The following is a 55,967-nucleotide window of genomic DNA, read 5'->3' as shown; positions in this document are numbered from 1 at the left end:
TATCCCGACCGAATCGCAGAAGACGCGTGACATTACCGGCGGTCTGCCGCGTGTGGCGGAACTGTTCGAAGCACGTTCGCCGAAGGACGCAGGTATCCTGGCGGAAGTCACGGGTACGACGTCGTTTGGTAAGGACACGAAGGGCAAGCAGCGTCTCGTTATCACGGACCTCGAGGGCAACCAGCACGAGTTCCTGATCGCGAAGGAAAAGCAGGTTCTGGTGCACGATGGTCAGGTCGTCAACAAGGGCGAAATGATTGTCGACGGGCCGGCCGATCCGCACGACATCCTGCGTCTGCAGGGCGTCGAAGCGCTGTCGCGTTACATCGTGGACGAAGTGCAGGACGTGTACCGTCTGCAAGGCGTGAAGATCAACGACAAGCACATTGAAGTGATTGTTCGTCAGATGCTGCGTCGCGTGCAGATTACGGACAACGGCGATACGCGTTTCATCCCGGGCGAACAGGTCGAGCGGTCGGATATGCTCGACGAGAACGACCGTATGATCGCGGAAGACAAGCGTCCGGCAACGTACGAAAACGTCTTGCTTGGTATCACGAAGGCGTCGCTGTCGACCGATTCGTTCATCTCTGCGGCATCGTTCCAGGAAACGACCCGCGTGCTGACCGAAGCGGCGATTATGGGCAAGCGCGACGATCTGCGTGGTCTGAAGGAAAACGTGATCGTTGGCCGTCTGATTCCGGCCGGTACGGGTCTCGCGTTCCACAAGGCACGCAAGAGCAAGGAACTGTCCGACCGCGAGCGTTTCGATCAGATCGCCGCGGAAGAGTCGTTCGAATTCGGTACGCCGGAAACCCCGGCCGCCGAACAGCAACACTCAGGCGAATAAGTCCTGGCGGCGCAAGCCGCTTGGGCTCGTAAGCCAGAAGCCGCTCAGTTTCGACTGAGCGGCTTTTTTTTTGTCGACAGGAGTCAGTGCTTTGGCACTCACTCCTGTCCCACGCACCACAGTCGCTTTTGACACGCCTTTGAGCGGTTTTGTAGGCCAATTGGCTAACGTTGTCGGAAAGCGCAGGCGCAGTACGAATGCGTTGGTAAAATTCGTGTCACCGGCAATACGCTGTCCTCTCTCAAATTCATGTCCCGTTCGCTCGAAATCCTCAACGAAGTCTTCGGTTACCCCGTGTTCAGAGGGCAACAGGGGGAGATTGTCGAACATGTCGCCGGCGGCGGCGATTGCCTCGTGTTGATGCCGACGGGCGGCGGCAAATCGCTCTGTTACCAGATTCCGTCGCTGGTGCGGCGCGAGGCCGGACTGGGCGCGGGGATCGTGGTGTCGCCGTTGATCGCGCTGATGCAGGATCAGGTTGCTGCGCTCAAGGAAGTCGGCGTGCGCGCGGCGTATCTGAATTCGACCTTGTCTGGCCCGGAGGCCGCCGCGACTGAGCGCGCATTGCGCGAAGGCGAGATCGATCTGCTGTATGTGGCTCCCGAGCGGCTGATGACGTCGCGCTTCCAGGAGCTGCTCGAGCGCACGCGCATCGGCTTGTTTGCGATCGACGAAGCGCACTGCGTTTCGCAATGGGGGCACGACTTCCGCCCTGAGTACATTCAGCTGTCGGTGTTGCACGAACGTTTTCCGAACGTGCCTCGCATCGCGCTTACGGCTACTGCAGATGCCATCACGCGCGATGAAATCATCCACCGCCTGGCGCTCGACGATGCGCGGGTTTTCGTCTCCAGTTTCGACCGCCCGAACATCCGCTACCGGATCGTCGAAAAGGACAATGCGCGGACGCAGTTGCTCGATTTCATCCGCGCCGAGCATTCCAGGCCCGACGGCACGACCGACGCCGGCGTCGTGTATTGCCTGTCACGTCGCAAGGTGGAAGAAACGGCCGAGTGGCTGAAAGAGAAGGGCATGCGTGCGCTGCCTTATCACGCTGGCATGGAGTTCGAGATTCGCCAGAAGCACCAGGAGATGTTCCAGCGCGAGGAAGGCATCGTCATGTGCGCGACGATCGCGTTTGGTATGGGCATCGACAAGCCGGATGTGCGTTTTGTCGCTCACCTGGATTTACCGAAAAGCGTCGAAGGCTACTACCAGGAAACGGGCCGCGCGGGCCGCGACGGCATGCCGGCGAACGCATGGATGGCCTACGGCCTCGGCGACGTCGTGCAGCAGCGCAAGATGATCGACGAATCGGACGCCGACGATGCGCATAAGCGCGTGCAGACCGGTAAACTCGACGCGCTACTTGGCCTGTGCGAAGCGGCGACATGCCGCCGGGTGCGTCTGCTTAACTATTTTGGCGAATCGAGCAAACCCTGCGGCAATTGCGATACCTGTCTTGAACCGCCCGACACCTGGGATGCAACGCGGGAGGCGCAAATGGCACTGTCCTGCGTGTTCCGCGCGCAACGGGCGAGTGGTTTCCACTTCGGCGCCGGCCATCTGATCGACATCTTGCGTGGTAACCGCAGCGAAAAAATCCTGCAACGCGGTCACGAAAAGTTGACCACCTTCGGAATAGGCGCTGCGCTGGGCGAGCCGGAATGGCGCGCCATCTTCCGCCAGCTCGTCGCGTTCGGTTACCTGACGGTCGACCATGAGGGCTTCGGCTCGCTGGTGCTCACCGAGGCAAGTAAAGCGGTACTCAAGAGCGAGCAGAACGTCACGATGCGCCGCTATGTGAAGCCGACGCGTACCCGCCAGTCGTCTAGCCGCACCAGTGAGCGCGCGGATCCGACGATCGGCATGGGGCCGCGCGAGCGCGCCCGCTGGGACCGTCTGCGTGCCTGGCGCACCGAGACGGCGAAGACCGAAGGCGTGCCGGCCTACGTCATCTTCCACGACGCGACTTTGGCGGAGATTGCCCGCAACGGCCCCGATTCCATCGAGACCTTGCGCGGCATTCCGGGCATGGGTGCGCGCAAACTGGACCGCTTCGGTTGGGAATTGCTCGAAGTGGTCGGTGCCGACTAGGCATTACAGAGTCAGTCGGGGCTTCGAGACCTCGCAAGCTATTGACTCACTTAGTCTTTTCGGAATATTATGCTAGGTTCCGGTTCTTGGAATGCCGCCGCGCGGGTCAAAGCAAGATGAGCTCGCACGCTGGCAATCGGATCCGGAAGTTCGATGCGCAATCGTTTCTGCTTTGCCCAGAAAGATTTGCGTCGATTTTGTTCAATTTCAGGAATAAACAATGCCAACCATCAATCAACTGGTTCGCAAAGGCCGCGCTTCCGAAACAGTGAAGAGCAAGAGCCCGGCTTTGCAGGACTGCCCCCAGCGTCGCGGCGTGTGCACTCGCGTGTACACCACGACGCCGAAGAAGCCGAACTCGGCACTTCGTAAGGTCGCCAAGGTGCGCCTGACGAACGGCTTCGAAGTCATTTCGTACATTGGTGGTGAAGGCCACAACCTGCAGGAACACTCGGTCGTGCTGATTCGCGGCGGTCGTGTGAAGGACTTGCCGGGTGTGCGTTACCACATGGTTCGCGGCTCGCTGGACACCCAGGGCGTCAAGGATCGTAAGCAGGCTCGTTCGAAGTACGGTGCCAAGCGCGCCAAGGCTGGCAAGTAATTAGCCGGTCAGTCGTTTCAGGTCGCCTGCAAAGGCGGTATTAGCGGTGGTGCCGGAATCGCCGGTGCTGTCGAGTAAGTGGTCACCCGACCGGGCTGGTAAGTCGTAAGAGATGAATCGGGTTAGTTGGTGGCCGCGGGGCTAAAAATAGCTCCAACTGAAAAAGTTAAAGGAAGAAACATGCCGCGTCGTCGCGAAGTCCCCAAGCGGGAAGTGTTGCCGGATCCGAAGTTCGGTAACGTAGATGTAGCCAAGTTCATGAACGTGCTGATGCTCTCCGGCAAGAAGTCGGTTGCCGAGCGTATCGTGTACGGCGCTTTTGAACAGATCCAGACCAAGGGTGGCAAGGACCCGCTGGAAGTGTTCACGGTAGCGCTCAACAACGTGAAGCCGGTGGTCGAAGTGAAGAGCCGTCGCGTTGGTGGTGCGAACTATCAGGTTCCGGTCGAAGTGCGTCCGTCGCGTCGTATGGCATTGGCGATGCGTTGGTTGCGCGAAGCTGCGAAGAAGCGCAGTGAGAAGTCGATGGCCCTGCGTCTGGCAGGTGAACTCTCCGAAGCGGCCGAAGGCCGTGGCGGCGCGATGAAGAAGCGCGACGAAGTTCACCGGATGGCAGAAGCCAACAAGGCGTTCTCGCACTTCCGTTTCTAAGCTGCCCGATCCCGGGTTAGCGGAAGAAATCGGCAAGAAATTCCGGGCGGGTGCGCTTATAAAGCGCCTCGCCCGTTTGTGTTACAGCGCGATGGGTCTTTCTCGCATCGCGTTATCCCCATAGAGGATCAAAGTGGCTCGCAAGACACCTATCGAGCGCTACCGCAATATCGGTATTAGCGCTCACATCGACGCCGGCAAAACGACGACGACCGAGCGCATTCTGTTCTATACCGGCGTGAACCATAAGATTGGTGAAGTTCACGACGGCGCTGCCACCATGGACTGGATGGAGCAGGAGCAGGAACGCGGCATTACCATCACGTCGGCTGCTACCACGGCCTTCTGGAAAGGTATGGCTGGCGACCGCGCCGAGCACCGCATCAACATCATCGACACCCCGGGCCACGTTGACTTCACGATTGAAGTTGAGCGTTCGATGCGCGTGCTCGACGGTGCATGCATGGTTTACTGCGCAGTGGGCGGCGTGCAGCCGCAGTCGGAAACTGTGTGGCGTCAGGCTAACAAGTACAAGGTTCCCCGCCTCGCGTTCATCAACAAGATGGATCGTACCGGTGCGAACTTCTTCAAGGTCTACGACCAGCTCAAGCTGCGTCTGAAGGCGAACCCGGTTCCGGTTGTGGTGCCTATCGGCGCCGAAGAAACTTTCACGGGCGTGGTCGATCTGCTGAAGATGAAGGCGATCATTTGGGATGACGCGTCCCAGGGCACGAAGTTCTCGTACGAAGAAATCCCGGCTGAGCTCGTTGACACGTGCAACGAGTGGCGTGAAAAGATGGTCGAGGCCGCGGCTGAATCGAGCGAAGAGCTGATGAACAAGTACCTCGAAGAGGGCGAGCTGACCGAAGAGGAAATCGTCAAGGGTCTGCGCGACCGTACGATCGCTTGCGAAATCCAGCCGATGCTTTGCGGTACCGCGTTCAAGAACAAGGGTGTGCAACGGATGCTGGACGCCGTGCTCGACTTCCTGCCGTCGCCGATCGACATCCCGCCGGTTACCGGCGAGCTGGAAAACGGTGAACAGGGTGAGCGCCGCGCTGCTGACGACGAAAAGTTCTCGGCACTGGCATTCAAGATCATGACCGACCCATTCGTCGGCCAGCTAATCTTCTTCCGTGTGTACTCGGGCGTTGTGAATTCGGGCGACACGGTGCTGAACGCGACGAAGGACAAGAAGGAACGTCTGGGTCGTATTCTGCAGATGCACGCAAACCAGCGTGAAGAAATCAAGGAAGTCCGCGCAGGCGACATCGCTGCTGCAGTCGGCCTGAAAGACGCAACGACTGGCGACACGCTGTGCGATCCGCAGAGCCCGATCGTGCTCGAACGCATGATTTTCCCGGAGCCGGTGATTTCGCAGGCTGTTGAGCCGAAGACGAAGCCCGACCAGGAAAAGATGGGCCTGGCACTGAACCGCCTGGCTCAGGAAGATCCGTCGTTCCGCGTGCAAACGGACGAAGAATCGGGTCAAACTATTATTTCGGGCATGGGCGAGCTCCACCTCGAAATTCTGGTTGACCGGATGAAGCGTGAATTCGGCGTCGAAGCGACTGTCGGCAAGCCGCAGGTGGCTTACCGCGAGACGATTCGCGGCAAGGCGGAAGACGTTGACGGTAAGTTCGTCAAGCAGTCGGGTGGTCGCGGCCAGTACGGTCACGCGGTCATCACGCTCGAGCCGAACGAGCAAGGCAAGGGCTACGAGTTCCTGGACGAGATCAAGGGCGGCGTGATTCCGCGTGAATACATCCCGGCAGTCGACAAGGGTATCCAGGAAACGCTCAAGGCTGGCGTGCTGGCAGGCTTCCCGGTCGTTGACGTGAAGGTTCACCTGACGTTCGGTTCGTACCACGATGTTGACTCGAACGAAAACGCGTTCCGCATGGCCGGTTCGATGGCGTTCAAGGAAGCAATGCGCAAGGCAAGCCCGGTCATCCTCGAACCGATGATGGCTGTGGAAGTCGAAACGCCGGAAGACTACATGGGCAACGTGATGGGCGATCTTTCGGGCCGTCGCGGTATTGTTCAGGGCATGGAAGACATGATTGGCGGCGGCAAGATTGTTCGCGCCGAAGTGCCGCTGTCGGAAATGTTTGGCTACTCGACGTCGCTGCGTTCGCTGAGCCAAGGTCGTGCAACGTACACGATGGAGTTCAAGCATTATTCGGAAGCACCGCGCAACGTGTCGGAAGCAATCATCAACGCGAAGTCGAAGTAAGCGCGCGGCAAGTCATTCAACGATTAACTTTTTGAAAGAAGAGAAACATGGCTAAAGGTAAATTCGAACGGACCAAGCCGCACGTGAACGTCGGCACGATCGGTCACGTTGACCACGGCAAGACCACGCTGACGGCAGCGATCACGACGGTGCTGACCGCGAAGTTCGGCGGGGAAGCGAAGGCGTATGACCAGATCGACGCGGCGCCGGAAGAAAAGGCGCGCGGCATCACGATCAACACGGCACACGTCGAGTACGAAACGGCGAACCGCCACTACGCACACGTTGACTGCCCGGGCCACGCTGACTATGTGAAGAACATGATCACGGGCGCCGCGCAGATGGACGGCGCAATCCTGGTGTGCTCGGCCGCTGACGGCCCGATGCCGCAAACGCGTGAGCACATCCTGCTGGCACGTCAGGTTGGCGTTCCGTACATCATCGTGTTCCTGAACAAGTGCGACATGGTGGACGACGCTGAGCTGCTGGAGCTCGTCGAGATGGAAGTTCGCGAACTTCTGTCGAAGTACGACTTCCCGGGCGACGACACGCCGATCATCAAGGGTTCGGCCAAGCTGGCGCTGGAAGGCGACAAGGGCGAGCTGGGCGAAGTGGCGATCATGAACCTGGCCGACGCGCTGGATACGTACATCCCGACGCCGGAGCGCGCAGTGGACGGCGCATTCCTGATGCCGGTGGAAGACGTGTTCTCGATCTCGGGTCGTGGCACGGTGGTGACGGGTCGGGTTGAGCGCGGTGTGGTGAAGGTCGGCGAAGAAATCGAGATCGTGGGTATCAAGCCGACGGTGAAGACGACGTGCACGGGCGTGGAAATGTTCCGCAAGCTGCTCGACCAGGGTCAGGCGGGCGACAACGTGGGTATCCTGCTGCGCGGCACGAAGCGTGAAGACGTGGAGCGTGGCCAGGTGCTGGCCAAGCCGGGTTCGATCAACCCGCACACGCACTTCACGGCCGAAGTGTACGTGCTGAGCAAGGACGAAGGCGGTCGTCACACGCCGTTCTTCAACAACTACCGTCCGCAGTTCTACTTCCGTACGACGGACGTGACGGGCTCGATCGAGCTGCCGAAGGACAAGGAAATGGTGATGCCGGGCGACAACGTGTCGATCACGGTGAAGCTGATCAACCCGATCGCGATGGAAGAAGGTCTGCGCTTCGCCATCCGTGAAGGTGGCCGTACCGTCGGCGCAGGTGTCGTTGCCAAGATTCTCGAGTAAAATCGAGGGTTCGCGGTTGCAGTAATTTGCAGTAAAGGTGCCCGGGGCCGGGCGCCCGCCCTCAGTGGGTGTCCGGTCCTACGTTCTTTTTATATTTGGCGATGCAACATCGCCTCGCTCTTTCCAAGGAATTGTCATGCAGAACCAGAAAATCCGCATTCGCCTGAAGGCTTTCGACTATCGCCTGATTGATCAATCGGCAGCTGAAATTGTCGACACGGCAAAGCGGACTGGCGCAATCGTTCGTGGTCCGGTGCCCCTGCCGACCCGTATTCAACGTTTCGACATCCTGCGTTCGCCGCACGTCAACAAGACGTCGCGCGACCAGCTCGAAATCCGCACTCACCAGCGCCTGATGGACATCGTTGACCCGACGGACAAGACCGTCGACGCACTGATGAAGCTCGATCTGCCGGCTGGCGTAGACGTGGAAATCAAGCTGCAATAAGGCTTTGCGGCGATGCCCGGTCCGCTGGGCGTCGCTAAGTCATTGATTGCTTGCGGAAAACGAAAAGCCTCGCTATAATAGTGGGCTTTTCGCGCATTTGCGCAAAAAAGTCGGTGTGCTTCAGCTTGAAAAACGCCGGCATTTTGTAAATTAGCCCCGACCAATCGCAGTCGGGAATGGAGAAAACGATGAGCCTTGGACTCGTAGGTCGCAAGGTTGGCATGACCCGTATCTTTACGGCTGAAGGGGATTCGATTCCCGTCACCGTTCTGGACGTGTCCGACAACCGCGTGACGCAGATCAAGACTGTGGAAACCGATGGCTATACGGCCGTTCAGGTTGCATTCGGTACGCGCCGTGCATCGCGCGTGACGAAGCCGCTGGCAGGTCATCTCGCCAAAGCCGGTGTTCAAGCCGGTGAAATCCTCAAAGAATTCCAGGTTGATGCCGCCAAGGCTGCCGAGTTGTCGAACGGCGCCGTGGTGGGTCCCGACCTCTTCGAAGTGGGCCAAAAGGTCGACGTGCAAGGCGTGTCGATCGGTAAGGGCTACGCCGGTACCATCAAGCGTTACAACTTCGCATCCGGCCGTGCCTCGCACGGTAACTCGCGCTCGCACAACGTGCCGGGTTCGATCGGTATGGCGCAGGATCCGGGTCGTGTTTTCCCGGGTAAGCGCATGACCGGTCACATGGGTGACGATACGGTAACCGTGCAAAACCTCGAAATCGCTCGTATCGACGCCGACCGCAAGCTGTTGCTGGTCAAGGGTGCCGTTCCGGGTGCTAAGGGCGGCAAGGTTTTCGTGACGCCGGCCGTGAAGACGCGCGCCGTGAAAGGAGCGAAATAATGGAACTTAAGCTCCTGAATGCCAATGGTCAGGAAGGCGCAGCTGTTAGCGCGTCGGACGTCGTGTTCGGCCGTGATTACAACGAAGCCCTGATTCACCAGGTTGTGGTGGCCTACCAGGCTAACGCCCGTAGCGGTAACCGCGCGCAGAAGGACCGTGAGCAAGTCAAGCACACGACCAAGAAGCCGTGGCGTCAAAAGGGCACGGGTCGCGCCCGTGCCGGTATGTCGTCGAGCCCGTTGTGGCGCGGCGGTGGCCGTATCTTCCCGAATTCGCCGGAAGAAAACTTTTCGCACAAGGTTAACAAGAAGATGCATCGCGCAGGTCTCTGCTCGATCTTCTCGCAGCTGGCTCGCGAAGGCCGCATCTCGGTGGTTGACGAGCTGACGCTCGAAGCGCCGAAGACGAAGCTGCTGGCCGAAAAATTCAAGGCGATGGGTCTCGAATCCGTGCTGGTGATTACCGACACGGTTGACGAAAACCTGTACCTCGCGTCGCGCAACCTCGCCCATGTGGCAGTTGTCGAGCCGCGTTACGCCGACCCGCTGTCGCTGATCTACTTCAAGAAGATCCTGATCACGAAGGCTGCGGTCGCCCAGATCGAGGAGTTGCTGTCATGAGCGAGATTCGCAAGAACGATCATCGTTTGATGCAGGTCCTGCTCGCGCCGGTGATCTCCGAAAAGGCGACGCTGGTGGCCGACAAGAACGAGCAAGTCGTGTTCGAAGTCGCGCCGGATGCCACGAAGCAGGAAGTGAAGGCCGCTGTTGAACTGATGTTCAAGGTGGAAGTCGATTCCGTCAACGTGCTGGTCTCGAAGGGCAAGGCAAAGCGCTTTGGCCGCTTCATGGGCAAGCGCAAGGACGTGAAGAAGGCCTACGTCTGCCTGAAGCCTGGTCAGGAAATCAACTTTGAAGCGGAGGCCAAGTAATCATGGCAATCGTTAAAGTTAAGCCGACTTCGCCGGGTCGCCGCGCGATGGTCAAGGTGGTCAACAAGGATCTGCATAAGGGCAAGCCGTTCGCACCGCTGCTCGACGCGCAATCCTCGATCGCCGGCCGTAACAACAACGGTCACATCACCACGCGTCATAAGGGCGGTGGTCATAAGCATCACTATCGTGTCGTCGATTTCCGTCGCACGAAGGATGGCATTCCGGCCAAGGTCGAACGTCTTGAGTACGATCCGAACCGTAGCGCGAACATCGCGCTGGTTCTGTACGCGGACGGCGAGCGCAAGTACATCATCGCTCCGAAGGGTGTGACGGTGGGTCAGCAACTGATGTCGGGTTCGGAAGCTCCGATCCGCGCAGGTAACACGCTGCCGATCCGCAACATTCCGGTCGGTACGACGATTCACTGCATCGAAATGCTGCCGGGCAAGGGCGCGCAAATGGCGCGTTCGGCTGGTACGTCGGCGATGCTGCTGGCTCGTGAAGGTACGTACGCACAGGTCCGCCTGCGTTCGGGTGAAATTCGCCGTGTGCACGTTGAGTGCCGCGCGACGATCGGTGAAGTTGGCAACGAAGAGCACAGCCTCCGTCAAATCGGTAAGGCTGGCGCAAACCGCTGGCGCGGTATCCGCCCGACGGTGCGTGGCGTTGCAATGAACCCGGTCGATCACCCGCACGGTGGTGGTGAAGGCAAGACGGCTGCAGGTCGCGACCCGGTGAGCCCGTGGGGCACGCCGACGAAGGGTTATCGTACCCGCAGCAACAAGCGCACGACGAGCATGATCGTCCAGCGCCGTCACAAGCGTTAAGGAGTAGGCAATGGCACGTTCTGTAAAAAAAGGTCCGTTCTGCGACGCCCATTTGCTGAAGAAAGTTGAGGCGGCTGCAGCTTCGCGGGATAAGAAGCCGATCAAAACCTGGTCGCGTCGTTCGACGATTCTGCCGGATTTCATCGGTTTGACGATTGCCGTGCACAACGGCCGTCAACACGTTCCGGTGTATATCTCGGAAAACATGGTCGGCCACAAGCTTGGCGAGTTCGCATTGACCCGGACGTTCAAGGGTCACGCGGCCGACAAGAAGGCTAAGAAATAAGGGGCTCATGATGGAAGTGAAAGCAATTCATCGCGGTGCCCGCATCTCGGCGCAGAAGACGCGCCTTGTGGCTGACCAGATCCGCGGTTTGCCGGTCGACAAGGCGCTGAACGTTCTGACGTTCTCGCCGAAGAAGGCTGCGGGAATCGTGAAAAAGGTCGTGCTGTCGGCGATCGCGAATGCGGAGCACAACGAAGGCGCCGATATCGATGAGCTCAAGATCACGAGCATCTATATCGACAAGGCTGCCTCGCTCAAGCGTTTTACCGCGCGCGCTAAAGGCCGCGGTAACCGCATCGAGAAGCAATCCTGTCACATCACTGTGACGGTCGGTAACTAAGGGGTCATACGATGGGACAGAAAATTCATCCGACTGGCTTCCGTTTGGCCGTCAGCCGCAATTGGGCGTCGCGTTGGTACGCGAACAACAACAATTTCGCGGCGATGTTGCAGGAAGACATCGGTGTACGTGAGTACCTGAAGAAGAAGCTGAAGAACGCTTCGGTTGGTCGCGTCGTTATCGAGCGTCCGGCGAAGAACGCGCGCATTACGATTTATAGCTCGCGTCCGGGCGTGGTCATCGGCAAGAAGGGCGAGGATATCGAACTGTTGAAGTCGGAACTCCAGAAGCGTATGGGCGTTCCGGTTCACGTCAACATCGAAGAAATCCGCAAGCCGGAAACCGATGCGCAACTGATCGCCGATTCGATCACGCAACAGCTCGAGCGCCGGATTATGTTCCGCCGCGCGATGAAGCGTGCAATGCAAAACGCCATGCGTCTGGGTGCTCAAGGCATCAAGATCATGAGCGCTGGCCGCCTGAACGGTATCGAAATCGCCCGTACGGAATGGTATCGCGAAGGTCGCGTACCCCTTCATACGCTGCGCGCTGACATCGACTACGCAACTTCGGAAGCGAAGACGACGTACGGCATCATCGGCGTGAAGGTGTGGGTCTACAAGGGCGATACGCTCGGCCGCAACGACGCACCGGTGGTGGAAGAAGTCGCCGAAGAAAAGCGTCCGCGCCGCAATGCACGTCCGGGTGGCGATCGCCGTCCGCGTCGCGATGGTGAAGGTGGTGGTCCGGCAGGTGCACGCCGTGGCGCCCCCCGTCGTGCTGGCGGTGACGGGAAGACTGGAGAATAACGATGCTGCAACCGAAACGCAGAAAGTATCGCAAAGAGCAGAAGGGTCGTAACACCGGTATCGCCACCCGCGGCAACGCGGTGTCGTTCGGTGAATACGGTCTGAAGGCTATCGGTCGTGGTCGTTTGACCGCGCGCCAGATTGAAGCGGCGCGTCGTGCAATGACCCGTCACATCAAGCGTGGTGGCCGTATCTGGATCCGCATTTTCCCGGACAAGCCGATCTCGCATAAGCCGGCTGAAGTACGTATGGGTAACGGTAAAGGTAACCCTGAGTACTACGTCGCAGAGATTCAACCGGGCAAGATGCTGTACGAAATGGACGGCGTAACCGAAGAGTTGGCACGCGAAGCGTTCCGTCTGGCTGCAGCGAAGCTGCCGCTCAAGACGACCGTTATCGTTCGTCAGCTCGGCGCCTAAGGAGCAAATGATGAAGGCTTCCGAACTTCACCAGAAAGATCAGGCCGCGCTCAACAAGGAGCTGTCGGACCTGCTGAAGGCGCAATTCGGCCTGCGCATGCAACTCGCGACCCAGCAGCTCACGAACACGAGCCAGCTGAAGAAGGTCCGTCGCGACATCGCACGTGTGCGGACCGTCCTGACTGAGAAGGCGAACCAGAAATGAACGATAGCGTAAAAACCTCGCTCAAGCGGACGCTGGTCGGCAAGGTCGTCAGCAACAAGATGGACAAGACGGTCACCGTGCTGGTCGAGCACCGCGTGAAGCACCCGATCTACGGCAAGTACGTTGTGCGTTCGAAGAAGTACCACGCGCACGACGATGCGAACACGTACAACGAGGGCGACCTTGTTGAAATCCAGGAAACACGTCCGATTTCTAAGACGAAAGCTTGGGTTGTGGCTCGCCTGGTCGAGGCTGCTCGCGTCATCTGACGCCGCAAGTTGTAGAAGTAGTTGAAATCGCAGTAAGTTTCGCTTGCAAGACCGAGATTATTTGTTATAATCTCGGTCTTCCCTCTTTGTGGGAGCCCCGTCGCGGGCGAAGTTGGTGGGGGAAGCGGTTCAGGCGCCAGTCTGTTCCGAAGGATTCACCGGATTGCGATGGCGGGTTTCGTTTGCCGTCGCTGCTGTTCTAACCCAAGCAGCCGATTGGCTGACGGGACCAAGACTGACCGGGTGCGCCATGGTGGTGCGACCGGATTAAGTTGGGAATGATAAACCATGATCCAGACCGAAACTCGGCTTGAAGTGGCCGACAACACGGGTGCACGTGAAGTCATGTGCATCAAGGTGCTCGGCGGCTCGAAGCGTCGTTATGCCAGCATTGGCGACATCATCAAGGTGACCGTCAAAGAGGCAACGCCGCGCGGGCGCGTGAAGAAAGGCGAAATTTATAACGCCGTGGTGGTTCGCACCGCCAAGGGCGTTCGTCGTCAGGACGGCTCGCTGATCAAGTTCGATGGCAACGCCGCTGTGTTGTTGAATGCCAAGCTCGAACCTATTGGCACCCGTATTTTCGGGCCTGTCACGCGCGAGTTGCGTAGCGAACGATTCATGAAGATCGTTTCGCTGGCACCGGAAGTGCTGTAAGGAGTCGCGATGAACAAGATTCGCAAAGGTGACGAAGTTATCGTCATCACCGGCAAGGACAAGGGCAAGCGCGGCATCGTGCTGTCCGTTGGCGAGAATCATGTGACGGTCGAGGGTATCAACCTCGTCAAGAAGCATGTCAAGCCGAACCCGATGAAGGGTACGACGGGCGGCGTGGAAGCCAAGACGATGCCGCTGCAAATTTCGAACGTCGCATTGGTCGACGCGAATGGCAAGGCATCGCGTGTAGGCATCAAGGTCGAAGGAGACAAGAAAGTCCGTTTCCTTAAGACGACCGGTGCCGAGCTGAGCGCCTGACGCTGCGGAGTAAAAAAATGGCTCGTTTGCAAGAGTTTTACAAAGAGAAGGTTGTACCCGGCCTCATCGAGAAGTTCGGTTACAAGTCCGTGATGGAAGTGCCGCGCATCACCAAGATCACCCTGAACATGGGCCTTGGCGAAGCGGTTGCTGACAAGAAGATCATCGAAAACGCCGTTGGCGACCTGACGAAGATTGCTGGCCAGAAGCCGGTGATCACGAAGGCACGTAAGGCAATCGCTGGCTTCAAGATCCGTCAGGGCTATCCGATCGGTGCAATGGTCACGTTACGTGGTCAGGCAATGTACGAATTTCTGGACCGTTTCGTGACGGTTGCGCTCCCCCGTGTGCGCGACTTCCGTGGCGTGTCGGGTCGTGCGTTCGATGGTCGCGGCAACTACAACATCGGTGTGAAAGAGCAGATCATTTTCCCCGAAATCGACTACGACAAGATCGACGCACTGCGTGGGCTGAACATCAGCATCACGACGACTGCGAAGACCGACGACGAAGCAAAGGCCCTGCTCGCCAGCTTCAAGTTCCCGTTCAGAAACTGAGGTTACCGTGGCTAAACTGGCACTGATCGAACGTGAAAAGAAGCGTGCTCGCCTCGCTGCTAAGTACGCTCCCAAGCGTAACGAGTTGAAGGCGATCATTGGCGATATGAGCAAGTCGGACGAAGAGCACTACGCAGCCCGTCTCGAACTGCAACAACTGCCGCGCAACTCTAATCCGACCCGTAAGCGCAACCGTTGCGCAATTACCGGTCGCCCGCGCGGCACGTTCCGTAAATTCGGGCTGGCGCGTAACAAGATTCGCGAAATCGCGTTCCGCGGCGAGATCCCTGGCCTGACCAAGGCGAGCTGGTAATAGGAGAAACGTAAATGAGCATGAGTGATCCTATCGCCGATATGCTGACTCGCATCCGCAATGCGCAGATGGTTGAGAAGGTTTCGGTGCAAATGCCCTCGTCGAAAGTGAAGGTTGCGATCGCGCAGGTCCTGAAGGACGAAGGCTATATCGACGATTTCGCAGTGAAGTCCGAAGGTGCGAAGTCGGAATTGAACATCGTGTTGAAGTACTACGCTGGCCGTCCGGTCATCGAACGCATTGAACGCGTTTCGAAGCCTGGTCTGCGTGTGTACCGCGGCCGTAACGACATCCCCGTGGTCATGAATGGCCTTGGCGTGGCAATCGTGTCGACGCCGAAGGGCGTGATGACGGACCGCAAGGCGCGCGCTACGGGCGTTGGCGGCGAAGTCATCTGCTACGTCGCTTAAGGCCGAAAGGAGAGAAACATGTCTCGAGTAGGTAAAAGCCCGATCGTGCTGCAAGGCGCGGAAGTGGCCCTGAGCGACGATCGCATCACCGTCAAGGGTCCGTTGGGCACGATTACGCAAGCTGCAAACCGCCTCGTGAAAGTGGTGAACGACAACGGCACGCTGAAGTTCGAGCCGGTTGACGAAAGCCGCGAAGCGAACGCGATGTCGGGCACGATGCGCGCACTCGTTGCGAACATGGTGAACGGCGTGACGAAGGGTTTCGAGCGCAAGCTGACGCTGGTTGGCGTCGGTTACCGCGCACAGGCGCAAGGCGACAAGCTGAACCTGTCGCTGGGTTTCTCGCACCCCGTGGTGCACCAGATGCCGGAAGGCGTCAAGGCTGAAACCCCGACGCAAACCGAAATCGTGATCAAGGGGATCAATAAGCAACAAGTTGGCCAGGTCGCTGCAGAAGTGCGCGGCTATCGTCCGCCGGAGCCCTATAAGGGCAAGGGTGTGCGTTACGCCAACGAGGTTGTGATCCTCAAAGAAACGAAGAAGAAGTAAGGGTGCGCAATCATGGATAAGACTCAATCTCGCCTGCGCCGCGCTCGTCAGACGCGTATCAAGATCGCTGAGCTGCAGGTCGCGCGTCTCGCCGTGCATCGCACGAACACGCACATCTATGCGCAAGTGTTCTCGCCGTGCGGCACCAAGGTGCTCGCCAGCGCGTCGACGCTCGAAGCCGAAGTGCGTGCGCAACTGGCTGATCAGACCGGCAAGGGTGGCAACGTTGCTGCTGCTACGCTGATCGGCAAGCGCATTGCAGAAAAGGCTAAGGCTGCCGGCATCGAATCCGTCGCCTTCGACCGTTCGGGTTTCCGTTACCACGGCCGCGTGAAAGCGCTGGCTGATGCGGCGCGCGAAGCCGGACTCAAGTTCTAAGGGAAGAATTCGTCATGGCAAAGATGCAAGCGAAAGTTCAGGCTGACGAACGCGACGATGGCCTGCGCGAAAAGATGATTTCGGTCAACCGCGTGACCAAGGTTGTGAAGGGCGGCCGGATTCTCGGTTTTGCCGCACTGACCGTGGTTGGCGACGGCGATGGCCGCATCGGCATGGGCAAGGGCAAAGCGAAGGAAGTTCCGGTTGCTGTTCAGAAGGCAATGGAACAAGCTCGCCGCAACATGTTCAAGGTGCCGCTCAAGAACGGTACGTTGCAACACGAAGTGCACGGTAAGCACGGCGCATCCGCAGTCCTCCTCGCTCCGGCGAAGGATGGTACCGGCGTGATCGCTGGCGGCCCGATGCGCGCAGTGTTCGACGTGATGGGTGTGCAGAATGTGGTGGCCAAGAGCCACGGTTCGACGAACCCGTACAACCTCGTTCGTGCAACGCTCGACGGCCTGCGCAAGCAGTCCACGCCGGGCGACATCGCGGCGAAGCGTGGCAAGTCCGTCGAAGAAATTCTGGGCTAAAGGTGGACACCATGTCTGATAAAACTGTCAAGGTTCAGCTCGTCAAGAGCCTGATCGGGACCCGCGAAACGCACCGCGCTACGGTGCGTGGCTTGGGCCTGCGTCGACTCAACTCGGTTAGCGAGTTGCAAGACACGCCGGCTGTGCGCGGCATGATCAACAAGGTTTCGTACCTCGTTAAGGTCATCAGCTAAGCGGCTGACCCGGACTCAAGGAGTTGATAATGGAATTGAATAACCTGAAGCCGGCCGAAGGCTCGAAGCACGCAAAGCGTCGCGTGGGTCGTGGTATCGGTTCGGGCCTCGGCAAGACGGCTGGCCGTGGTCACAAGGGTCAGAAGTCGCGTTCGGGCGGCTTCCACAAGGTTGGCTTCGAAGGCGGTCAAATGCCGCTGCAACGTCGCCTGCCGAAGCGGGGCTTCACCTCGCTGACGAAGGAATTCGTCGGTGAAGTGCGTCTGTCGGATCTTGAAAAGCTGCCGGTCGACGAAATCGATCTGCTGGCTCTGAAGCAGGCCGGTCTGGTCGGCGAGCTGATCACGAGCGCCAAGATCATCAAGACGGGCGAGCTGAAGCGCAAGATCGTTGTGAAGGGTCTGGGTGCGACGAAGGGTGCGCGCGCTGCGATTGAAGCAGCTGGCGGCTCCTTTGCCGAGTAACGTGCAAGTCGTTTGCCGTCACTAGCATTTGCATCGGAGAAGCTACTTGGCTAACAGCCCGAGTCTCGCAAAACCCGGTCGAAGCGCGGCGAAGTTCGGCGATCTGCGTCGGCGTGCAGTGTTCCTGCTGCTGGCGCTGGTCGTCTACCGTATCGGCGCGCATATTCCGGTTCCGGGTATTGATCCGGACCAACTGGCAAAGCTGTTCCAGAGCCAGTCGGGTGGCATCCTTGGCATGTTCAACATGTTCTCGGGTGGCGCACTTTCGCGGTTCACGATTTTCGCGCTTGGGATCATGCCGTACATTTCGGCGTCGATCATCATGCAGTTGCTGGCGATTGTCTCGCCGCAAATGGAAGCGCTGAAGAAAGAAGGGCAGGCGGGTCAACGGAAGATCACGCAGTACACGCGTATCTTTACGGTCCTGCTGGCAACGTTCCAGGCCTTCGGCATCGCCGTGGCGCTTGAGAACCAGCCGGGCCTGGTGATTGATCCGGGTATGGTGTTCCGGCTGACAACGGTCGTAACGCTGGTGACCGGCACGATGTTCCTGATGTGGCTGGGCGAGCAGATCACGGAACGCGGGCTCGGCAACGGTATCTCGATCATTATTTTCGGCGGGATTGCGGCGGGTTTCCCGAATGCAATCGGCGGTCTGTTTGAACTGGTGCGAACCGGCTCGATGGGTCCGTTCTCGGCGATTATCGTGGTTGCACTGATCGCTGCTGTGACCTACCTGGTGGTGTTCATCGAACGCGGCCAGCGCAAGATCCTCGTGAACTATGCGAAGCGGCAGGTCGGTAACAAGATTTACGGTGGGCAGTCGTCACATCTGCCGCTGAAGCTGAACATGTCGGGCGTGATTCCGCCGATCTTTGCATCGTCGATCATTCTCTTCCCGGCAACTATCCTGAACTGGTTTAGTTCGGGGTCGCGTAACAGCTGGTTCGCAGACACGCTGCACAACGTGGCCGAAGCGCTTAAGCCCGGTCAACCCGTGTATGTGTTGTTGTACGCGTTGGCGATCGTCTTCTTCTGCTTTTTCTACACCGCACTGGTGTTCAACAGCAGGGAAACGGCCGACAACCTGAAGAAGAGCGGCGCTTTCGTCCCGGGTATTCGCCCGGGCGATCAGACGGCTCGATATATCGACCGCATCCTCACGCGTCTGACGCTGGCTGGTGCGATCTACATCGTGTTCGTGTGTCTGCTGCCCGAATTTCTGGTGCTGCGCTGGAACGTGCCGTTTTATTTTGGTGGAACGTCGCTGCTGATCATTGTCGTCGTCACAATGGATTTCATGGCGCAGGTGCAGTCGTACGTTATGTCGCAACAGTATGAATCGCTGCTGAAGAAAGCCAATTTCAAAGGCGGCGGCGTCCCGATGCGTTGAAAGGACTTATGGCCAAAGACGATGTGATCCAGATGCAGGGTGAAGTCATCGAAAACCTGCCTAATGCTACCTTCAGGGTGAAGCTGGAAAACGGCCATGTCGTATTGGGACACATATCCGGCAAGATGCGGATGCACTACATCCGAATCCTGCCGGGCGACAAGGTGACGGTTGAATTGACGCCTTACGATCTGTCGCGTGCGCGGATCGTGTTCCGGGCGAAGTGATTTGAAAAAAGGGTAATATCATGAAAGTGATGGCATCGGTTAAGCGCATTTGCCGCAATTGCAAGATCATCAAGCGCAAAGGCGTTGTGCGCGTGATTTGCAGCTCTGATCCGCGCCACAAACAGCGTCAAGGCTGAACGCCGCGCTTTTGCTTGCGCTTTTTGTTTGAGGAAAAACAATGGCTCGTATCGCAGGGGTTAACATCCCGAATCACCAGCATACCGAAATTGGCCTGACGGCGATTTACGGTATTGGCCGCACGCGCTCGCGCGACATTTGCGTCGCTGCTGGTGTGGCATTTTCGAAGAAGGTCAAGGACCTGAACGACGCAGACCTCGAAAAGCTGCGTGAAGAAGTCGGCAAGTTCATCGTCGAAGGCGATCTTCGCCGTGAAACGACGATGAACATCAAGCGGCTGATGGATCTGGGCTGCTATCGTGGCGTGCGTCACCGCAAGGGCTTGCCCCTGCGTGGCCAACGCACGCGTACGAATGCCCGTACGCGCAAGGGTCCGCGTCGTGCAGCGCAATCGCTGAAGAAGTAAGCGGAACTGACAGTTACAGGAAAACGTAATGGCTAAGGCTTCGAACAACTCCGCGGCGCAACGCGTTCGCAAGAAGGTCAAGAAGAACGTCGCCGAGGGCGTGGTTCACGTTCACGCGTCGTTCAACAACACCATCATCACGATCACCGATCGTCAGGGCAACGCACTCGCCTGGGCAACGTCGGGTGGTCAGGGCTTCAAGGGTTCGCGTAAATCGACCCCGTTTGCAGCCCAGGTGGCAGCTGAATCGGCTGGCCGCGTGGCGATGGAATACGGCGTGAAGAACCTCGAAGTGCGGATCAAGGGCCCTGGCCCTGGCCGTGAGTCCGCGGTGCGCGCGTTGCATGGTCTTGGCATCAAGATCACCGCGATCTCCGACGTGACGCCGGTACCGCACAACGGCTGCCGTCCGCCGAAGCGTCGTCGTATCTAAGACGCTTGTTTCGCTAGCGCCTGTTGCCGCCGGGTAGTGTGCCGGCGACGACGGGCTGCTTGCGTTATTGAATTGACTAAGCCCACCGTTCGACCCAAAGGGCTCGGACTAGCGTGAACGCGAGTTCACGTGATCAATCATTGAAGGAATCAACGTGGCACGTTATATCGGCCCTAAGGCCAAGCTGTCCCGCCGTGAAGGCACTGACCTCTTCCTGAAGAGCGCCCGTCGTTCGCTGGCTGACAAGTGCAAGCTTGACAGCAAGCCTGGCCAACATGGCCGCACTTCGGGTGCCCGTACGTCCGACTACGGCACGCAGCTGCGCGAAAAGCAAAAAGTGAAGCGCATCTACGGCGTTCTCGAGCGCCAGTTCCGCCGTTACTTCGCTGAAGCCGACCGCCTCAAGGGCAACACGGGTGAAAACCTGCTGCAATTGCTCGAGTCGCGTCTCGACAACGTCGTGTATCGCATGGGCTTCGGCTCGACGCGCGCTGAAGCGCGTCAGCTCGTCGGCCACAAGGCGATCACGGTGAACGGCGTCGTCACCAACATCCCGTCGCTGCAAGTTAAGGCAGGTGACGTGGTTGCGGTGCGTGAACAGGCCAAGAAGCAAGCGCGTATTCTCGAAGCGCTGTCGCTGGCTGAGCAAGGCGGTCTGCCGAGCTGGGTCGCTGTCGATTCGAAGAAGTTTGAAGGCACGTTCAAGAGCAAGCCGGAACGCAGCGATATCGCTGGCGATATCAACGAAAGCCTGATCGTCGAATTGTATTCGCGGTAATCGGATTGGCGGCCGGGGCACCCTGATTGCGATGCGCAAGGGGGCGCCTCGGCTGTTTATTTTCAGGTTGTTACCGGTCAGCCTTATCGGTGTAACGAGCCGAGGGTATTGAAAAGGAAAACCTATGCAAACCAGTTTGTTGAAGCCCAAGATCATCGCAGTTGAATCGCTTGGTGAGAGCCATGCGAAAGTGGTCATGGAACCGTTTGAACGCGGTTACGGCCACACCTTGGGTAACGCGCTTCGGCGCGTACTGCTGTCGTCGATGATCGGCTACGCGCCGACCGAAGTGACGATTGCAGGCGTGGTTCACGAGTATTCGACGCTCGACGGTGTGCAAGAGGACGTAGTCAACCTGCTGCTGAACCTGAAGGGTGTCGTGTTCAAGTTGCATAATCGTGACGAAGTGACGGTTACGCTGCGCAAGGAAGGCGAAGGCGTTGTCACCGCTGGTGACATCGAACTCGCGCACGATTGTGAAGTGATCAATCCGGATCACGTGATTGCGCATCTGTCGAAGGGCGGCAAGCTCGACGTCCAGATCAAGGTCGAAAAGGGCCGCGGTTATGTGCCGGGCAATGTGCGTCGTTACGGCGAAGAGTCGGCCAAGATCATCGGCCGTATCGTGCTGGACGCTTCGTTCTCGCCGGTTCGCCGTGTGAGCTATGCCGTGGAAAGCGCGCGTGTCGAACAGCGTACCGACCTCGACAAGCTCGTCATGAACATCGAAACCAACGGTGTGATTTCGCCGGAAGAAGCGATTCGTCAATCGGCACGTATTCTGGTCGATCAGCTGTCGGTGTTCGCTGCGCTGGAAGGCACGGAAGCTGCCGCTGAAGCGCCTTCGCGTGCGCCGCAGATCGATCCGATCCTGCTGCGTCCGGTGGATGATCTCGAACTCACGGTTCGTTCTGCGAACTGCCTGAAGGCCGAGAACATTTACTACATCGGCGACCTGATCCAGCGCACGGAAAACGAACTGCTGAAGACGCCGAATCTGGGCCGCAAGTCGCTGAACGAAATCAAGGAAGTACTGGCGTCGCGTGGTCTGACGCTCGGCATGAAGCTCGAAAACTGGCCGCCGGCTGGGCTGGACAAGTAAGCGCGAGCTTATTGAGTATTCATCCGGGACGAAAGTCACCGCGGCACGACTGGCACGGACGCGGATTTTCCTTTAAAATCCGCGTCTTGCCTTTTTTAACTACCGGCCCGTGCACTCGCAAACCTCCGGGTTCGCCGAGCGCGATAGAAGAGCTGGACCAAAACTTTGAATCGAAGGAATTGAAATGCGTCACCGTCATGGTCTGCGGAAACTGAACCGCACGAGCAGCCACCGTCTGGCAATGCTCCGTAACATGTCCAACTCGCTGATCGAGCACGAAGTCATCAAGACGACGCTGCCGAAGGCGAAGGAACTCCGTAAAGTCGTCGAGCCGCTGATCACGCTCGGCAAGAAGCCGTCGCTGGCAAATCGTCGTCTGGCGTTCAACCGCCTGCGCGATCGTGACTCCGTCTCGAAGCTGTTCGACGTGCTCGGCCCGCGCTTCGCAAACCGTCCGGGTGGCTACCTGCGCATCCTGAAGTTCGGTTTCCGCGTTGGCGACAATGCACCGATGGCACTGGTCGAATTGATGGACCGTCCGGAAGTCGAAGAAGTTGAAGTGCAAGAAGCTGAATAAGCTTCCCGCATCGCTGAGAAGGCCAGACGAAAGTCTGGCCTTTTTGTTTGTGGACGCAGACAGAATCAGACCGTAGCTAATCAAGCGGCAGCATGCCGGGCGCCTGCCTGCGGCCGACCGAGTCCGGTGATACGATAGCAACACGCGTTTTCCACCCTGCCGGAGTTATCCGTGACCTCGAATGTGACGCTGATCCTGACGACCGTGCCCGATGCGGACACGGCGCAGAAGCTCGCCACACAGGCGCTGGATGCACGCCTTGCCGCTTGCGTCTGCCAGCAAGGAGTGATCCATTCGACCTATCACTGGCAGGGCAAGCTCGAGTCCGCCGACGAGATCCAGTTACTCTTCAAAACGAGCGCGGCACGGGCTCTGGAGCTCGAGTTATTCATCGAGAAACATCATCCGTACGACACCCCCGAAATCCTCTGCTGGCAAGCCACGGCCTCTGTAGCTTACGGCCAGTGGGTCATTGCTGAGACTCAACGCCCTGTTCATGTTTAATGCTCTTCACCGACGGGGGCGCGATTCCCTGCGCGCGGCCGTGCTGTTCGTCTCCTGCCTGCTGGTAGTCCTGATGTCCGCTGCTGGCGCGGCGTATGCCGACGACGATTTCCTGGATCCGGCTGTTGCCTTCAAATTCAGCGCAAGCGAACAGCCTGGCGAAGTGCTTGTTCACTACAAGATCGCGGATGGGTACTACATGTATCGGGAGCGGTTCTCCTTTGCGACCCGCAACGGAACCGTGACGATCGGCGATCCACAATTGCCCGCGGGCCACGTCAAGTTCGATCAAACGTTCGGGAAGAATGTCGAAACCTACCGGAACGAGTTGACCATTCGCGTCCCGGTAAAGCAGGCAGCGGGGCCTTTCGATCTCGCGGTGACTTCGCAAGGTTGCGCCGACGCGGGTATTTGCTATCCGCCGATGGAGCGCGTGTATCACGTCGAAGGCGCCGCGCTGCACGCCGCTAGCGTCTCGCCCACCCACGCAGTCACCACTCAAACGGCAAACAACGCCGACGTAGCAAACACCTCCTCGTGGTACGAACGCACAACCAGCGCTGACTACGCGCAGTCGCTTCTGCAGGGCGGCAGCTTCTTCACGATCGTCGGCCTGTTCTTCGTCGCCGGCGCTGTGCTCAGCCTGTTGCCGTGCTCGTATCCGATGATCCCGATCCTGTCGGCCATTATCATCGGCGAAGGGGCACGTGTGACGCGTGGTCGTGGCTTCGCGCTGTCGCTTGCTTATGTGATCGGTATGGCGCTCGTCTACACCGTGCTCGGTATCGCCGCGGCGCTTGTGGGGCAGAGCCTCGGCGCATGGTTGCAGAATCCGTGGGTATTGGGTGCATTCGGTGTGCTGCTGACGGCGTTCGCAGTGACGCTGATCGCCGGTTACGACATTGCCTTGCCGCAACGCTGGCAGGACGGTGCGTCGCGCGCATCGCAAGGGCGCTCCGGTGGCAAGTTCGCGGCGGTGGCGGCGATGGGCGCGCTGTCCGCGCTGGTCGTCGGCGCTTGCATGACGGCGCCGCTGTTCGCGATCCTGGCGTTTATCGCCCACACAGGCAACGCCGTGCTCGGTGCGGCCGCGCTGTTCTCGATGGGTATCGGCCTGGGCGTTCCGTTGTTGATCATCGGCTTGGGCGCAGGTACCTTGCTGCCGCGTGCGGGTGTGTGGATGGACGGCGTGAAGATCTTCTTCGGGGTAGTGCTGCTCGCCGCCGCGTTGTGGATCGTTTGGCCAGTGCTGGGTGCGACTGCGCAAATGTTGCTGAGCGCGTTATGGCTGCTGGTCGCCGCGGCCTCTCTCGGACTGTTCTCGCCACCGGCTGGCGCCAGCTCCGTGTGGCGTCGACTTGGTCGGGGTCTGGGCGTCGCGCTGACCGTCTGGGCCGTGGTGCTGCTAGTTGGTCTCGCGGCCGGATCGTCGGATCCGCTCAAGCCGCTCGCAGTACTGGCCGCGCGCAGTGGCCCCGGTGATGTGGCCGGCGTCCCTTCGGGGGCAGCGAATGCCGCTAATGCTGCAGACAGTCTCACGTTTGCCCCGGTACGCTCGTCGACCCAGCTCGACCAGGCCGTAAAGGCCGCTGCCCAGCCGGCGATGCTCGACTTCTACGCGGACTGGTGCGTGAGCTGCAAGGAAATGGAGAAATTCACCTTCAGCGACCCGCGCGTACATGCCCGGCTGCAGCAACTCAACCTGCTGCGCGCGGACGTGACTGCCAACAACCCCGATGACCAGACTTTGCTGAAGCGCTTCAAGCTGTTTGGGCCTCCGGGCATCATCTTCTTCGACCCGAGCGGAGCGGAGGTGCTGCGCGTCGTCGGCTACGAGTCGGCCGACACGTTCCTGCACAGCCTCGACCGCCTGGCCACGCCGCCGCAATCGTAGTCGCCGCGGCCCTGACAAAGCACGCCGTCGCAAACAGCACGCGAGACTTTCAGCCATTAAAAAAGCGGAGACCCGCTCCCGGTGCCTCCGCTTTCATCAAACTTCAAACCTGCTGCACAGCGTCTGCGTCTGACATCATCGCTCGTCACGAGGCGCCCAACCCAGCGCCTCAGCCCGCCTCACTTTTGCGCGCGCAAAATCCGCGCAGCGTCCAGCGCAAAATACGTCAGCACGCCATCTGCGCCCGCCCGCTTGAACGCCAGCAGCGATTCCATCATCGCCTTGTCGTGATCGAGCCAGCCGTTTTGCGCGGCCGCCTTGAGCATCGCGTACTCGCCGCTCACCTGATACACATAAGTCGGAAAGCGGAACTCGTCCTTCACGCGACGGACGATATCGAGGTACGGCATGCCGGGCTTCACCATCACCATGTCCGCGCCTTCTTCGATGTCCGCACGCACTTCGCGCAGCGCTTCATCCGAATTCGACGGGTCCATCTGATAGGTCATCTTGTTGCTCTTGCCGAGGTTCGTCGCGGAACCAACGGCGTCGCGGAACGGCCCGTAGAACGCCGACGCGAACTTGGCCGAGTAGGCCATGATCCGCGTATGAATGTGATCTTCGCTCTCGAGCATTTCGCGGATCGCGCCGATTCGCCCGTCCATCATGTCCGACGGAGCCACGATATCCACGCCCGCTTCCGCCTGTGCGCGGGCCTGCTCGACGAGGATCTCGACGGTCACGTCGTTGATCACATAGCCCGCTTCATCGATCACACCGTCCTGGCCGTGGCTCGTGTAGGGATCGAGCGCAACGTCGGTAAGAACGCCTAGCTCCGGGAAATGCTTTTTCAGTTCGCGGACGGCGCGCGGAATGAGACCGCCTTCGTTGGTCGCCTCGCGGCCGTCCGGTGTTTTCAGCGACGGTTCGATCGCCGGAAACAGCGACAGCACCGGCACGCCAAGCGCGACGCACTGTTCGGCCACGCCCATCAGCAGATCGACCGACACGCGTTCCACGCCCGGCATCGACGCCACGGCTTGCCGCACGTTGGTGCCTTCGACGACGAACACGGGATAGATCAGGTCGTTGGTGGTGAGGATGTTTTCGCGCATGAGACGGCGCGAGAAGTCGTCACGGCGCATGCGGCGCGGACGGTGATGCGGATAGAAGCTCATATCGAATGTCTTGGATTGCGTGGAGATGGTGAGGCAACAGCGCGTGCCTGAGCCTGCTGAAAACTCTTTTCGAGACAATGGTATATCATACCGATCGAGCAAGGCGCCATGCGCTGACCTCCCCGCTTCTCCTCCCTGAGCGGGTGCCTGTCGTTTTTCGATTAGGCTGTTTGGCCCGCCGTCAGTTGCGGCGGGTTTTTTTATGGGCGAACGAAAAAGGGCCCAGACCAGACCGAACTCCGGTCTGGCGGTAGCAATTATTCGGACGCGACCACGCCGTCCGCGCTGCCCGCATCCTCAGGAACGAGCCAGCTTTCAATCAGTTCGTGAGCCTCGTCCAGACCGACCCGCTTGAGGGCCGAGAACAACTGGGCGGTCAACTCTCCCCGATAACCGCCTGCCGTATATTCTGCCAGCCCTTTGTGGGTGGCCCGCAGCGCGTTGATGCTCTCCTGCCGCGTCAATTTGTCGCACTTCGTCAGCAGGGTGTGGATCGGCTTGCCGGTCGGCGCAAACCACTCGATCATCACCCGGTCCAGATCGGTGAGCGGGCGGCGCGAGTCCATCATCAGGATCATGCCGCGCAGTTGCGATCGCTGTTGCAGATAGCTCGACAGCAACGCCTCCCAGTGCGCCTTGGCGGCGCCGGGCACTTCCGCGTACCCATAACCGGGCAAATCCACCAGGTGGGCCACTGGCTCGGCTGCAGGCCCTACCGAGAAGTAATTGATATGCTGGGTACGGCCCGGTGTCTTACTGGCGAAGGCGAGACGCTTCTGGTTGCACAGCAGATTAATCGCCGTCGACTTGCCCGCATTCGAGCGTCCCGCAAACGCGATTTCGGGTTGCGGGGTGGCCGGCAGATCACGCAAGTGATTGACGGTCGTAAAGAAGCGGGACTGGTGGAGCAGGAAGGACATGGGGGAACCAGAATATGAGACGCCGGGGAACCCGGGGTGGGGACGGGTCAAGCCCGACTGGCGTCTAAGCGATTAGCGAGTTATTGTACAATATGATGGTTTACTGAATTTACTGAAGACCTGAGGAGGGGCCAGCGCGCGTGCCTCTGCGGTAAATCGGTCGCCGTCGTTTTGCAGAACCTCTAATTCCCACAAGACGAAACAGGGTGTGCGAATGAATCGACTGTGCAAAGCACTGATGGTATTTCAAGTAGCGGCAGGTCTTTCAGGTTTAGCAGTTCAGGCGCGAGCAGCAGATCCGGCAAAACCGGACGTCAATCGGGGACAGGCAATTGCGACGCAGGTTTGCGCGTCGTGTCACGGCGCCGACGGTAATAGCACCGGCGGGGCGTATCCCAAGCTGGCCGGCCAGCACCCCGAATATCTCGTCAAGCAGTTGATGGATTTCAAAACCCAGCCCGGTGCCAAGCAGCCTGCGCGTAATAATGCGATTATGGCCGGCATGGCCGCAGCGCTGTCCAGCCAGGATATGGTTAACGTTGCCGCGTATTTTGCGGCGCAGACGCCGAAGCCCGGTTACGCACACGACAAGAACACCGTCCCGCTAGGCGAGAAGATTTATCGCGCGGGCATCGCCGAGCGCGCTGTCCCGGCGTGTGCAAGTTGCCATGGTCCTACAGGCCAGGGCATTCCGGTGCAGTATCCGCGTCTATCGGGGCAGTGGGCGGAATATACGGTGACGCAGTTGAACGCGTTCACGCAGGGCCCGGGCGCGCGCAACAACAGCGACCCGATGCATACCATTGCGTCACGGCTGTCGGATAGCGATATCAAGGCTGTGGCCGATTACATCGCGGGCTTGCATTAGGAAGTCCGCACGCAAGTGCAACCGGCCCAGCGAGGCCGGTGAAAAAACAAGAAAAGGGTGATGGCGTCGCTCGCTTCGTGCGTCAGCGGCGGCCGTTCACCCTTTTTTGCTGTTCTGTCGGAGTGTGAATGAGCGTCACCACGTCGGGTATTGAAATAACGTCGGGCCAGCGGCCCATGCGTCGCGTTATCGAGTTGATGAGTTCGATGCGATTCGCCATCGCGCTGCTGGTGATTCTGGCGATCGCGAGCATCATCGGCACCGTCCTCACCCAGGACGATCCGTATCCCAACTATGTCAACCAGTTCGGCCCCTTCTGGGCGGATATCTTCCGCTCGCTGAGCCTGTACACCGTGTACAGCTCCTGGTGGTTCATGCTGATCCTCTGCTTCCTGATGGTCTCGGTGTCGCTCTGCGTGATCCGCAATGCGCCGAAGATGGTCGCGGACATGAAGAGCTGGAAGGACAAGGTCCGCGAATCGAGCCTGCGAGCGTTCCACCACAAGGGCGAGTTCGCCGTCGGCAGCTCGCGTGAGCAGGCCACGGCCACGCTGGCGAAACTGTCGGGCCGGCTCGGCTACAAGTTCGTCACGCGGGAATCGGAAGGCGCGACGTTGATCGCGGCCAAACGCGGTGCGCTCACCAAGCTCGGCTATATCTCGGCTCACATTGCGATTGTCGTCATCTGCCTGGGCGGCCTGCTCGACAGCAATCTGCCGATCAAGCTGCAGATGTGGATGTTCAACAAGACGCCCATCAACAGCAACACGGTGATCAGCGACATTCCGCCCGAACACCGTCTGTCCCAATCCAATCCGACGTTCCGCGGCTACGCATGGGTGCCGGAGGGCGAGCATGTCTCGACGGCGATCCTGAACCAGCCAAATGGCTCGTTGATCCAGGACTTGCCGTTTTCGATCCAGTTGAACAAGTTCATCGTCGATTACTACTCGACCGGCATGCCGAAGCTGTTTGCGAGCGATATCGTCGTGATCGATCACAAGACCGGCCAGAAGATTCCGGCACGGGTCGAAGTGAACAAGCCGTTCGACTACGACGGTGTATCGATCTACCAGTCGAGCTTCCAGGATGGCGGCTCGCAGATGCAGATGACCGCCTTCCCGATGTCGGGCACCAGCGCCAAAACGGCTCCGTTCAGTGGCACGATCGGCAATTCGGTGCCGTTGGGTAACGCGGTGCCTGGGGCGGACGGCCAGACGATTGAATTCGCCGATTTCCGCGCCATCAACGTGGAGAACATCTCGAACGGCAGCGGCGCCAATGACGCGCGCGGCGTCGCACACCAGACGCTGAAGGAAGCCTTCGACGAGCGGCTCGGTTCAGGCGCCAAGACCTCGAAGCCGCTGGATCTGCATAACGTCGGCCCATCGGTGCAATACAAGGTGCGCGGCAAGGATGGCCAGGCGCGCGAGTACAACAACTACATGCTGCCGGTCGACGTGGGTGGCGAGAAGATGTTCCTCGCCGGCATGCGCATCAACCCGGACGATCCGTTCCGCTATCTGCGGATCCCCGCCGACCAGGGCGGCACGGTCAACGAGTGGATGAACCTGCGCGCCGCGCTCGAGAATCCGGCCACGCGCGCCGCGGCGGCGCACCGCTTCGCGCTGCGCTCGGTGCCGGCATCGAACGCGGACCTGCAGCAGCATCTCGAAGAAAGCGCGTTGCGCGTCCTGACCCTATTTGCGGGTGGCGACAGCAGCGTTGGCATGATGCAGGGCGGCCAGAACATCGGTGGTTTCCAGGCAATTGCTGCCTTTATCGACCATTCAGTGCCGAAGGGCGAGCAGGAAAAAGCGGCCTCGCTGCTGCTGCGCATGCTCGAAGGCTCGACCTGGGACGTATGGCAACTGGCCCGCGAACAGGCCGGCGAGCCCGACGCGACGCCCTCCGCGGACACGAGCCTCTTTATCCAGAGTTCGATCAATGCGATATCTGACAGCTTTTTGTATGGATCGCCGGTCTATTTACAGCTCGACTCATTCAAGCAGGTGCAAGCTTCGGTATTTCAGTTGACGCGCGCGCCGGGCAAAAAAGTCGTGTATCTTGGCAGCCTGCTCCTCGTATTGGGCATCTTCTCGATGTTCTACGTCCGCGAACGGCGCCTCTGGTTCTGGATCAAAGATACCGATCACGGTACGAACGTCGTGATGGCGATGTCGAGCGCGCGCAAGACGCTTGATTTCGACAAGGAGTTCGCCCAGACGCGCGACGCTGTCGGCGCTGTACTGGGTGCCAAACCCAGTGACGCTGCCGAGAATGGCGGCACCTCCGGCGCACCGTCCGCAGGTTCACAAGATACGACCCGGTAAGATCATGGACTTGACTCAGGTTTCCTCCTCTCCTTCGCGTGGTAACGCGTCGGCCAAGAACGCGGCAGCCAGTCCGGCGCAACATCCGGCGCTGCTCGACGAACGCTCGTTTTTGAAGCGTCTTGGCGCTTTCGACTGGCTGTTCGCTCTGGCGATGGTCGCGGGTGCGGGTTTCGCGCTGTGGCGCTATCACCCGTACATGAATTACTACGACAAGCTGATCCTGGTTTGCGCGGTACCGGTGTTCGTGACGCTCGGCTGGCGTTGGAAGCCGGCCCGTCTTCTGATCGCCGGAATCGCGGTGCTGTCGCTGTTCGCGATCCAGACCTATCAGGGCGACCTGGCGCGCGCCGATAGCGCGTTCTTCCTCAAATATTTCCTGTCGAGCCAATCCGCGATTCTGTGGATGAGCGCGTTGTTCGTGCTGGCCACGCTGTTTTACTGGATCGGCCTGGTGTCGCGTTCGCCCACGGGCGCCGCGATTGGCTCGAAAATGACGTGGGCTGCGGTGCTGATGGGCTTCGTCGGCCTGATGGTGCGCTGGTACGAGTCATACCTGATCGGCTCGGACGTCGGGCATATCCCCATCTCGAACCTGTATGAAGTGTTCGTGCTGTTCAGCCTGATCACCGCGCTTTTCTACCTGTATTACGAGCAGCACTACAACACCCGCGCGCTCGGCGCGTTCGTGTTGCTGGTGATCAGCGCCGCGGTTGGCTTCCTGATGTGGTACTCGATTTCCCGCGATGCGCAGCAGATCCAGCCGCTCGTGCCGGCGCTGCAAAGCTGGTGGATGAAGATCCACGTGCCGGCTAACTTCATCGGCTACGGCAGCTTTGCGTTGTCGGCGATGGTCGGCGTCGCGTATCTGGTCAAGGAAAACGGCATGCTGGCGGACCGCCTGCCGCCGCTCGACGTGCTCGACGACCTGATGTACAAGTCGATCGCGGTCGGTTTTGCGTTTTTCACCATTGCCACGATCCTCGGTGCGCTGTGGGCTGCGCAGGCTTGGGGCGGCTACTGGAGCTGGGATCCGAAGGAAACCTGGGCGCTGATCGTCTGGCTGAACTACGCAGCGTGGCTGCACATGCGGCTCATGAAGGGCCTGCGTGGCGCCGTCGCGGCGTGGTGGGCGCTGACAGGCCTGCTGGTCACGACGTTCGCGTTCCTCGGCGTCAACATGTTCCTCTCCGGGCTGCATAGCTACGGCAAGCTATAAGATCTGCGTTTCTGAACCGACAAAGAACCGCCGAGTGCTTCGCACCGGCGGTTTTTTCTTTGTGTATGGAATTTTGGTGCATCCAGAGTGTTCGCCAGAACAGTACCTATGGATGCGCAGTCGAACGATCATCAATCAACATAGCCCGCCGGGCCAGCAGGAGCAGCACCATGTGGATAAAGCGAAGCGACAGGATTGCACTGCAGGGCGACGATATTGCTCCGAGTGAAATCACGCCGAAACGCGTGTACGAGAGCCAGCGCGAGAACCGTCGACGCGTCCTGCGGGCGGCCGGTGCGGCGGCGATGGGCAGTTTGCTCGGCGTGAGCGGCGAGGCGCTCGCCGTGTACTCGTCGCCGGATGCGAAAGGACCTAAGCTGGCGGCGAAGACCAATCCGAGATTTGTCGCAACGGATAAGGTCACGCCTTACAAGGACATTACCACCTACAACAACTTCTACGAGTTCGGAACCGACAAGAGCGACCCCGCGCAGAATGCCGGCACATTGCGCCCGCATCCGTGGCGGGTGAGCGTTGAAGGCGAAGTGAAGAATGCCAAGGTGTTTGACATTGACGATCTCCTGAAGATGGCGCCGCTCGAGGAGCGGGTATACCGGCATCGTTGCGTGGAGGGCTGGTCGATGGTGATGCCGTGGATCGGATTTCCGCTTGCGGAACTCATCAAGCGAGCCCAGCCGAACGGCAATGCCAAATACGTGCAGTTCATCACGCTTGCTGATCCGTCGCAAATGCCCGGCCTGTCCACGCCAATTCTGGACTGGCCGTACTCGGAAGGCTTGCGGATGGACGAAGCGATGAACCCGCTGACCTTGCTGACGGTGGGTCTGTACGGCGAAGTGCTGCCCAATCAGAACGGTGCGCCGCTGCGGATCATCGTGCCGTGGAAATACGGCTTCAAGAGCGGCAAGTCGCTCGTGAAGATCCGCTTCGTCGACAAGCAGCCGGCCACGAGCTGGAATACCTACGCGCCGAACGAATACGGCTTCTACTCGAACGTGAATCCGAATGTCGATCATCCGCGCTGGAGCCAGGCCACCGAGCGGCGGATTGGCGAAGATGGGTTCTTCACGCCGAAGAGAAAGACGCTGATGTTCAACGGCTACGGCGATCAGGTCGCATCGCTGTATCAGGGCATGGACCTGAAGAAGAACTTCTAGGCGGGAATTGCGATGGCCTCCTCTGAAACACCAACCGTGTCTGAACCCGCTTCGCGTCGGCAGCCACCCGCTGCAAAGCGCTCCGCCGCAGCGGGCGGCCGCTGGGTGGTGCCGGCGAAGATCGCTGTATTCGTCGCGGCGTGGTATCCGCTCGCGCGAATCGTGTTCTTCGGCTTGACCGACCGGCTCGGGGCCAACCCGATCGAGTTCATCACCCGGTCAACCGGTCTGTGGACGCTGGTGTTCCTGTGCATCACGCTCGCCGTGACGCCGCTGCGCCGCTTGACGGGAGTGGCTGCAGTGCTGCGTTTCCGGCGCATGCTGGGTCTGTACACGTTCTTCTACGCCACGCTGCATTTCACGACCTATGTGTGGTTCGACAAATGGTTCGATGTGGCGGCGATCCTGAAGGATATCGGCAAGCGGCCCTTCATCATGGTCGGCTTCGCGGCGTTTCTTCTGCTCCTCGCGCTGGCTGTGACCTCGCCGCGCGCGATGGTGAGAAAGCTTGGCCGCCGCTGGCAGACGTTGCACCGCGCGATCTATGCGATCGGGGTACTCGCGATCCTGCATTTCTGGTGGATGAAATCCGGCAAGCACGATTTGCTGCTGCCGAAGATTTACGGCGCGGTAATGGTTGCGTTACTGGGCTGGCGGCTGCTTGTGTGGTTGCGCTCGCGTGGGGCGACGTCGGCTGGGAAGAGGTGACGATGTTTCGCTGACGGCGCTCGTAGTCTCAGCCAGCGTTCAATAAAAAAGGCGATGCCGCAGTGGCATCGCCTTCTTGCTTTCAGCTTGTGGAGCGTCTGCCTTCGCGTCTAATCCGGCAGGACGGTTTCGCCGGAAAACAGCTGCTTGACCTCTTCGCGCGCGCGGACCACATACGCTTTCTCGCCGTCGACCATGACTTCGGCCGCCCGCGGACGCGTGTTGTAGTTCGAGCTCATCACGAAACCGTATGCACCGGCCGAACGCAAGGCGAGCAGATCGCCCGGCTCGATTGCGAGCAGGCGCTCGCGGCCCAGCCAGTCGCCGCTTTCGCAAACTGGGCCGACCACGTCATACACATGCGCCGGGGAGTCGCGCTTCACCACCGGTTCGATGCCGTGGTACGCCTCGTACATTGCCGGGCGCGCGAGATCGTTCATCGCGGCGTCGACGATGGCAAAGTTCTTTTCCGCACCGGGCTTCAGAAACTCGACACGCGTGAGCAGCACACCGGCATTGCCGACCAGCGAGCGCCCCGGCTCGAAATACACTTCACGATGCCCATGACCGCGTGCTTCGATGTGATCGAGTACCGTACGCACGAACTCGCCGATATCCGGCGGCGTTTCGTCGTCGTAGGTGATGCCAAGACCGCCGCCCACGTCGATGTGACGGATCGATAAACCGTCCGCTTCGATCTGTCCGACCAGCTCCAGCAACTTGTCCACTGCGTCCAGATACGGCGCGATCTCAGTAATCTGCGAGCCGATATGGCAGTCGATCCCCACCACCTCGAGGTGCGTCATCGCTGCAGCCGCGCGATAGGTGGCGCGCGCCTCGTCGAACGCCACACCGAACTTGTTCGACTTCAGTCCGGTGGAAATATACGGATGCGTTTTTGCGTCGACGTCGGGATTCACGCGCAGCGAGACGGGCGCTGTCTTTCCCACTGAAGCGGCAACTGCATTCAGGCGGTCGAGCTCCGGAATCGACTCGACGTTGAAGCATTTGACACCCGCCTTCAGCGCTTCGCGCATTTCGTCAGCGCTCTTGCCGACGCCCGAAAACACCACGTTTTCCGCTTTGCCACCGGCGGCAAGCACGCGTGCGAGTTCGCCGCCCGAGACGATATCGAAGCTCGCGCCAAGTCTTGCAAACACGTTCAACACGGCGAGATTGCTATTTGCCTTGACGGCGACGTGCACGGTGGCGCGGCGGCCCGCACATGCGCCGGCGTAGGCCTGCCATGCGTCGGTCAACGCCGCGCGCGAATAGACGTACAGCGGCGTGCCGAACTGCTCGGCAAGGGAAACGGCGGAAATGCCTTCGGTGTGCAATACACCGTCGACGTAGGCAAATGCGGATCGAGTCATGCGAAAGTCTTATTGAACGGGAGTGCTATCGGAGGCAGGCAGTTGCGGTGCCGACGCAGCCGAATCGGGTACGGTGCGCAGTTCGGTTTCCGGCGACAGCGTGAGCGGTGTGCCCGTTGTGTCGGGTACGGTACCGGAGGCTGCCTGCGAATCGGGTTTCACTGCGTCAGTGGACGGCACCTGGGTTTCGTCAACGGGTTTGGCGGGTAGCGGTGGCACGGTCGGCAAGTAAAGCGGTCCGCGTTGTCCGCAGCCGCCAAGAGCGCAACCTGCGACAATGACCAAAGCGGCTACAATCGCGCCGGCCGTCGTCGCGCCGCGCGCCGTTGTGCCTGGCTGACTTACGCCGGGCGCCGCAGCGCGGGGCTGCCTTACACCGGGCACCATTGAGCGCATCCGGGAAACGACTCGCATGACTGTCCCTGAAAAAATTATCGTTGGAGTTTAGCATGTCCGATAGCGAATACCTGACCCGTGCCGAGGCCGCGCTTGCAGCCATTGAACGCACACTCGACGATACCGAAGCCGATATCGAATTCGAGCGCAGCGGCAACGTTTTGACGCTCGAATTCGAGAATGGCACGAAGATCATCGTGAACCTGCAGCCGCCGATGCAAGAAATCTGGATCGCCGCGAAGTCGGGCGGTTTTCATTTCCGTTATGCCGACGGCGCATGGCGCGACACCCGCAACGGCACTGAATTTTTCGCCGCGCTGTCTGACTACGCGACACAACAGGCCGGCGAGCCGGTTCGGTTCGAAGCGTAAGCGAGGTGCTTTGGCGGGCGTCTTGCTTTAAGCGTCGACGCCGCGCGGAGTACTGAGCATCAAGCGTACGCCGGCGAACCCGGCTGCAACTCCGGGTTAGTGTCCGCGGAACAGGTTCATGATGTTCTGCTTTTCCTCATCACCCACCTGTTGCGGGGTCGCTGCCTCCGCCGCGCCGGACACCGCATCGCTCGAATTCGCGTCCAGATCGGCCTGGCTCACGCCGACGGTCGCCACGAAACCATTGCCTGGCGTGAAGTTGTCGAAATACGGCTCGTCGCCTAGCATGACGATGCCGCCAGGCATCGGCATCCTGTATTCCGGCACGCCCTTCAGTGCCTTGGCCATGTACTCGATCCAGACCGGTAACGCGAGGCCGCCGCCCGTCTCCTTGTCGCCGAGGCTGCGCGGATTGTCGTAGCCGATCCATGCGATCGCGGTAAGCGTGTGCTGATACCCGGCGAACCACGCATCGCGCGAGTCGTTGGTCGTCCCGGTTTTGCCGGCGAGATCGGTGCGTTTGAGGACATTGCTCTTTGCCCCGGTGCCGCGTTGAGCGACGCTTTGCAGCAGGCCGTTCATCACATAAGCATTGCGCACGTCGATTGCGTGCGGCGCGCTCTGCCCTGCGACGAGCGGCCTGGCTTGCGCAACGATGGAGCCACGCTGGTCAGTCACTTCCGCGATCAGATACGGGTTGATCCGATAGCCGCCATTGGCGAACACCGAAAAACCTCCGGCCATCTGCAGTGGCGTGACGAGCCCGGCACCGAGCGCCATAGGCAGATAGGCAGGATGACGGTCCGCATCGAAGCCGAAACGCGTGATGTACTGCTGCGCGTATTTGGGGCCGATCTGGTTGAGGATGCGGATCGACACGAGGTTCTTCGATTTCTGCAGCGCCGTGCGCATCGTCATTGGACCGTCGAAGCCGCCGCCGTAGTTCTTGGGCTCCCACGCCTGGCCGCCGGTTTCCGCTGCGGTAAAGAACAGCGGCGCGTCGTTGATGACCGTGGCCGGCCCCAGACCTTTTTCGAGCGACGCCGAATAGATAAACGGCTTGAAACTCGAGCCCGGTTGCCGCCACGCCTGGGTGACGTGGTTGAACTTGTTCTTGTTGAAGTCGAAGCCGCCCACCAGCGCGCGGATCGCGCCGTCCTGCGGCACCACGGACACGAAAGCCCCTTCCACCTGCGGCAACTGCGTGATCGACCAGCTACCGTCATCACCCTTGACGATCCGGATGATGGCGCCGGGACGGATACGCTGATTCGCTTGCGCGCGCGGCCCGAGTGCGAGCGACGCGAAGCGCAGGCCATCGCCCTGCAGCGTCGCGACATTGCCGTCGGCGAGCGTCGCCTCGACCTGCTTCGGACTTGCGGAGGTGACCACCGCCGCGACGAACTCGCCGTCGTCCAGATGTTCGAGCAGTGCGTCGTCGATGGCCTGTTGGCGCTCGTCCTCGTCAGTAGGCAGATCGATGAACGCTTCGGGACCGCGATAGCCATGACGTCGTTCGTAGTCCATCAGACCTTTGCGCAACGCATGGTAGGCGACATCCTGGTCGGCGGAGTCGATCGTGGTCACGACATTCAGCCCGCGGGTGTAGGCCTCTTCATGGTATTGGGCGTACATCATCTGACGCACCATCTCCGCCACATATTCCGCGTGCACGCTGAATTCCTTGACCGCGCTCTTGACGGCGAGCGGTTGCCTGCTCGCCTCGTCGTACTGCTCCTGCGTGATGTAGCGCAACTCCAGCATGCGCTGCAGGATGTACTCCTGACGAATTCTGGCGCGCTTCGGATTGACGACCGGGTTATAGGCCGAAGGGGCCTTGGGCAGACCCGCGAGCATCGCCGCTTCGGCGAGCGTGAGGTCCTTCATGTCCTTGCCGAAATACACCCTTGCTGCGCTGGCGAAGCCATACGCGTGCTGACCGAGATAGATCTGATTCATGTACACCTCGAGAATCTGATCTTTCGTCAGCTTCGACTCGATCTTGTACGCGAGCAACATCTCGTAGATCTTGCGCGTGTAGGTTTTTTCGCTTGAGAGAAAGAAGTTGCGGGCCACCTGCATGGTGATCGTGCTGGCGCCTTGCGTAGCGTGGCCGTTGGTGAGCGCGACGTAGCCGGCCCGCGCAATCCCCGTCAGGTCGACGCCGCCGTGATCGTAGAAGCGTGCGTCTTCAATGGCGAGCACCGCCTTCTTGAGATTGTCGGGGACATCCTGAATGTGCACGATATCGCGCCGCTCTTCACCAAATTCACCGATCAGCACATGGTCTGCCGTGTAGATGCGCAGCGGAACCTTCGGACGATAGTCGGTAAGCGCGTCGATTGAAGGCAGGTTCGGCGTAGCAACCACCAGCGCATAACCGGTCACGAGTCCAGCGCATGCGATGCCGGCGAATATCAGACCTACCAGCCCCAGGACGAGCTTCAGCCACAGCGGACGTTTGCGCTTCTGTCGAGCAGGTGGCGAGGGCGGCGGGGATGTAGGTGAAGACGATTGCATATGAATACCAAAAAACAGTCCCGCGATTATAGCCGCCTGGCTCGTCAGCTTTCGACATGCTTACATTGGACATGCCGCGCAGGGGATGACCTTACTGTAGACGCTTTGAGGTCGCCCAGGGAGCCGTGAACCTCACGTTAGCCATTCGGCTGAATATCGCGCATCGCCGCCGCTGCGCACAATTGCCTCCGGTACTCGCGTTCGAATGTTTCGACGCGTGTGCCACGTATCTGGCATGTGTCTAAAGGGAGGCGGGATGACATTTAAAAGTTCGTTTCAGGTGAAGGTGCAGCGTTTTGCTGCTGGGATCGATGTGAGTCCGCAGGCGGTGAGGCTGGTGGTGTTGAGTCAGCGTTTGCCTGTGGACGGTCCGCTGCGTGTCGAATATCTAGCGGCCGTGCCGCTTCCTGCCGGTGCGATGGCTGGTGTCGAGATCGTGGACCGGGGCGCCGTGACGCGTGCACTGCGCGATGTGTTCGCGGAGTTGCCGCGTGCCTGTGCGTCGCGCACGCTGCGCTGTGCGATGGCATTGCCGGCCTCGGCAACGCTGATGTCGAGTTTGCCGCTCGCGCGACTGAGCCATGCTGGCGACGTCGAAGCAGCGGACGGACCTTCGCTCGCGGTGCTGGAGTTAGTCGTCTGGAGCGAAGCGGAGCGTATTGCGGGAATCGAGCGTCATGCGCTCGCGGTCGACTGGTTCATTGAACGCTCGCCGCATGGCGCCAGTGCGGTGACGATTGCGACCGCCGCCCGCCAGCATCTGGAGACGCGCATCGAGTGTGCCGCAGCGGCGGGTGTCACGCTGACGGCGATCGACGGCGAACCGCACGCGGCTTTGCGCGCACTGGTGCACGCAGCCGCTATGGAACTGGAGCAACACGAACCTTACGCGGCGATCTGGATCGGCGCAGAGGGTGTGTACGGGTGGCGCATTGTCGACGACGCGGTCGTCGGCGAGATGCATTATCCGTCGCCCGAGCACTCCGATCTGGCCGACGCGTTGCGCGATCTTGCGGGCGGCGTTGCCCTCGGCTACGTGTTCCTGGGCGGCGACGTGGAACTACTCGATGGCGTGGGTTTTTCCGAAGCAGATCTCGCCGACGTACTGGGCTGCACGGTGGTGCCGTTCGAATGCATTGCGTTGGGCGACTGCACGGGCCCGTTGCCTGCGAAGTTATTGCACGAGTCGAACTATGCGGTGGCATTCGGCCTCGCATTGCGCGGAGTGATGGAATGATGTGGATGAACTCGCGCATAGGGCCAGCCGGACATCCGGTGTGGATCGGCGGCTTCAATCTGCTGCCTTACCGGCAACGCGAGGCGCGCTGCGCGCGGCGACGCTGTCTGCTCGAATGGTTGGGCGCGGCGCTCGTCGGCTGTGCGGCCGTGCTGGCGGCGGGTGGCTGGCAGACGTTCGAACGCGCACGGCTGGAAGCACAACGTGCTTCCAGCGAGAACGAGCTGATCGGCCTTGCGGTGCCGCTTGCCGAGCACGCACGGCTCCAGCGCGACGCCGACGAGCGGAGCAAACGGGCTGCGCGTGCGGTCGCGCTATCCGGACCATTAGTACGTCTACTTGATCTGCTCGATACGTTAAGCCATTTGTCCGCAGATGACGTCGTGCTGCAGCAGCTTCGACAACGTATGCACGAGACGGAGTTGCTTGCGATATCGAAGGACCCTTTGGCGTCCACTGTCTGGCTCGAAGAGTTGGGCAGCGTGCGTGGCGTGAAGAGTTCCGAGGTCACCGACCTGCATCCTTTGCCGCGCACCGGACACGATGCTGCGGCAGGTAACAGCAGCGCGGTCGAGTTTGCCGCGCGGTTGCGATGGGATGAGCCCGCTAAAAGCGCGGGGCATCCGGCAGCACCCGCGAACGGGGGATCGCATGAGGTCGATCAGAAGCGAGGTGCGCGATGAGTACGTTGTTTGCAGATCGCACCGGCGTTTTGAATCAGACTACGCAAGCCACGAACTGGATGAATCAGATCCGTTTGCCGCTTGAAGCGTGGAGCGCGCGTCGACGCCATGTGGTGGGAGCTCTCATCGCGGCGACGGTGTTTGGTGCCGGCGCAAATGCGTGGATGGCGGCCGATCTGGCTGGTGTTCAGGCAAGCCGTACGGCCCTGTCCGAAGCACAACAGCGTGTCGCCCAGGCAAAACGGTCGGTTGCCCAGTTGCCTGAGCAACACCGAAGCGCCGCGCTTGCCTCGCTCGGAAAATCGCCGGAGCCGTCCACGCCTGCGGACGACGTGCGCCTGATCTCGCTGCTCGCAGCCCGCTGTGGCGTCACGTTGCTTACGTTGGCGCCGGCCGCAGGAAACGGCGCGGGCCTCGACGCGGTGCGACCCATGCAACTCACCGCCCAGACGGATTTCCTGCATTTGATGATGTTCCTGCGCGGTCTGTCGGATCTGCCGGTGCTGGTGGTGCCCGAGGATCTCACCGTGAAACGCAGTGCTGGGGCATTGCTCGTCAGCGCCACGCTGCATGTGTTCAATGCGTTGAGCCCCGCGTCCGCTAGTCCCGCGATTCTGGTCGATGACGACCTGGAGGCGGACGACGAGGACGTGGTCTTCGACGATCCGTTCTCGTCCCCGCCGCAACTGGATGGGGACCTGGCGCAAGCGGGCCTGCTGCGCCTTGCCGGTCTGCTGCGCGACCGGACGCGCGGTCTCGCGCTGCTCGAAACAACGGACGGCGCTGCGACCGTCGGGCAGGGTCAGTTCGTCGGTGGCGACCGGGTCACAGGCATGGACGCGCTCAGCATCACGCTGACGAATCGCCTCGGCACGCGCACGCTGGCACTGGCGGAGGCTTCATGAGGACGGGGATGAAGAGAGTCAGGCTGGCGCTCGGCAGCGCCTTCCTGTGTGTCGGTGCGGCGCACGCATCGTTGCCACCGTTGCCGCCAATGATGCCGTCGGACGACACGGTTGAACCGTACGACACACCGCCGTTGCCGCGCAATCTGGCGGTTGACGTGCCGAATCCGTTCCTGCGCCAGGATGCGGCGGACGAGGAGCCAATGGCTGACCGACCGGTTGGCGTACTTGATCGGGAAAGCGCTGCCGGGGACGAGGTCGACGGTCCACCGCGCGACGGTGCACCGCTCGACGACGCGCAACTCGAGGGCAAACCACTCCCAGCCTCACGCAGTGCGGCGCCGCGCGCGGAAACATCGGCTCACGCGCTCGAAGGTCCACCCGTGCCGCTTGCCCCGACGCAGCGCCTCGGCGACTCGTCGACCGCGGCGGCGTACGACGGTTTGTCGCCCGATAAGCCGATCTCGCTGAACTTCCAGCGTGCCGAACTGGGCGCGGTACTGAATGCATTCGCGCAGTTCACCGGCCTGAACATCGTCGCCAGCGACCGGGTTCGAGGCACGGTGTCGTTGCGGCTCGACAAGGTGCCGTGGCGCACTGCGTTCGACACCTTGCTCGATGTCAATGGTCTGGCAATGGAGCGTCACGGCAACGTGATCTGGGTCGCGCCACTTGCCGATCTCGCGGCGCGCGAGCGGCAACGCTTCGAGGCGCACGCGCGGCTGGCCGATCTGGAGCCGCTCGCCAGCCGTACGTTCGAACTGCATTACGCCCATGCCGAAGACGTGCGGCGCCTGTTGACCGGCTCGGGCACCCAGAGGGTGTTGTCAAAGCGTGGCGCGGCGATGGCGGATGCGCGCACCAACCTGCTGTTCGTGACCGATCTGGAGGCACGTCTCGCGCAGATTGCCGAACTGCTGGCGTCGATCGACCGGCCGTCACGTCAGGTGCTGATCGAAGCGCGGATTGTCGAAGGGGATCAGGGCTTTTCGCGCAACCTGGGCGTCAAACTTTCACTTGCGGCGGCAGCGGCTGCTGACGGTGGCGCGGCGCGTGGGCTCAGCGGGGGCACGGACGGCGGCGGTACGGTCTACGATCTGTCGGCAGGTCCGCTGTCCGGTTTTGACGCCGCCACCGTGGGCCTCACGTTATTTGCTGCACAGGCCACGCGGCTCCTCAAGGTCCAGTTGAGCGCGCTGGAAGCCGAAGGACAGGGGGAAACGGTGTCCAGCCCGCGGGTCGTGACCGCCGACCGCATGAAGGCGATCGTCGAGCAGGGCACCGAACTGCCTTATCAGGCCAAGGTTGGCCAAGGTGTCTCCGGCGTGCAGTTTCGCCGCGCGAGCCTGAAACTGGAGGTCGAGCCGCAGATCACGCCGGACGGGCGGGTCGTGCTGGACCTCGATATCGCCAAGGACGGCGTCGGCGAGCAGACCGCCGCGGGGCCTGCCATCAACACCAAACACGTGCGCACGCGAGTCGAGGTGGAAGACGGCGGCACGGTGTCGATTGGCGGCATCTATGCCACGGATGACCGGGATGATGTGACGCGCGTGCCACTCCTGGGCAAAATACCCCTTTTGGGCGCTTTATTTCGTCATCGGGCACACCGTGACCAGCGCAGCGAGCTGGTCGTTTTCATCACGCCGCGCGTTGTGCAGACGAATTGAGTGCCTGCCGCAACCGCGGCCCGCAGGCTCGACAAGGCAGTCGCTTTGCCAGTAAGCTGCGGCACGAACCATACCGGATTAGCCAGAGGACACCGTTGCAAGCGCGGGACGCACACGCCAATGTATTTTTTGTAGGGCTCATGGGGGCAGGCAAGACCACCGTGGGCCGCGCTGTGGCGCGCCGGCTGGATCGTCCGTTCTTCGATTCCGACCACGAGATCGTGGCGCGCACGGGCGCGCGCATTCCCGTCATCTTCGAACTCGAAGGCGAAGCGGGTTTTCGCGACCGCGAAGCGCAGGTCATCAGCGACTTCACCAGTCAGCGGGATATCGTGCTGGCCACCGGCGGCGGAGCCATCTTGCGGCCGGAAAACCGTCAGGCGCTGCAAAATAACGGCCTTGTCGTCTATTTGCGCGCCAATCCGCACGATCTTTGGCTGCGCACGCGGCGCGACAAGAATCGGCCGCTGCTGCAGACCGAAGACCCGAAAGCGCGTCTGGAAGAACTGTTCGCGGTGCGCGACCCGCTTTATCGCGAGTGCGCACATTTTGTCATCGAAACCGGCCGGCCGTCGGTCAACGGCCTCGTTAACATGGTCCTGATGCAGCTCGAGATGGCCGGCATCGCCAAACCTCCTGCGTCATAATGCAAGCATGATTACCGTCAATGTCGAATTGGGCGACCGCGCCTATCCCATTCATATCGGCGCCGACCTGATCGGCCAGACGGCGCTGTTTGCGCCGCATATCGCCGGTTCGTCCGTCACCATCGTCACCAACACCACCGTCGATCCGCTTTACGGCGACGCGCTGCGGCAGGCACTGGCACCGCTCGGCAAGCAGGTGTCCACGGTCGTGCTTCCGGACGGCGAGGTCTACAAGAACTGGGAAACGCTCAATCTGATCTTCGACGCGCTGCTCGGCGCGCGGGCCGACCGCAAGACCACGCTGATTGCGCTGGGCGGCGGGGTGATCGGCGACATGACGGGTTTTGCCGCCGCCTGCTATATGCGCGGCGTGCCCTTCATCCAGGTGCCGACCACCTTGCTGTCGCAGGTCGATTCCTCGGTGGGCGGCAAGACCGGGATCAACCATCCGCTCGGCAAGAACATGATCGGCGCGTTCTATCAGCCGCAAGCGGTGATCGCCGACATCGGTGCGTTGCGTACGCTGCCGGCGCGCGAACTGGCTGCAGGCATCGCCGAAGTCATCAAGACGGGCGCCATCGCGGACGCGGCGTTCTTCGACTGGATCGAAGCGAATATCGGCGCCTTGAACCGCTGTGAGCCGCAGGCGCTGGCTGAAGCGGTCAAGCGCTCGTGCGAGATCAAGGCATCGGTGGTGGCGAAAGACGAGCGCGAAGGCGGTCTGCGTGCGATCCTGAATTTTGGCCACACGTTCGGCCATGCAATCGAAGCCGGACTCGGCTACGGCGAATGGCTACATGGCGAGGCCGTAGGCTGTGGAATGGTCATGGCAGCGGATCTGTCGGTGCGCCTTGGGCATCTCGACGAAGCCGCGCGCAAGCGCCTGGTCGACGTGATCACCGCCGCGCATCTGCCCATCCGCGCGCCGGCACTCGGTGAATCGCGCTATGTCGACCTGATGCGGGTCGACAAGAAAGCCGAGGCAGGCGAGATCAAGTTCATCCTGCTGAAGCGTTTCGGTGAGACGCTGATCGGCCCCGCGCCCGATTCCGCCGTGCGTGCCACGCTAGCGGCCGCCGTCTGAACGTGGCGATGCGGCCCGGGTATCGTCCACGATTCGGAGAAGCCGGTGAGTGACACGCATCGCGAAACCTTGACGGAATCAACCGGCGCCGCGCCTGTAGGCGCAGCCCCGGCACACGCCGTTGTTATGCCGCCCCTCGCTGCGCTGGAAGCGCATCTGGCGCCGTACGCGGCGCATGCGTCGCAATCGCGCGGCCGCCGCTACACCGAAGCGCCGCCTAGCGCGCGGACCGAGTTTCAGCGCGACCGCGATCGTATCGTGCACTCAACCGCGTTCCGCCGCCTCGAATACAAGACGCAGGTGTTCGTGAACCACGAGGGCGATCTGTTTCGCACCCGTCTCACGCATAGTCTGGAAGTGGCGCAGATCGCGCGTTCGGTGGCTCGCAACCTGCGCGTAAATGAAGATCTGGTGGAAGCCATTTCCCTCGCTCACGATCTCGGCCACACGCCGTTCGGCCACGCCGGCCAGGACGCGCTCAACGAGTGCATGCGCGAGCATGGCGGCTTCGAGCACAATCTGCAGAGCCTCGCCGTGGTCGACGATCTCGAAGAGCACTACGGAGCCTTTAACGGCCTCAATCTGTGCTTTGAAACGCGCGAGGGCATCCTCAAGCACTGCTCACGAGAAAATGCGCGGCGTCTCGGCGCTTTAGGCGAGCGCTTCCTCGAAGGCCGGCAGCCTTCCATCGAGGCGCAGATTGCGAATGTTGCGGATGAGATCGCGTACAACAACCACGATGTCGACGATGGCTTGCGTTCAGGGCTGATCACCGTCGGGCAACTGGCCGAGGTCGAGTTGTGGCAGACGCACTATGAGGCGGCGCTGCGGGACTATCCGCAGATCGAGGGACGCAGGCTGATCCACGAAACCGTGCGGCGGATCATCAATACGCTGATCGTCGATCTGATAGAAACCACTACCGGCAACCTGAACCGGCATGCTCCGGCTTCGCTTGACGCCGTGCGTGCCGCTCCGCCGCTCGTCGCGCATAGTGAAACCGTGGCCGCGCAGGCGACTGTACTCAAGCGCTTTCTGTTCAAGAACCTGTATCGGCACTATCGCGTCATGCGCATGGCAAACAAGGCGCGCCGCGTAGTGATCGGTCTGTTCGACGCGTTCACCGACGATCCGCGCCTGCTGCCGCCGTCCTATCAATCGCCGGATTCGGCGATCCAGCCTCGCCTGGTCGCCCACTACATCGCGGGCATGACCGACCGGTACGCGCTCAAGGAATATCAGCGGCTGTTCGTCATCGCGGATAACTAGGGCGCTCGAGCGTCGCACTCGCCGGCCCCTCTATCAGGAGAGGCGCGGCGGGCGATCAACCGTGCGTTGAGCGAGTCCCTTAGCGCGACCGCGCAACCAGCGCGCCGGCAATCAGGGCAATGCCGCCCACGATCGCAATGGTTTGCCACGGGTTCTCGTGGACGTAGTCGTCGGCGTCCGAAATTGCAGTTTCGGCGCGTTGGCGCACGGCATCGCGGGTTTCGTTCAGGCGCTCGCGCGCAACGTCCAGACGCTTGCGCAACTGGGCGCGCAGCGCCACCGCATCGGCTTGAGTGCCGTCAGCCAGCGTATCTTCGAGTTCCGACATCAGTGAGCGCAGTTCAGTAGCGATGTCTTCAGCCGCATGGCGGCTGTGGCGCGCGATCCGGCGCGCGCGGCGGCTCGTCGTCGTCCAGGATTCGCCAAGGGCGTCTCGCGTATTCGGTAGTGCAGTCATGGTCGCTCCGTCGTTGGTTGGTCAAAGAGGTCCCGCATAAACCGCGCGGGAAACTCCATGCCACGCAACTTCGGTGCCATACACCGGACGCTGTCGCACCCACCTGATCCGCGCTTTGCGACTGCACAATTTGCAGCGCAGACGTACCCACGCTGGTCAAACTTACAAAACAACGTGTACCGACGTCATGCGAAGGGGCCGTTGTGCGCCATACAAATGAAAATGCCGCCATGAATGCACGGCGGCATTGTTCAAGCCCCGAAAACTCGTCTAACCTTAGGCTTGGTGTCAGAAGCGATAACCTATGCTGATGTAACTGACGATCGGGTTCAGCTTGATTTTTGTCTGCGACTGGACATTGAGCGTGCCGACCGGCGTGGCGGCTGCAGTGTTCAGCTTCGCAGTGGTGCTGAGCGGCAGATATGAGAGCGAGAAACCGGCAAACCAGTGCTGGTCGATTGCGAAGGTGAAGCCCCCATTAAACACCGGCTCCCACGAACTATCCGTGGATACGGTGGTCGGACCATGCAACACCTGCTGTTCGAAGACGCTGTTGGTGATTTCCGCGTCGGTGAACGAAACGTGGGTGACGCCCACGCCAAGATACGGACGGAAGCGCGCTTGTGCGTCTCTGAAGTAGTACTTGAACAGCAGAGTCGGGCTCCACTGTTTGGCATCACCGAGCTTGCCGTATGACGAGAAGGCGCCCGAGCCATCCAGATTGAATTTCGGCGGGACGCCAATCACGAATTCGGTCGCGATGTGGTCGGTGACGAAGTAGCCAGCGGTAAAGCCGAGGGTGTCGGCGCTATCGAGGCTGGCTCCTGTATTAGGTAGTGTGACATTGACGGGTGAGCCGCCAACGCTTGTCTCCTTCAACGGTTGGCTAGAGGACTGAGGTGCAAGATGCAACCAGCCTGTCGTGACGTAAAAGGTTCCGGCCGATTGAGCGTGGGCTGCCGTCATGCAGGCAAGCGCCGCGATCCCCGTCATGGCCTGTTTTAATTTCATATGTGTGCTCCTCCAGAAAAGGCCCGCTCATTATGACCAGAACGTTTGAAACAAACCATACGCGGCGGTTAGAGCTTTCTCCCTAAGCCCCGCGTGGTTTTCGGCTTAGCCGCGCCGCACCGAATCGTACGGGCGTTCGGCTACTTTGGACCTTCGGGTATATACCAACGCGACTATTGGATACTCCAGCATGGCACGGCTCGCACGTCTCTATGTCCCCGACCAGCCGCAACACGTCATCCTGCGCGGGCTTGATCAGCAGCCCGCATTTGTCGACGAACAGGATTACGAGCTCTTCATCGATTGTCTGAAGGCGGCTTCCCGCGACCATCATCTGTCTATCCACGCGTACGCGTTGATGCCAGGTGCGGTGCAACTGCTCGTCACTCCTACAGAGGAGTCGAGCTTGCCCAAGGCAATGCAAGCGGTTGGTCGCCGCTACGTCGCCCACTTCAACCGGCGCTATTCGCGGCGCGGCACCTTGTGGGAGGGACGCTACCGGGCAACCGTCATCGAAGGCGAGCGTTACTTCCTGCTGGCAAGCCGGGTGGTGGAAATGTGTCCGGTGCGAGGGCAACTCGTTAGTGCACCAGAAGATTACCGGTGGTCGAGCTACCGGCACCATATTGGGCTGACACTCGACAGCCTGATTACGGATCACCCGTTGTACTGGTCGCTCGGCAATACGCCGTTCGAGCGCCAGCGCGCCTACCGCGAACTTTGCGAGCAGCCGCTGGATGAGCGCGAAGCCAGCCAGTTGCAACAGGCCACGCTAAAAGGCTGGGTCCTGGGAAGCGACACGTATCGCGAATGGGCGGCGCGAGCAGCCAACCGCCGGGTGTCGCCGCTGCCGCGCGGGCGACCGCGCAAGGTTCGGGAAACGCCGCAGACCCAATAAGCGTTTCGTTTCAAGGGGCAACACCCGAGACGGCATCTTCGGATGCCGTTTTATTTGCACCGAATTGATGTGGAACCAATAAAAATGCTGTGCGATGCACCAATCTGATAATAGGTGCCACATCATCGCATTTTATTTGCTATTCCCTTGATTCGTCGCGTATATTCCGAATTCCGGCTGTTTCGATGCGCGCCGCGTCGAAGCTGCCTGCGCAGTTGCAGCGCGACTGTGGGCAATAAAAAAACGGTTCAACGGCCTTCCCCGGCCCTCTTTCAGACGGTGTCCCCATGAACGATCACCAGCAACCGGTCTCTTCGGTTCCCGCCGCGCAAGGTCTCTATGACCCGCAAAACGAGCACGACGCCTGTGGTGTCGGCTTCGTCGCGCACATCAAAGGCAAGAAAAGCCACGAGATCATCGAGCAGGGTCTGAAGATTCTCGAGAACCTCGATCACCGGGGCGCCGTCGGCGCAGATCCGCTGATGGGCGACGGCGCCGGTATCCTCATCCAGATCCCGGACGGCTTCTATCGCGAGGAAATGGCCAAGCAGGGCGTGACGTTGCCGCCGAACGGCGAATACGGCGTCGGCATGATCTTCCTGCCGAAGGAACACGCCTCGCGTCTCGCCTGCGAACAGGAGCTCGAGCGCACGGTAAAGGCCGAGGGCCAGGTGGTGCTGGGCTGGCGTGATGTGCCGGTCGACCATTCCATGCCGATTTCGCCCACCGTCAAGGCGAGCGAGCCGCTGATCCGTCAGATCTTTATCGGCCGCGGCAAGGACATCATGGTGACCGACGCGCTCGAACGGAAGCTGTACGTCATCCGCAAGACCGCGAGCCACCGCATCCAGGCGCTCAAGCTCAAGCACGGCAAGGAGTACTTCGTGCCGTCCATGTCGGCGCGCACGGTGGTCTACAAGGGCCTGCTGCTGGCCGGCCAGGTGGGCGTGTACTACCGCGACCTGCAGGACGACCGCACCGTGTCGGCGCTGGCGCTGGTGCACCAACGCTTCTCCACGAACACATTCCCGGCATGGGAACTGGCTCACCCGTACCGGATGATTGCCCACAACGGCGAAATCAACACGGTGAAGGGCAACGTCAACTGGCTGAATGCGCGTACGGGCGCAATCGCCTCGCACGTGCTTGGTGACGACCTGCCGAAGCTGTGGCCGCTGATCTACCCGGGCCAATCGGACACCGCCTCGTTCGACAACTGCCTCGAACTGCTGGTGATGGCCGGCTATCCGCTCGTCCACGCGATGATGATGATGATCCCGGAAGCCTGGGAACAGCACACGCTGATGGACGACAATCGCCGCGCGTTCTACGAATACCACGCCGCCATGATGGAGCCGTGGGACGGCCCCGCCGCGATCGCGTTCACCGACGGCCGTCAGATCGGCGCCACGCTCGACCGTAACGGCCTGCGTCCGGCGCGCTACATCGTGACGGACGACGACCTCGTCATCATGGCGTCGGAAGCGGGCACGCTGCCGATTCCCGAATCGAAGATCGTCAAGAAGTGGCGTCTGCAGCCGGGCAAGATGTTCCTGATCGACATGGAACACGGCCGCATCATCGACGACAAGGAACTCAAGGACAACCTCGCCAACGCGAAGCCGTACAAGAGCTGGATCGACGCGGTGCGCATCAAGCTCGACGAAATCGAGCCGAGCGCGGAAGACGTCGTGACGGAGCGTCGCGAGCCCGCAGCCTTGCTGGATCGTCAGCAGGCCTTCGGCTACACCCAGGAAGACCTCAAGTTCCTGATGGCGCCGATGGCGCAAGCCGGCGAAGAGGCCGTCGGTTCGATGGGCAACGACTCGCCGCTGGCGGTCATGTCCAACAAGAACAAGACGCTCTATCACTACTTCAAGCAGCTGTTCGCGCAAGTCACGAACCCGCCGATCGACCCGATCCGTGAAAACATGGTGATGTCGCTGGTGTCGTTCGTCGGTCCGAAGCCGAACCTGTTGGATACGAACAACATCAACCCGCCGATGCGTCTCGAAGTGTCGCAGCCGGTGCTCGACTTCCGTGACATCGCCAAGATCCGCGCGATCGATCAATACACGGGCGGCAAGTTCAGTTCGTATGAGCTGAACATCTGCTATCCGGTGTCCTGGGGCAAGGAAGGCATCGAAGCGCGCCTGGCGTCGCTGTGCGCGGAAGCCGTCGATGCGGTGAAGTCCGGCTACAACATGCTGATCGTGTCGGACCGCAAGACCGATCGCGACAACGTCGCGATCCCGGCGTTGCTCGCCACCGCCGCGATCCACACGCATCTCGTGCAGCACGGTCTGCGCACGAGCGCGGGGCTGGTTGTCGAAACCGGCTCGGCGCGTGAGACGCATCACTTCGCGTTACTCGCGGGCTACGGCGCGGAAGCCGTGCACCCGTACCTCGCGATGGAAACGCTCGCGCAGATGGCGGCCGGCCTGAAGGGCGACCTGTCGGCGGACAAGGCGGTCTACAACTTCACCAAGGCAGTCGGCAAGGGCCTGCAGAAGGTCATGTCGAAGATGGGCATTTCGACGTACATGTCGTACACCGGTGCGCAGATCTTCGAAGCGGTCGGCCTTGCCGAAGACCTGGTGTCGAAGTACTTCAAGGGCACCTCGTCAAAGGTGGGCGGCATTGGCCTGTTTGACGTAGCGGAAGAAGCCATTCGTCTGCATCGCGAAGCATTCGGCGACAACCCCGTGCTGGCCACGATGCTCGACGCAGGCGGCGAGTACGCCTACCGCGTGCGCGGCGAAGAACATATGTGGACGCCGGATGCGATCGCCAAGCTGCAGCACTCGGCGCGCAGCAACTCGTATCAGACGTACAAGGAATACGCGCACCTGATCAACGATCAGACCCGCCGTCACATGACGTTCCGCGGACTGTTCGAGTTCAAGTTCGATCCGAGCAAGGCGATTCCGCTCGACGAAGTCGAACCGGCTAAGGAAATCGTCAAGCGCTTCGCAACGGGTGCGATGTCGTTGGGCTCGATCTCGACCGAAGCCCACGCTACGTTGGCGGTGGCGATGAACCGCATCGGCGGCAAGTCGAACACCGGTGAGGGCGGCGAGGATGCGAACCGCTATCGCAACGAACTGCGCGGCATTCCGATCAAGAACGGCGACACGATGAAGTCGGTGATCGGCGAAGAAGTCATCGTCGACATTCCGTTGAAGGACGGCGATTCGCTGCGCTCGAAGATCAAACAGGTGGCGTCGGGCCGTTTCGGCGTGACGGCGGAGTATCTGTCGTCGGCCGACCAGATCCAGATCAAGATGGCGCAGGGCGCGAAGCCGGGCGAAGGCGGCCAGCTGCCGGGTCACAAGGTGTCCGACTACATCGGCAAGCTGCGTTACTCGGTGCCGGGCGTTGGCCTGATCTCCCCGCCGCCGCACCATGACATTTACTCGATCGAAGATCTGGCGCAGCTGATCCACGATCTGAAGAACGCGAACTCGGCAGCCAGCATCTCGGTGAAGCTTGTGTCCGAATCGGGCGTCGGTACGGTTGCTGCAGGTGTGGCAAAGGCGAAGGCTGATCACGTCGTGATCGCGGGTCATGATGGCGGCACGGGCGCCTCGCCCCTGTCGTCGCTCAAGCATGCCGGCACGCCGTGGGAGCTCGGTCTCGCTGAAACGCAGCAGACCCTGGTGCTGAACCAGTTGCGTGGCCGTATCCGTGTGCAGGCCGACGGTCAGATGAAGACCGGCCGCGACGTCGTGATCGGCGCGCTGCTCGGCGCGGATGAATTCGGCTTTGCGACGGCGCCGCTCGTGGTCCAGGGCTGCATCATGATGCGCAAGTGCCACCTGAACACCTGCCCGGTTGGCGTTGCGACGCAGGATCCGGTGCTGCGCGCGAAGTTCAAGGGCCAGCCGGAACACGTCGTCAACTTCTTCTTCTTCGTTGCGGAAGAAGCGCGCGAAATCATGGCGCAACTGGGCATCCGCAAGTTCGACGACCTGATCGGCCATGCCGAACTGCTCGACACGAAGAAGGGCATCGAGCACTGGAAGGCGAAGGGTCTGGACTTCTCGCGTGTGTTTTACCAGCCGTCAGTCCCGGCGGAAGTTGCGCGCAAGCACGTCGATGTGCAGGACCACGGTCTCGACAAGGCGCTCGATCACACGCTGATCGAGAAGGCGAAGGCAGCGATCGAGAAGGGCGAGCATGTCTCGTTCATCCAGCCGGTGCGCAACGTGAATCGCACGGTCGGCGCGATGTTGTCCGGCATGGTTGCCAGGAAGTATGGCCATGACGGTTTGCCCGACGACTCGATTCACATTCAGCTCAAGGGCACGGCTGGCCAGAGCTTCGGCGCGTTCCTCGCCAGGGGCATCACGCTGGATCTGGTCGGCGACGGTAACGACTACGTCGGCAAGGGCCTGTCGGGCGGACGCATCATCATTCGTCCGACTAACGATTTCCGCGGCAAGTCGGAAGAAAACATCATCTGCGGCAACACGGTGATGTACGGCGCGATCGAAGGCGAATCGTTCTTCCGCGGTGTGGCAGGCGAGCGTTTCTGCGTGCGTAACTCGGGTGCGACGGCGGTTGTCGAAGGCACGGGCGACCATGGTTGCGAATACATGACCGGTGGCACGGTGGTCGTGCTCGGCGAAACAGGCCGTAACTTCGCGGCCGGCATGTCGGGCGGCCTCGCTTATGTGTATGACCCGGACAGCACGTTTGCCGGCAAGTGCAACAAGTCGATGGTCGCGCTCGATCCGGTGCTGCAACAGGCCGAACAGGAACGCACGGTCGACAAGGGCCTGTGGCACGCGAACGAAACCGACGAAGTGCTGCTCAAGGGGCTTATCGAGCGTCACTTCCAGTTCACCGGCTCGCCGCGTGCGAAGGCATTGCTCGAAAACTGGGACGCGTCACGCCGTCAGTTCGTGAAGGTGTTCCCGACGGAATACAAGCGCGCACTGGGCGAGATGGCTGCGAAGAAAGCGAACAAGGAAGTCCTCGCCGCGTAATTTGCAGCCCAAGACGGTAGATACCCAATAGTTGTGCCCGCCGCCCTCGTGTGCGGCGGGTGCCGATTCCCCCACCTGTACAGATAGATAAGAGAACCACATGGGCAAGGCAACCGGTTTTCTCGAGTTCGAACGTCGCCATGAGACGTACGAAGCTCCGCTCACGCGTGTGAAGCACTACAAGGAATTCGTCGCGGCGCTGTCCGACGACGAAGCGAAAATTCAAGGCGCACGTTGCATGGACTGTGGCATTCCGTTCTGCAACAACGGCTGCCCGGTGAACAACATCATCCCGGACTTCAACGACCTGGTGTTTCATCAGGACTGGAAGAACGCGATCGACGTGCTGCACTCTACCAACAACTTCCCGGAGTTCACGGGCCGCATCTGCCCGGCGCCGTGCGAAGCGGCGTGCACGCTCGGCATCAATGACGATCCGGTCGGCATCAAGTCGATCGAACACGCGATCATCGACAAGGCGTGGGCCGAAGGCTGGGTCGCGCCGTTGCCGTCAAAGCACAAGACAGGCAAGAAGGTCGCCGTGGTCGGATCAGGCCCCGCCGGTCTCGCCGTCGCGCAGCAACTCGCGCGCGCGGGGCACGATGTGACGGTGTTCGAAAAGAACGACCGCATCGGTGGCCTGCTGCGTTACGGCATTCCTGATTTCAAGCTGGAAAAGTGGTTGATCGACCGCCGCATGCGTCAGATGGAGGCCGAAGGGGTGACATTCCGCGCCAACGTGTTCATCGGCAAGGATCCTCTGGCTTCGCATATCAACAATACGGCGAAGGAAACGATCACGCCGGCCGAGCTGAAAGAGCAGTTCGACGCGGTAGTGCTGTCGGGTGGTTCGGAAACGCCGCGCGATCTGCCGGTGCCGGGCCGCGAACTGGAAGGCATCCATTACGCCATGGAGTTCCTGCCGCAGCAGAACAAGGTCAATGCGGGCGACAAGCTCACGAGCCAACTGGTCGCCAAGGGCAAGCACGTGGTGGTGATCGGTGGCGGCGATACAGGGTCCGACTGCGTCGGCACCTCGAACCGTCACGGCGCGAAGGATGTCACGCAGTTCGAACTGCTGCCGCAGCCGCCGGAAGAAGAGAACAAGCCGCTCGTGTGGCCGTACTGGCCGATCAAGCTGCGCACCTCGTCCTCGCACGAGGAAGGTTGCGAGCGCGATTGGGCAGTGGCGACCAAGCGTTTCGAAGGCAAGAACGGCAAGGTTGAAAAGCTGATTGCCGTGCGAGTCGAATGGAAGGACGGCAAGATGCAGGAAGTGCCGGGTTCCGAATTCGAAATGAAGGCCGACCTGGTGCTGCTGGCGATGGGCTTTACGCAGCCGGTCTCGCCGGTGCTGGAAGCATTCGGCGTCGACAAGGATGCGCGCGGCAACGTGCGTTCGTCGACGGAAGGTGACAAGGCGTATTACACGTCGGTGGACAAGGTGTTCACGGCCGGCGATATGCGGCGTGGTCAATCGCTGGTGGTGTGGGCGATCCGCGAAGGCCGTCAATGCGCGCGTTCGGTGGACGCATTCCTGATGGGGCATTCGGAGCTGCCGCGCTAAATCTTCACCGGTTCCGCGCGACCAGACGTGGAGCCGGCAACGATTTGCAGGAAGAGGTGGAGACGACAAGCTGTGCCCAAAGCCGGGCGCCCGCAAGGACGACCCGGCTTTTCAATTGGGGGATGGGAGCTATCTCCGATACCTGCCCAAAGTGAGCCCTTCAACGTCAATCTCCGGCACACGCAGCGTAACCAGATCCGCAACAACCTTCCCGGATCCCATCGCCATAGCCCAGCCGGTGGACCCGTGGCCGAGATTGACCCAGAGTCCATCAATCCCGGAGGGACCAAGAAGAGGCGCCCCATCCGGCATCATGGGTCTCCTCCCAACCCAGAAATGCGCGGAGCTGGGTTTGCTTGCGTGAGGAAACCAGTCGTCGAGAACCTTGAGCAAGGTCTGCAACGCCTGCTCCCTAAGAGTCGACCGCCGATCCCCAAGCTCTGCCGTCCCCGCTACCCGCAAATTCCTGCCAAACCGCGTGATAGCAGTTTTAAAAGCTTCGTCCATCAAGGCGCCCCGCGGCGCCTTCTCATCGTCGATAACGGGCAACGTAGCCGAATACCCTTTCACAGGATAAAGCGGCACCTTGACGCCCAGTGGCGCAAGCAACTGCACACTATCCGCGCCTAACGCCACCACAACGGCGTCCGCCCGAAGCACTTCTTCACCAATTTCACTATTGACCCGCACCCCCCGCACCGCACCACCCTGAACATCAAGTCCAGTCACCCGAGTATCGAGCCGGAACCGTACGCCATGGTTCTCGCAGATCGACCGCAACTCCCGCGTAAACCGGGCACAATCGCCAGCCTCGTCATCCGGCAGATAAAGCCCGGACAACGGCGTCTCGCGCGCCCACCGCAATCCTGGCTCGATCTCGACGCATTGCGCCGCACTAATCTCCCGATACGCGATCCCAGCATCACGTAGCACCGCCAGCGCGGGCTGCGCCAACTCGACGTCGTACTCGCTGCGAAATAGCTGCAGATACCCCTGACTGCCCCCGTAATCAAACGGATAGCGTCCACGAAACTCCTGCAGACAGGAGCGGCTGTAATAAGCAATCCTCTGCATGCGCTGCTTGTTCACGCGAAACCGCTCGAGGTCGCACTCACGCAACCAGCGCGCAATCCAACGCCATTGCGCAGGATCGAACGTCGGCCTGAAGATCAGCGGCGAGGTCGGCTTGAACAGGTATTTGAGCATCTTCGCCGGCATCCCCGGCGCCGCCCACGGCGTCACATAACCCGGCGCAATCACGCCGGCATTGCCGAAACTTGTCTCGAGCGCCACATCGGGTTCGCGCTCGATCACCGTGACCTTGCACCCACGGCCTGCGAGATAAAAAGCAGTGGCGACGCCGATCACGCCTCCGCCAAGAACAATCGTTTTCATGTTTGTGGAATGCGCATCAGGATGCCGCGCCCGGATCTGCGGCGGCAGCGGCGAGCGCCTTACCCTTCGTCTCAGGCAGACACAGGGCCGCTGCAATCACGAGCAGATAGCCTGAGCCGGCAACAAGGCCCATCGCATTGACGAGCGTCATCGATTGCGAAAGCATGCCGACGAGAATCGGAAAGAACGAGCCGACGCCGCGTCCA

The 55,967-nt window shown here is 60.6% G+C and carries 62 protein-coding genes and 1 pseudogene (2 of these 63 only partly in view); 53 read left to right on the top strand and 10 right to left on the bottom strand.

The genetic code is table 11. The features are described 5' to 3' along the window. The 37 genes from rpoC to dsbD form a co-directional block, all read left to right on the top strand. Positions 1–850 carry the end of a DNA-directed RNA polymerase subunit beta' gene (rpoC, locus tag P3T17_RS35020; RefSeq protein WP_074262711.1) on the top strand. Its footprint begins 3,389 nt before the window's first position, so only the last 850 of its 4,239 coding nucleotides appear in the window; its start codon lies off the left edge, out of view; it ends in the stop codon at positions 848–850. 249 nt (positions 851–1,099) lie between these two features. Further along, positions 1,100–2,947 carry a DNA helicase RecQ gene (gene recQ / locus P3T17_RS35015; RefSeq protein WP_429411485.1) on the top strand — a complete coding sequence of 616 codons (1,848 nt, stop codon included), beginning with the start codon at positions 1,100–1,102 and terminating at the stop codon, positions 2,945–2,947. 220 nt (positions 2,948–3,167) lie between these two features. Continuing rightward, positions 3,168–3,548 (top strand): 30S ribosomal protein S12, encoded by a 381-nt coding sequence (gene rpsL, locus P3T17_RS35010; RefSeq protein WP_035935550.1) that lies wholly within the window; start codon positions 3,168–3,170, stop codon positions 3,546–3,548. Between the two features lie 180 nt (positions 3,549–3,728). Next, positions 3,729–4,199 (top strand): 30S ribosomal protein S7, encoded by a 471-nt coding sequence (rpsG, locus tag P3T17_RS35005; RefSeq protein WP_006053291.1) that lies wholly within the window; start codon positions 3,729–3,731, stop codon positions 4,197–4,199. Between the two features lie 133 nt (positions 4,200–4,332). Further along, positions 4,333–6,435, top strand: coding sequence for an elongation factor G (gene fusA, locus P3T17_RS35000; protein ID WP_074262709.1), 2,103 nt, complete (start codon positions 4,333–4,335; stop codon positions 6,433–6,435). A 47-nt stretch (positions 6,436–6,482) separates the two neighbouring features. Beyond that, positions 6,483–7,673, top strand: a complete 1,191-nt coding sequence (gene tuf / locus P3T17_RS34995) for an elongation factor Tu (protein WP_074262708.1) — start codon at positions 6,483–6,485, stop codon at positions 7,671–7,673. Positions 7,674–7,809: 136 nt separating this feature from the next. Then, complete coding sequence (gene rpsJ, locus P3T17_RS34990) at positions 7,810–8,121, top strand: 30S ribosomal protein S10 (protein ID WP_006998489.1); 312 nt, start codon at positions 7,810–7,812, stop codon at positions 8,119–8,121. A 188-nt stretch (positions 8,122–8,309) separates the two neighbouring features. After that, complete coding sequence (gene rplC, locus P3T17_RS34985; RefSeq protein ID WP_074262707.1) at positions 8,310–8,969, top strand: 50S ribosomal protein L3; 660 nt, start codon at positions 8,310–8,312, stop codon at positions 8,967–8,969. Then, a complete protein-coding gene (rplD, locus tag P3T17_RS34980) occupies positions 8,969–9,589 on the top strand; it encodes a 50S ribosomal protein L4 (RefSeq protein WP_074262706.1) in 621 nt (206 codons plus the stop codon). Before rplC ends, rplD begins: the two co-directional genes overlap by 1 nt. Beyond that, on the top strand, positions 9,586–9,900 hold the full coding sequence (gene rplW, locus P3T17_RS34975; protein ID WP_074262705.1) for a 50S ribosomal protein L23: 315 nt from the start codon (positions 9,586–9,588) through the stop codon (positions 9,898–9,900). Before rplD ends, rplW begins: the two co-directional genes overlap by 4 nt. A gap of 2 nt (positions 9,901–9,902) precedes the next feature. Continuing rightward, positions 9,903–10,730, top strand: a complete 828-nt coding sequence (gene rplB / locus P3T17_RS34970; protein ID WP_074262704.1) for a 50S ribosomal protein L2 — start codon at positions 9,903–9,905, stop codon at positions 10,728–10,730. Between the two features lie 10 nt (positions 10,731–10,740). Then, positions 10,741–11,016, top strand: coding sequence for a 30S ribosomal protein S19 (gene rpsS, locus P3T17_RS34965; protein ID WP_004199273.1), 276 nt, complete (start codon positions 10,741–10,743; stop codon positions 11,014–11,016). Between the two features lie 7 nt (positions 11,017–11,023). After that, complete coding sequence (gene rplV, locus P3T17_RS34960; protein ID WP_007180133.1) at positions 11,024–11,356, top strand: 50S ribosomal protein L22; 333 nt, start codon at positions 11,024–11,026, stop codon at positions 11,354–11,356. Between the two features lie 11 nt (positions 11,357–11,367). Continuing rightward, complete coding sequence (gene rpsC / locus P3T17_RS34955) at positions 11,368–12,165, top strand: 30S ribosomal protein S3 (protein WP_429411483.1); 798 nt, start codon at positions 11,368–11,370, stop codon at positions 12,163–12,165. 2 nt (positions 12,166–12,167) lie between these two features. Then, on the top strand, positions 12,168–12,584 hold the full coding sequence (rplP, locus tag P3T17_RS34950) for a 50S ribosomal protein L16 (protein WP_074262702.1): 417 nt from the start codon (positions 12,168–12,170) through the stop codon (positions 12,582–12,584). Positions 12,585–12,594: 10 nt separating this feature from the next. Then, positions 12,595–12,789, top strand: coding sequence for a 50S ribosomal protein L29 (gene rpmC, locus P3T17_RS34945; RefSeq protein WP_007180130.1), 195 nt, complete (start codon positions 12,595–12,597; stop codon positions 12,787–12,789). Continuing rightward, positions 12,786–13,058 (top strand): 30S ribosomal protein S17, encoded by a 273-nt coding sequence (gene rpsQ / locus P3T17_RS34940; protein WP_007180129.1) that lies wholly within the window; start codon positions 12,786–12,788, stop codon positions 13,056–13,058. Before rpmC ends, rpsQ begins: the two co-directional genes overlap by 4 nt. Positions 13,059–13,346: 288 nt before the next feature. Next, positions 13,347–13,715, top strand: a complete 369-nt coding sequence (rplN, locus tag P3T17_RS34935; RefSeq protein WP_006052212.1) for a 50S ribosomal protein L14 — start codon at positions 13,347–13,349, stop codon at positions 13,713–13,715. 9 nt (positions 13,716–13,724) lie between these two features. After that, positions 13,725–14,033, top strand: a complete 309-nt coding sequence (gene rplX / locus P3T17_RS34930) for a 50S ribosomal protein L24 (RefSeq protein ID WP_074262701.1) — start codon at positions 13,725–13,727, stop codon at positions 14,031–14,033. A 17-nt stretch (positions 14,034–14,050) separates the two neighbouring features. After that, on the top strand, positions 14,051–14,590 hold the full coding sequence (gene rplE, locus P3T17_RS34925; RefSeq protein WP_006052214.1) for a 50S ribosomal protein L5: 540 nt from the start codon (positions 14,051–14,053) through the stop codon (positions 14,588–14,590). 7 nt (positions 14,591–14,597) lie between these two features. Further along, on the top strand, positions 14,598–14,903 hold the full coding sequence (gene rpsN / locus P3T17_RS34920; RefSeq protein WP_074262700.1) for a 30S ribosomal protein S14: 306 nt from the start codon (positions 14,598–14,600) through the stop codon (positions 14,901–14,903). Positions 14,904–14,917: 14 nt separating this feature from the next. Beyond that, positions 14,918–15,313 (top strand): 30S ribosomal protein S8, encoded by a 396-nt coding sequence (gene rpsH, locus P3T17_RS34915; RefSeq protein WP_074262699.1) that lies wholly within the window; start codon positions 14,918–14,920, stop codon positions 15,311–15,313. An 18-nt stretch (positions 15,314–15,331) separates the two neighbouring features. After that, positions 15,332–15,862, top strand: coding sequence for a 50S ribosomal protein L6 (rplF, locus tag P3T17_RS34910; protein ID WP_074262698.1), 531 nt, complete (start codon positions 15,332–15,334; stop codon positions 15,860–15,862). Positions 15,863–15,874: 12 nt separating this feature from the next. Further along, the gene (gene rplR / locus P3T17_RS34905) at positions 15,875–16,240 is read left to right on the top strand and encodes a 50S ribosomal protein L18 (RefSeq protein WP_006052218.1); all 366 of its coding nucleotides are present in this window, start codon (positions 15,875–15,877) and stop codon (positions 16,238–16,240) included. Positions 16,241–16,254: 14 nt separating this feature from the next. Next, complete coding sequence (gene rpsE, locus P3T17_RS34900) at positions 16,255–16,773, top strand: 30S ribosomal protein S5 (RefSeq protein ID WP_074262697.1); 519 nt, start codon at positions 16,255–16,257, stop codon at positions 16,771–16,773. Positions 16,774–16,784: 11 nt separating this feature from the next. Beyond that, on the top strand, positions 16,785–16,967 hold the full coding sequence (gene rpmD / locus P3T17_RS34895; protein WP_007180126.1) for a 50S ribosomal protein L30: 183 nt from the start codon (positions 16,785–16,787) through the stop codon (positions 16,965–16,967). 29 nt (positions 16,968–16,996) lie between these two features. Next, positions 16,997–17,431 carry a 50S ribosomal protein L15 gene (gene rplO / locus P3T17_RS34890; protein WP_074262696.1) on the top strand — a complete coding sequence of 145 codons (435 nt, stop codon included), beginning with the start codon at positions 16,997–16,999 and terminating at the stop codon, positions 17,429–17,431. 46 nt (positions 17,432–17,477) lie between these two features. Then, a complete protein-coding gene (gene secY / locus P3T17_RS34885) occupies positions 17,478–18,824 on the top strand; it encodes a preprotein translocase subunit SecY (RefSeq protein WP_074262695.1) in 1,347 nt (448 codons plus the stop codon). A gap of 8 nt (positions 18,825–18,832) precedes the next feature. Beyond that, positions 18,833–19,051 (top strand): translation initiation factor IF-1, encoded by a 219-nt coding sequence (gene infA, locus P3T17_RS34880; protein ID WP_004521905.1) that lies wholly within the window; start codon positions 18,833–18,835, stop codon positions 19,049–19,051. Between the two features lie 20 nt (positions 19,052–19,071). Beyond that, positions 19,072–19,188 (top strand): 50S ribosomal protein L36, encoded by a 117-nt coding sequence (gene rpmJ / locus P3T17_RS34875; RefSeq protein WP_004199844.1) that lies wholly within the window; start codon positions 19,072–19,074, stop codon positions 19,186–19,188. Between the two features lie 41 nt (positions 19,189–19,229). Continuing rightward, complete coding sequence (gene rpsM, locus P3T17_RS34870; RefSeq protein ID WP_006052223.1) at positions 19,230–19,595, top strand: 30S ribosomal protein S13; 366 nt, start codon at positions 19,230–19,232, stop codon at positions 19,593–19,595. A gap of 28 nt (positions 19,596–19,623) precedes the next feature. Further along, positions 19,624–20,028 carry a 30S ribosomal protein S11 gene (gene rpsK / locus P3T17_RS34865; protein ID WP_006052224.1) on the top strand — a complete coding sequence of 135 codons (405 nt, stop codon included), beginning with the start codon at positions 19,624–19,626 and terminating at the stop codon, positions 20,026–20,028. 154 nt (positions 20,029–20,182) lie between these two features. Beyond that, positions 20,183–20,806 (top strand): 30S ribosomal protein S4, encoded by a 624-nt coding sequence (gene rpsD / locus P3T17_RS34860; protein ID WP_074262694.1) that lies wholly within the window; start codon positions 20,183–20,185, stop codon positions 20,804–20,806. A 124-nt stretch (positions 20,807–20,930) separates the two neighbouring features. Continuing rightward, complete coding sequence (locus P3T17_RS34855; protein WP_027199071.1) at positions 20,931–21,908, top strand: DNA-directed RNA polymerase subunit alpha; 978 nt, start codon at positions 20,931–20,933, stop codon at positions 21,906–21,908. A 184-nt stretch (positions 21,909–22,092) separates the two neighbouring features. Beyond that, entirely contained in the window at positions 22,093–22,485 is a 393-nt protein-coding gene (rplQ, locus tag P3T17_RS34850) for a 50S ribosomal protein L17 (protein WP_074262693.1), read from the top strand. A 171-nt stretch (positions 22,486–22,656) separates the two neighbouring features. Then, complete coding sequence (cutA, locus tag P3T17_RS34845) at positions 22,657–22,989, top strand: divalent-cation tolerance protein CutA (protein ID WP_429411481.1); 333 nt, start codon at positions 22,657–22,659, stop codon at positions 22,987–22,989. After that, on the top strand, positions 22,982–24,883 hold the full coding sequence (gene dsbD / locus P3T17_RS34840; protein WP_429411479.1) for a protein-disulfide reductase DsbD: 1,902 nt from the start codon (positions 22,982–22,984) through the stop codon (positions 24,881–24,883). Before cutA ends, dsbD begins: the two co-directional genes overlap by 8 nt. Before the next feature lie 179 nt (positions 24,884–25,062). Here the strand turns inward: dsbD and hemB are convergent, their stop codons facing one another. Both hemB and yihA read right to left on the bottom strand, forming a co-directional pair. Beyond that, on the bottom strand, positions 25,063–26,061 hold the full coding sequence (gene hemB, locus P3T17_RS34835) for a porphobilinogen synthase (protein ID WP_429411477.1): 999 nt from the start codon (positions 26,059–26,061) through the stop codon (positions 25,063–25,065). A gap of 257 nt (positions 26,062–26,318) precedes the next feature. Further along, entirely contained in the window at positions 26,319–26,981 is a 663-nt protein-coding gene (yihA, locus tag P3T17_RS34830; protein ID WP_429289384.1) for a ribosome biogenesis GTP-binding protein YihA/YsxC, read from the bottom strand. 214 nt (positions 26,982–27,195) lie between these two features. Here yihA and P3T17_RS34825 point away from each other — a divergent pair, with 214 nt between their 5' ends. The 5 genes from P3T17_RS34825 (at position 27,196) to msrQ (ending at position 33,287) form a co-directional block, all read left to right on the top strand. Next, positions 27,196–27,849, top strand: coding sequence for a c-type cytochrome (locus tag P3T17_RS34825; RefSeq protein ID WP_074262688.1), 654 nt, complete (start codon positions 27,196–27,198; stop codon positions 27,847–27,849). A gap of 128 nt (positions 27,850–27,977) precedes the next feature. Further along, positions 27,978–30,182 (top strand): cytochrome c biogenesis protein ResB, encoded by a 2,205-nt coding sequence (locus P3T17_RS34820; RefSeq protein WP_074262687.1) that lies wholly within the window; start codon positions 27,978–27,980, stop codon positions 30,180–30,182. A 4-nt stretch (positions 30,183–30,186) separates the two neighbouring features. Then, positions 30,187–31,401 carry a c-type cytochrome biogenesis protein CcsB gene (ccsB, locus tag P3T17_RS34815; protein ID WP_074262686.1) on the top strand — a complete coding sequence of 405 codons (1,215 nt, stop codon included), beginning with the start codon at positions 30,187–30,189 and terminating at the stop codon, positions 31,399–31,401. Positions 31,402–31,571: 170 nt separating this feature from the next. Further along, entirely contained in the window at positions 31,572–32,579 is a 1,008-nt protein-coding gene (msrP, locus tag P3T17_RS34810; RefSeq protein WP_429411475.1) for a protein-methionine-sulfoxide reductase catalytic subunit MsrP, read from the top strand. Positions 32,580–32,591: 12 nt separating this feature from the next. Beyond that, a complete protein-coding gene (gene msrQ / locus P3T17_RS34805) occupies positions 32,592–33,287 on the top strand; it encodes a protein-methionine-sulfoxide reductase heme-binding subunit MsrQ (RefSeq protein WP_429411473.1) in 696 nt (231 codons plus the stop codon). A 110-nt stretch (positions 33,288–33,397) separates the two neighbouring features. Here the strand turns inward: msrQ and lysA are convergent, their stop codons facing one another. From lysA to P3T17_RS34790, 3 genes and pseudogenes are all read right to left on the bottom strand, one after another. Beyond that, a complete protein-coding gene (gene lysA, locus P3T17_RS34800) occupies positions 33,398–34,660 on the bottom strand; it encodes a diaminopimelate decarboxylase (RefSeq protein WP_429411471.1) in 1,263 nt (420 codons plus the stop codon). A 9-nt stretch (positions 34,661–34,669) separates the two neighbouring features. Then, a complete protein-coding gene (locus P3T17_RS34795) occupies positions 34,670–34,888 on the bottom strand; it encodes a hypothetical protein (protein WP_429289390.1) in 219 nt (72 codons plus the stop codon). Continuing rightward, a pseudogene (locus P3T17_RS34790) lies at positions 34,889–35,047 on the bottom strand (lipoprotein); the annotation flags it as partial. A 62-nt stretch (positions 35,048–35,109) separates the two neighbouring features. Between P3T17_RS34790 and cyaY the strand changes: the two are divergent. Then, positions 35,110–35,427 (top strand): iron donor protein CyaY, encoded by a 318-nt coding sequence (gene cyaY / locus P3T17_RS34785; RefSeq protein WP_074262682.1) that lies wholly within the window; start codon positions 35,110–35,112, stop codon positions 35,425–35,427. A gap of 96 nt (positions 35,428–35,523) precedes the next feature. Here the strand turns inward: cyaY and P3T17_RS34780 are convergent, their stop codons facing one another. Next, a complete protein-coding gene (locus P3T17_RS34780) occupies positions 35,524–37,947 on the bottom strand; it encodes a penicillin-binding protein 1A (protein ID WP_429411469.1) in 2,424 nt (807 codons plus the stop codon). Between the two features lie 256 nt (positions 37,948–38,203). Between P3T17_RS34780 and pilM the strand changes: the two genes are divergently transcribed. The 7 genes from pilM (at position 38,204) to P3T17_RS34745 (ending at position 45,442) form a co-directional block, all read left to right on the top strand. Then, positions 38,204–39,184, top strand: a complete 981-nt coding sequence (gene pilM, locus P3T17_RS34775) for a type IV pilus biogenesis protein PilM (RefSeq protein WP_429411467.1) — start codon at positions 38,204–38,206, stop codon at positions 39,182–39,184. A gap of 5 nt (positions 39,185–39,189) precedes the next feature. Next, the gene (locus P3T17_RS34770; RefSeq protein WP_429411465.1) at positions 39,190–39,867 is read left to right on the top strand and encodes a fimbrial assembly protein; all 678 of its coding nucleotides are present in this window, start codon (positions 39,190–39,192) and stop codon (positions 39,865–39,867) included. Beyond that, a complete protein-coding gene (locus tag P3T17_RS34765; RefSeq protein ID WP_429411463.1) occupies positions 39,864–40,772 on the top strand; it encodes a hypothetical protein in 909 nt (302 codons plus the stop codon). Before P3T17_RS34770 ends, P3T17_RS34765 begins: the two co-directional genes overlap by 4 nt. Before the next feature lie 8 nt (positions 40,773–40,780). Continuing rightward, positions 40,781–42,442: a type IV pilus secretin PilQ gene (locus P3T17_RS34760; protein ID WP_429411461.1), complete on the top strand. Its 1,662-nt coding sequence runs from the start codon at positions 40,781–40,783 to the stop codon at positions 42,440–42,442. 95 nt (positions 42,443–42,537) lie between these two features. Next, positions 42,538–43,089: a shikimate kinase gene (locus tag P3T17_RS34755; RefSeq protein ID WP_074262676.1), complete on the top strand. Its 552-nt coding sequence runs from the start codon at positions 42,538–42,540 to the stop codon at positions 43,087–43,089. A 7-nt stretch (positions 43,090–43,096) separates the two neighbouring features. After that, positions 43,097–44,173: a 3-dehydroquinate synthase gene (gene aroB, locus P3T17_RS34750; protein WP_429411459.1), complete on the top strand. Its 1,077-nt coding sequence runs from the start codon at positions 43,097–43,099 to the stop codon at positions 44,171–44,173. Positions 44,174–44,299: 126 nt separating this feature from the next. Then, entirely contained in the window at positions 44,300–45,442 is a 1,143-nt protein-coding gene (locus P3T17_RS34745) for a deoxyguanosinetriphosphate triphosphohydrolase (protein ID WP_429411491.1), read from the top strand. A gap of 79 nt (positions 45,443–45,521) precedes the next feature. On the opposite strand, the gene P3T17_RS34740 is transcribed toward P3T17_RS34745, so the two are convergent. Both P3T17_RS34740 and P3T17_RS34735 read right to left on the bottom strand, forming a co-directional pair. Beyond that, positions 45,522–45,899 carry a DUF883 family protein gene (locus P3T17_RS34740; RefSeq protein WP_074262673.1) on the bottom strand — a complete coding sequence of 126 codons (378 nt, stop codon included), beginning with the start codon at positions 45,897–45,899 and terminating at the stop codon, positions 45,522–45,524. A 288-nt stretch (positions 45,900–46,187) separates the two neighbouring features. Then, positions 46,188–46,910: an OmpW/AlkL family protein gene (locus tag P3T17_RS34735; RefSeq protein ID WP_074262672.1), complete on the bottom strand. Its 723-nt coding sequence runs from the start codon at positions 46,908–46,910 to the stop codon at positions 46,188–46,190. A 190-nt stretch (positions 46,911–47,100) separates the two neighbouring features. Here P3T17_RS34735 and P3T17_RS34730 point away from each other — a divergent pair, with 190 nt between their 5' ends. The 3 genes from P3T17_RS34730 (at position 47,101) to P3T17_RS34720 (ending at position 54,366) form a co-directional block, all read left to right on the top strand. Next, the gene (locus P3T17_RS34730; RefSeq protein WP_074262671.1) at positions 47,101–47,808 is read left to right on the top strand and encodes a transposase; all 708 of its coding nucleotides are present in this window, start codon (positions 47,101–47,103) and stop codon (positions 47,806–47,808) included. Positions 47,809–48,095: 287 nt separating this feature from the next. Next, complete coding sequence (locus P3T17_RS34725) at positions 48,096–52,799, top strand: glutamate synthase-related protein (RefSeq protein ID WP_429411457.1); 4,704 nt, start codon at positions 48,096–48,098, stop codon at positions 52,797–52,799. A gap of 100 nt (positions 52,800–52,899) precedes the next feature. After that, positions 52,900–54,366: a glutamate synthase subunit beta gene (locus tag P3T17_RS34720; RefSeq protein WP_074262669.1), complete on the top strand. Its 1,467-nt coding sequence runs from the start codon at positions 52,900–52,902 to the stop codon at positions 54,364–54,366. A gap of 129 nt (positions 54,367–54,495) precedes the next feature. On the opposite strand, the gene P3T17_RS34715 is transcribed toward P3T17_RS34720, so the two are convergent. Together P3T17_RS34715 and P3T17_RS34710 are read right to left on the bottom strand one after the other, a co-directional pair. Then, positions 54,496–55,761 carry a D-amino acid dehydrogenase gene (locus P3T17_RS34715; protein WP_429411455.1) on the bottom strand — a complete coding sequence of 422 codons (1,266 nt, stop codon included), beginning with the start codon at positions 55,759–55,761 and terminating at the stop codon, positions 54,496–54,498. A 16-nt stretch (positions 55,762–55,777) separates the two neighbouring features. Next, on the bottom strand, positions 55,778–55,967 hold the end of the coding sequence (locus P3T17_RS34710; RefSeq protein ID WP_074262667.1) for an MFS transporter. 1,082 nt of this gene lie beyond the right edge of the window; only the last 190 of its 1,272 coding nucleotides appear in the window; the start codon falls outside the window, past its right edge; it ends in the stop codon at positions 55,778–55,780.

It is taken from the genome of Paraburkholderia sp. GAS82 (assembly GCF_050436285.1).
GTDB lineage: Bacteria > Pseudomonadota > Gammaproteobacteria > Burkholderiales > Burkholderiaceae > Paraburkholderia > Paraburkholderia phenazinium_B.
Note: the sequence above shows the minus strand (reverse complement) of the source record. Positions and strands in the feature narration are given on the sequence as shown.

Coding starts and splice junctions, on each gene's coding strand:
- recQ (WP_429411485.1), top strand. CDS start 1,100: ATGTCCCGTTCGCTCGAAATCCTCAACGAAGTCTTCGGTTACCCCGTG.
- rpsL (WP_035935550.1), top strand. CDS start 3,168: ATGCCAACCATCAATCAACTGGTTCGCAAAGGCCGCGCTTCCGAAACA.
- rpsG (WP_006053291.1), top strand. CDS start 3,729: ATGCCGCGTCGTCGCGAAGTCCCCAAGCGGGAAGTGTTGCCGGATCCG.
- tuf (WP_074262708.1), top strand. CDS start 6,483: ATGGCTAAAGGTAAATTCGAACGGACCAAGCCGCACGTGAACGTCGGC.
- rpsJ (WP_006998489.1), top strand. CDS start 7,810: ATGCAGAACCAGAAAATCCGCATTCGCCTGAAGGCTTTCGACTATCGC.
- rplC (WP_074262707.1), top strand. CDS start 8,310: ATGAGCCTTGGACTCGTAGGTCGCAAGGTTGGCATGACCCGTATCTTT.
- rplD (WP_074262706.1), top strand. CDS start 8,969: ATGGAACTTAAGCTCCTGAATGCCAATGGTCAGGAAGGCGCAGCTGTT.
- rplW (WP_074262705.1), top strand. CDS start 9,586: ATGAGCGAGATTCGCAAGAACGATCATCGTTTGATGCAGGTCCTGCTC.
- rplB (WP_074262704.1), top strand. CDS start 9,903: ATGGCAATCGTTAAAGTTAAGCCGACTTCGCCGGGTCGCCGCGCGATG.
- rpsS (WP_004199273.1), top strand. CDS start 10,741: ATGGCACGTTCTGTAAAAAAAGGTCCGTTCTGCGACGCCCATTTGCTG.
- rplV (WP_007180133.1), top strand. CDS start 11,024: ATGATGGAAGTGAAAGCAATTCATCGCGGTGCCCGCATCTCGGCGCAG.
- rpsC (WP_429411483.1), top strand. CDS start 11,368: ATGGGACAGAAAATTCATCCGACTGGCTTCCGTTTGGCCGTCAGCCGC.
- rplP (WP_074262702.1), top strand. CDS start 12,168: ATGCTGCAACCGAAACGCAGAAAGTATCGCAAAGAGCAGAAGGGTCGT.
- rpmC (WP_007180130.1), top strand. CDS start 12,595: ATGAAGGCTTCCGAACTTCACCAGAAAGATCAGGCCGCGCTCAACAAG.
- rpsQ (WP_007180129.1), top strand. CDS start 12,786: ATGAACGATAGCGTAAAAACCTCGCTCAAGCGGACGCTGGTCGGCAAG.
- rplN (WP_006052212.1), top strand. CDS start 13,347: ATGATCCAGACCGAAACTCGGCTTGAAGTGGCCGACAACACGGGTGCA.
- rplX (WP_074262701.1), top strand. CDS start 13,725: ATGAACAAGATTCGCAAAGGTGACGAAGTTATCGTCATCACCGGCAAG.
- rplE (WP_006052214.1), top strand. CDS start 14,051: ATGGCTCGTTTGCAAGAGTTTTACAAAGAGAAGGTTGTACCCGGCCTC.
- rpsH (WP_074262699.1), top strand. CDS start 14,918: ATGAGCATGAGTGATCCTATCGCCGATATGCTGACTCGCATCCGCAAT.
- rplF (WP_074262698.1), top strand. CDS start 15,332: ATGTCTCGAGTAGGTAAAAGCCCGATCGTGCTGCAAGGCGCGGAAGTG.
- rplR (WP_006052218.1), top strand. CDS start 15,875: ATGGATAAGACTCAATCTCGCCTGCGCCGCGCTCGTCAGACGCGTATC.
- rpsE (WP_074262697.1), top strand. CDS start 16,255: ATGGCAAAGATGCAAGCGAAAGTTCAGGCTGACGAACGCGACGATGGC.
- rpmD (WP_007180126.1), top strand. CDS start 16,785: ATGTCTGATAAAACTGTCAAGGTTCAGCTCGTCAAGAGCCTGATCGGG.
- rplO (WP_074262696.1), top strand. CDS start 16,997: ATGGAATTGAATAACCTGAAGCCGGCCGAAGGCTCGAAGCACGCAAAG.
- infA (WP_004521905.1), top strand. CDS start 18,833: ATGGCCAAAGACGATGTGATCCAGATGCAGGGTGAAGTCATCGAAAAC.
- rpmJ (WP_004199844.1), top strand. CDS start 19,072: ATGAAAGTGATGGCATCGGTTAAGCGCATTTGCCGCAATTGCAAGATC.
- rpsM (WP_006052223.1), top strand. CDS start 19,230: ATGGCTCGTATCGCAGGGGTTAACATCCCGAATCACCAGCATACCGAA.
- rpsK (WP_006052224.1), top strand. CDS start 19,624: ATGGCTAAGGCTTCGAACAACTCCGCGGCGCAACGCGTTCGCAAGAAG.
- P3T17_RS34855 (WP_027199071.1), top strand. CDS start 20,931: ATGCAAACCAGTTTGTTGAAGCCCAAGATCATCGCAGTTGAATCGCTT.
- rplQ (WP_074262693.1), top strand. CDS start 22,093: ATGCGTCACCGTCATGGTCTGCGGAAACTGAACCGCACGAGCAGCCAC.
- dsbD (WP_429411479.1), top strand. CDS start 22,982: ATGTTTAATGCTCTTCACCGACGGGGGCGCGATTCCCTGCGCGCGGCC.
- hemB (WP_429411477.1), bottom strand. CDS start 26,061: ATGAGCTTCTATCCGCATCACCGTCCGCGCCGCATGCGCCGTGACGAC.
- yihA (WP_429289384.1), bottom strand. CDS start 26,981: ATGTCCTTCCTGCTCCACCAGTCCCGCTTCTTTACGACCGTCAATCAC.
- P3T17_RS34825 (WP_074262688.1), top strand. CDS start 27,196: ATGAATCGACTGTGCAAAGCACTGATGGTATTTCAAGTAGCGGCAGGT.
- P3T17_RS34820 (WP_074262687.1), top strand. CDS start 27,978: ATGAGCGTCACCACGTCGGGTATTGAAATAACGTCGGGCCAGCGGCCC.
- ccsB (WP_074262686.1), top strand. CDS start 30,187: ATGGACTTGACTCAGGTTTCCTCCTCTCCTTCGCGTGGTAACGCGTCG.
- msrP (WP_429411475.1), top strand. CDS start 31,572: ATGTGGATAAAGCGAAGCGACAGGATTGCACTGCAGGGCGACGATATT.
- msrQ (WP_429411473.1), top strand. CDS start 32,592: ATGGCCTCCTCTGAAACACCAACCGTGTCTGAACCCGCTTCGCGTCGG.
- lysA (WP_429411471.1), bottom strand. CDS start 34,660: ATGACTCGATCCGCATTTGCCTACGTCGACGGTGTATTGCACACCGAA.
- cyaY (WP_074262682.1), top strand. CDS start 35,110: ATGTCCGATAGCGAATACCTGACCCGTGCCGAGGCCGCGCTTGCAGCC.
- P3T17_RS34780 (WP_429411469.1), bottom strand. CDS start 37,947: ATGCAATCGTCTTCACCTACATCCCCGCCGCCCTCGCCACCTGCTCGA.
- pilM (WP_429411467.1), top strand. CDS start 38,204: ATGACATTTAAAAGTTCGTTTCAGGTGAAGGTGCAGCGTTTTGCTGCT.
- P3T17_RS34770 (WP_429411465.1), top strand. CDS start 39,190: ATGAACTCGCGCATAGGGCCAGCCGGACATCCGGTGTGGATCGGCGGC.
- P3T17_RS34765 (WP_429411463.1), top strand. CDS start 39,864: ATGAGTACGTTGTTTGCAGATCGCACCGGCGTTTTGAATCAGACTACG.
- P3T17_RS34760 (WP_429411461.1), top strand. CDS start 40,781: ATGAAGAGAGTCAGGCTGGCGCTCGGCAGCGCCTTCCTGTGTGTCGGT.
- aroB (WP_429411459.1), top strand. CDS start 43,097: ATGATTACCGTCAATGTCGAATTGGGCGACCGCGCCTATCCCATTCAT.
- P3T17_RS34745 (WP_429411491.1), top strand. CDS start 44,300: ATGCCGCCCCTCGCTGCGCTGGAAGCGCATCTGGCGCCGTACGCGGCG.
- P3T17_RS34740 (WP_074262673.1), bottom strand. CDS start 45,899: ATGACTGCACTACCGAATACGCGAGACGCCCTTGGCGAATCCTGGACG.
- P3T17_RS34735 (WP_074262672.1), bottom strand. CDS start 46,910: ATGAAATTAAAACAGGCCATGACGGGGATCGCGGCGCTTGCCTGCATG.
- P3T17_RS34730 (WP_074262671.1), top strand. CDS start 47,101: ATGGCACGGCTCGCACGTCTCTATGTCCCCGACCAGCCGCAACACGTC.
- P3T17_RS34725 (WP_429411457.1), top strand. CDS start 48,096: ATGAACGATCACCAGCAACCGGTCTCTTCGGTTCCCGCCGCGCAAGGT.
- P3T17_RS34720 (WP_074262669.1), top strand. CDS start 52,900: ATGGGCAAGGCAACCGGTTTTCTCGAGTTCGAACGTCGCCATGAGACG.
- P3T17_RS34715 (WP_429411455.1), bottom strand. CDS start 55,761: ATGAAAACGATTGTTCTTGGCGGAGGCGTGATCGGCGTCGCCACTGCT.